The sequence below is a fragment of the Streptomyces sp. NPDC046759 genome (assembly GCF_040645475.1).
Classification (GTDB): domain Bacteria; phylum Actinomycetota; class Actinomycetes; order Streptomycetales; family Streptomycetaceae; genus Streptomyces.
Map to the genome: position 1 here is coordinate 1 of NZ_JBEYYJ010000007.1, position 57,671 is coordinate 57,671.

47 protein-coding genes, 1 pseudogene and 1 riboswitch (1 of these 49 running past the window's edge) are annotated in these 57,671 nt (G+C 71.4%); of the genes and pseudogenes, 37 read left to right on the top strand and 11 right to left on the bottom strand.

Annotation, left to right across the window (positions count from 1 at the left end):
• The 3 genes and pseudogenes from ABZ919_RS11605 to ABZ919_RS11615 form a co-directional block, all read left to right on the top strand.
• Positions 1-780: pseudogene (locus ABZ919_RS11605) on the top strand (S1 family peptidase); the annotation flags it as partial.
• A gap of 183 nt (positions 781-963) precedes the next feature.
• Positions 964-4,911: a polymorphic toxin-type HINT domain-containing protein gene (locus ABZ919_RS11610; protein WP_361245787.1), complete on the top strand. Its 3,948-nt coding sequence runs from the start codon at positions 964-966 to the stop codon at positions 4,909-4,911.
• Between the two features lie 2 nt (positions 4,912-4,913).
• Positions 4,914-5,345, top strand: coding sequence for a hypothetical protein (locus tag ABZ919_RS11615; RefSeq protein ID WP_361245788.1), 432 nt, complete (start codon positions 4,914-4,916; stop codon positions 5,343-5,345).
• A 64-nt stretch (positions 5,346-5,409) separates the two neighbouring features.
• Here the strand turns inward: ABZ919_RS11615 and ABZ919_RS11620 are convergent, their stop codons facing one another.
• From ABZ919_RS11620 to gcvT, 4 genes are all read right to left on the bottom strand, one after another.
• A complete protein-coding gene (locus ABZ919_RS11620) occupies positions 5,410-6,777 on the bottom strand; it encodes an L-serine ammonia-lyase (protein WP_361245791.1) in 1,368 nt (455 codons plus the stop codon).
• An 82-nt stretch (positions 6,778-6,859) separates the two neighbouring features.
• Entirely contained in the window at positions 6,860-8,125 is a 1,266-nt protein-coding gene (gene glyA / locus ABZ919_RS11625; RefSeq protein WP_361245794.1) for a serine hydroxymethyltransferase, read from the bottom strand.
• A 14-nt stretch (positions 8,126-8,139) separates the two neighbouring features.
• Positions 8,140-8,517, bottom strand: a complete 378-nt coding sequence (gene gcvH / locus ABZ919_RS11630; RefSeq protein ID WP_361245797.1) for a glycine cleavage system protein GcvH — start codon at positions 8,515-8,517, stop codon at positions 8,140-8,142.
• 122 nt (positions 8,518-8,639) lie between these two features.
• The gene (gene gcvT, locus ABZ919_RS11635) at positions 8,640-9,755 is read right to left on the bottom strand and encodes a glycine cleavage system aminomethyltransferase GcvT (protein WP_361245800.1); all 1,116 of its coding nucleotides are present in this window, start codon (positions 9,753-9,755) and stop codon (positions 8,640-8,642) included.
• Between the two features lie 156 nt (positions 9,756-9,911).
• Positions 9,912-10,009: riboswitch (glycine riboswitch) on the bottom strand.
• 178 nt (positions 10,010-10,187) lie between these two features.
• On the opposite strand from gcvT, the gene ABZ919_RS11640 reads away from it, so the two are divergent.
• The 10 genes from ABZ919_RS11640 to ABZ919_RS11685 all read left to right on the top strand — a co-directional run bounded on the left by ABZ919_RS11640 (position 10,188) and on the right by ABZ919_RS11685 (position 21,752).
• Entirely contained in the window at positions 10,188-10,892 is a 705-nt protein-coding gene (locus ABZ919_RS11640) for an AAA family ATPase (RefSeq protein ID WP_361245802.1), read from the top strand.
• Positions 10,893-10,933: 41 nt separating this feature from the next.
• On the top strand, positions 10,934-11,725 hold the full coding sequence (locus ABZ919_RS11645) for an enhanced serine sensitivity protein SseB (RefSeq protein ID WP_361245805.1): 792 nt from the start codon (positions 10,934-10,936) through the stop codon (positions 11,723-11,725).
• 178 nt (positions 11,726-11,903) lie between these two features.
• Positions 11,904-12,716 (top strand): enhanced serine sensitivity protein SseB C-terminal domain-containing protein, encoded by an 813-nt coding sequence (locus ABZ919_RS11650; RefSeq protein ID WP_361245808.1) that lies wholly within the window; start codon positions 11,904-11,906, stop codon positions 12,714-12,716.
• Positions 12,717-13,075: 359 nt separating this feature from the next.
• Complete coding sequence (locus tag ABZ919_RS11655; RefSeq protein ID WP_361245811.1) at positions 13,076-14,074, top strand: ABC transporter permease; 999 nt, start codon at positions 13,076-13,078, stop codon at positions 14,072-14,074.
• 31 nt (positions 14,075-14,105) lie between these two features.
• Complete coding sequence (locus ABZ919_RS11660) at positions 14,106-15,881, top strand: ABC transporter substrate-binding protein (protein ID WP_361245814.1); 1,776 nt, start codon at positions 14,106-14,108, stop codon at positions 15,879-15,881.
• A gap of 71 nt (positions 15,882-15,952) precedes the next feature.
• Positions 15,953-16,960 (top strand): ABC transporter permease, encoded by a 1,008-nt coding sequence (locus ABZ919_RS11665; protein ID WP_361245817.1) that lies wholly within the window; start codon positions 15,953-15,955, stop codon positions 16,958-16,960.
• Positions 16,957-18,048, top strand: a complete 1,092-nt coding sequence (locus ABZ919_RS11670) for an ABC transporter ATP-binding protein (RefSeq protein ID WP_361245819.1) — start codon at positions 16,957-16,959, stop codon at positions 18,046-18,048. Before ABZ919_RS11665 ends, ABZ919_RS11670 begins: the two co-directional genes overlap by 4 nt.
• On the top strand, positions 18,045-19,553 hold the full coding sequence (locus ABZ919_RS11675; RefSeq protein WP_361245822.1) for a dipeptide ABC transporter ATP-binding protein: 1,509 nt from the start codon (positions 18,045-18,047) through the stop codon (positions 19,551-19,553). Before ABZ919_RS11670 ends, ABZ919_RS11675 begins: the two co-directional genes overlap by 4 nt.
• Before the next feature lie 100 nt (positions 19,554-19,653).
• Positions 19,654-21,045, top strand: a complete 1,392-nt coding sequence (locus ABZ919_RS11680; protein ID WP_361245825.1) for a M1 family metallopeptidase — start codon at positions 19,654-19,656, stop codon at positions 21,043-21,045.
• Between the two features lie 47 nt (positions 21,046-21,092).
• Positions 21,093-21,752 carry a trimeric intracellular cation channel family protein gene (locus ABZ919_RS11685; protein ID WP_361245827.1) on the top strand — a complete coding sequence of 220 codons (660 nt, stop codon included), beginning with the start codon at positions 21,093-21,095 and terminating at the stop codon, positions 21,750-21,752.
• On the opposite strand, the gene ABZ919_RS11690 is transcribed toward ABZ919_RS11685, so the two are convergent.
• The gene (locus ABZ919_RS11690) at positions 21,661-22,950 is read right to left on the bottom strand and encodes an alpha/beta hydrolase-fold protein (protein WP_361245830.1); all 1,290 of its coding nucleotides are present in this window, start codon (positions 22,948-22,950) and stop codon (positions 21,661-21,663) included. The genes ABZ919_RS11685 and ABZ919_RS11690 overlap by 92 nt on opposite strands.
• A 151-nt stretch (positions 22,951-23,101) precedes the next feature.
• On the opposite strand from ABZ919_RS11690, the gene ABZ919_RS11695 reads away from it, so the two are divergent.
• A complete protein-coding gene (locus ABZ919_RS11695) occupies positions 23,102-23,998 on the top strand; it encodes a thioesterase family protein (RefSeq protein WP_361245833.1) in 897 nt (298 codons plus the stop codon).
• A 136-nt stretch (positions 23,999-24,134) separates the two neighbouring features.
• Here ABZ919_RS11695 and ABZ919_RS11700 read toward each other — a convergent pair whose 3' ends face one another.
• Positions 24,135-24,734, bottom strand: coding sequence for a TIGR03086 family metal-binding protein (locus ABZ919_RS11700; protein WP_361245836.1), 600 nt, complete (start codon positions 24,732-24,734; stop codon positions 24,135-24,137).
• A 102-nt stretch (positions 24,735-24,836) separates the two neighbouring features.
• Between ABZ919_RS11700 and ABZ919_RS11705 the strand changes: the two genes are divergently transcribed.
• Complete coding sequence (locus ABZ919_RS11705) at positions 24,837-25,826, top strand: YafY family protein (protein WP_361245839.1); 990 nt, start codon at positions 24,837-24,839, stop codon at positions 25,824-25,826.
• Positions 25,827-26,317: 491 nt separating this feature from the next.
• Here the strand turns inward: ABZ919_RS11705 and ABZ919_RS11710 are convergent, their stop codons facing one another.
• Positions 26,318-26,944 carry a TetR family transcriptional regulator gene (locus ABZ919_RS11710; protein WP_361245842.1) on the bottom strand — a complete coding sequence of 209 codons (627 nt, stop codon included), beginning with the start codon at positions 26,942-26,944 and terminating at the stop codon, positions 26,318-26,320.
• A gap of 145 nt (positions 26,945-27,089) precedes the next feature.
• On the opposite strand from ABZ919_RS11710, the gene ABZ919_RS11715 reads away from it, so the two are divergent.
• From ABZ919_RS11715 to mnmA, 4 genes are all read left to right on the top strand, one after another.
• A complete protein-coding gene (locus ABZ919_RS11715; protein ID WP_361245845.1) occupies positions 27,090-27,257 on the top strand; it encodes a hypothetical protein in 168 nt (55 codons plus the stop codon).
• Positions 27,258-27,289: 32 nt separating this feature from the next.
• Positions 27,290-27,568 carry a DUF4190 domain-containing protein gene (locus ABZ919_RS11720; protein ID WP_361245848.1) on the top strand — a complete coding sequence of 93 codons (279 nt, stop codon included), beginning with the start codon at positions 27,290-27,292 and terminating at the stop codon, positions 27,566-27,568.
• Between the two features lie 176 nt (positions 27,569-27,744).
• A complete protein-coding gene (locus tag ABZ919_RS11725) occupies positions 27,745-28,914 on the top strand; it encodes a cysteine desulfurase family protein (protein WP_361245850.1) in 1,170 nt (389 codons plus the stop codon).
• A 368-nt stretch (positions 28,915-29,282) separates the two neighbouring features.
• Complete coding sequence (gene mnmA / locus ABZ919_RS11730) at positions 29,283-30,404, top strand: tRNA 2-thiouridine(34) synthase MnmA (RefSeq protein ID WP_361245853.1); 1,122 nt, start codon at positions 29,283-29,285, stop codon at positions 30,402-30,404.
• A 16-nt stretch (positions 30,405-30,420) separates the two neighbouring features.
• Here mnmA and ABZ919_RS11735 read toward each other — a convergent pair whose 3' ends face one another.
• Positions 30,421-31,203: an alpha/beta hydrolase gene (locus ABZ919_RS11735; protein WP_361245856.1), complete on the bottom strand. Its 783-nt coding sequence runs from the start codon at positions 31,201-31,203 to the stop codon at positions 30,421-30,423.
• A 37-nt stretch (positions 31,204-31,240) separates the two neighbouring features.
• Positions 31,241-31,564, bottom strand: a complete 324-nt coding sequence (locus tag ABZ919_RS11740; protein ID WP_361245859.1) for a DUF427 domain-containing protein — start codon at positions 31,562-31,564, stop codon at positions 31,241-31,243.
• Between the two features lie 51 nt (positions 31,565-31,615).
• Here ABZ919_RS11740 and ABZ919_RS11745 point away from each other — a divergent pair, with 51 nt between their 5' ends.
• From ABZ919_RS11745 to ABZ919_RS11820, 16 genes are all read left to right on the top strand, one after another.
• On the top strand, positions 31,616-32,155 hold the full coding sequence (locus ABZ919_RS11745; RefSeq protein ID WP_361245861.1) for a TIGR00730 family Rossman fold protein: 540 nt from the start codon (positions 31,616-31,618) through the stop codon (positions 32,153-32,155).
• 7 nt (positions 32,156-32,162) lie between these two features.
• A complete protein-coding gene (locus ABZ919_RS11750) occupies positions 32,163-32,861 on the top strand; it encodes an SDR family oxidoreductase (RefSeq protein WP_361245863.1) in 699 nt (232 codons plus the stop codon).
• Between the two features lie 333 nt (positions 32,862-33,194).
• Positions 33,195-34,202, top strand: coding sequence for a methionine synthase (locus tag ABZ919_RS11755; RefSeq protein ID WP_361245865.1), 1,008 nt, complete (start codon positions 33,195-33,197; stop codon positions 34,200-34,202).
• Between the two features lie 15 nt (positions 34,203-34,217).
• A complete protein-coding gene (ligA, locus tag ABZ919_RS11760) occupies positions 34,218-36,413 on the top strand; it encodes an NAD-dependent DNA ligase LigA (RefSeq protein ID WP_361245868.1) in 2,196 nt (731 codons plus the stop codon).
• 259 nt (positions 36,414-36,672) lie between these two features.
• A complete protein-coding gene (locus tag ABZ919_RS11765; protein ID WP_361245871.1) occupies positions 36,673-38,907 on the top strand; it encodes a bifunctional diguanylate cyclase/phosphodiesterase in 2,235 nt (744 codons plus the stop codon).
• Between the two features lie 256 nt (positions 38,908-39,163).
• Positions 39,164-39,655, top strand: a complete 492-nt coding sequence (locus tag ABZ919_RS11770) for a cupin domain-containing protein (protein ID WP_361245874.1) — start codon at positions 39,164-39,166, stop codon at positions 39,653-39,655.
• Positions 39,656-39,812: 157 nt separating this feature from the next.
• Positions 39,813-40,109 (top strand): Asp-tRNA(Asn)/Glu-tRNA(Gln) amidotransferase subunit GatC, encoded by a 297-nt coding sequence (gene gatC / locus ABZ919_RS11775; protein ID WP_006130840.1) that lies wholly within the window; start codon positions 39,813-39,815, stop codon positions 40,107-40,109.
• A 5-nt stretch (positions 40,110-40,114) separates the two neighbouring features.
• A complete protein-coding gene (gatA, locus tag ABZ919_RS11780; protein WP_361245877.1) occupies positions 40,115-41,614 on the top strand; it encodes an Asp-tRNA(Asn)/Glu-tRNA(Gln) amidotransferase subunit GatA in 1,500 nt (499 codons plus the stop codon).
• Entirely contained in the window at positions 41,611-41,850 is a 240-nt protein-coding gene (locus ABZ919_RS11785) for a hypothetical protein (protein ID WP_351240077.1), read from the top strand. The genes gatA and ABZ919_RS11785 overlap by 4 nt, the downstream gene beginning before the upstream one ends.
• A 16-nt stretch (positions 41,851-41,866) precedes the next feature.
• The gene (gene gatB, locus ABZ919_RS11790) at positions 41,867-43,381 is read left to right on the top strand and encodes an Asp-tRNA(Asn)/Glu-tRNA(Gln) amidotransferase subunit GatB (protein ID WP_361245880.1); all 1,515 of its coding nucleotides are present in this window, start codon (positions 41,867-41,869) and stop codon (positions 43,379-43,381) included.
• A 267-nt stretch (positions 43,382-43,648) separates the two neighbouring features.
• Positions 43,649-45,880 carry an MMPL family transporter gene (locus ABZ919_RS11795; RefSeq protein WP_361245883.1) on the top strand — a complete coding sequence of 744 codons (2,232 nt, stop codon included), beginning with the start codon at positions 43,649-43,651 and terminating at the stop codon, positions 45,878-45,880.
• Entirely contained in the window at positions 45,858-46,433 is a 576-nt protein-coding gene (locus ABZ919_RS11800; protein WP_361245886.1) for a GNAT family protein, read from the top strand. Before ABZ919_RS11795 ends, ABZ919_RS11800 begins: the two co-directional genes overlap by 23 nt.
• A 35-nt stretch (positions 46,434-46,468) precedes the next feature.
• Positions 46,469-47,077 (top strand): hypothetical protein, encoded by a 609-nt coding sequence (locus ABZ919_RS11805; protein ID WP_361245889.1) that lies wholly within the window; start codon positions 46,469-46,471, stop codon positions 47,075-47,077.
• Between the two features lie 202 nt (positions 47,078-47,279).
• On the top strand, positions 47,280-47,471 hold the full coding sequence (locus ABZ919_RS11810) for a hypothetical protein (RefSeq protein WP_361245891.1): 192 nt from the start codon (positions 47,280-47,282) through the stop codon (positions 47,469-47,471).
• Positions 47,472-47,674: 203 nt separating this feature from the next.
• The gene (locus ABZ919_RS11815; RefSeq protein WP_361245894.1) at positions 47,675-50,716 is read left to right on the top strand and encodes an AAA family ATPase; all 3,042 of its coding nucleotides are present in this window, start codon (positions 47,675-47,677) and stop codon (positions 50,714-50,716) included.
• Between the two features lie 56 nt (positions 50,717-50,772).
• Entirely contained in the window at positions 50,773-50,991 is a 219-nt protein-coding gene (locus tag ABZ919_RS11820) for a DUF6191 domain-containing protein (protein WP_361245897.1), read from the top strand.
• 38 nt (positions 50,992-51,029) lie between these two features.
• Here ABZ919_RS11820 and ABZ919_RS11825 read toward each other — a convergent pair whose 3' ends face one another.
• Positions 51,030-52,193, bottom strand: a complete 1,164-nt coding sequence (locus tag ABZ919_RS11825; protein ID WP_361245900.1) for a PQQ-dependent sugar dehydrogenase — start codon at positions 52,191-52,193, stop codon at positions 51,030-51,032.
• A 98-nt stretch (positions 52,194-52,291) separates the two neighbouring features.
• A complete protein-coding gene (locus tag ABZ919_RS11830; protein ID WP_361245903.1) occupies positions 52,292-53,290 on the bottom strand; it encodes an aldo/keto reductase in 999 nt (332 codons plus the stop codon).
• Positions 53,291-53,366: 76 nt separating this feature from the next.
• On the opposite strand from ABZ919_RS11830, the gene ABZ919_RS11835 reads away from it, so the two are divergent.
• Together ABZ919_RS11835 and ABZ919_RS11840 are read left to right on the top strand one after the other, a co-directional pair.
• Entirely contained in the window at positions 53,367-54,308 is a 942-nt protein-coding gene (locus ABZ919_RS11835) for a 2-hydroxyacid dehydrogenase (protein ID WP_361245906.1), read from the top strand.
• A gap of 375 nt (positions 54,309-54,683) precedes the next feature.
• Positions 54,684-57,671 carry the 5' portion of an EAL domain-containing protein gene (locus ABZ919_RS11840; protein ID WP_361245909.1) on the top strand. It continues 42 nt past the right edge of the window, so 2,988 of the gene's 3,030 nt are visible here — the first part of the coding sequence; its start codon is at positions 54,684-54,686; its stop codon lies off the right edge, out of view.

Sequence of the window (57,671 nt, forward strand, 5' to 3'; positions counted from 1 at the left end):
TACACCGGTGACTCCGCCGGCGGCACCCGCCACACGGACCTGATCGTCGTCTGGGACGACGGCAAGGTCACCCTCTACCAGGGCGGCTACGGCAACGACCCCGCCCGCCCCTTCATCGCCGAACACCAGCTGCAGCCCGAGAAGAGCATCTTCACCCACGCCGTCAACGTGACCGGCACCAACACCGGCGCCGCCACCGACGGAGTCGTGGTGCGCTGGTCCGACGGCGAGATGACCCTCTACACCTCCGTGGACGCCAAGGGATTCCACGGAGAGAAGCAGCTCGCCCCGCCGAAGTCCGCCGAATGGAGGGACGACGCCCAGCAGCTGACCGCCGGCCGCTTCACCGCGAACGGCCTGCGCGACGACCTGATGGTGGTCTGGAAGGACGGCCACGTCTCCGTCTTCGGCGACCTGGCGGCCAACGGGCTGAAGAAGCAGACCCAGACCGTCGCCAAGAACCGCACCTGGCCCTCCGCCGAGAAACTCGCCACTGGCTCCTTCACCGGCAAGGACACCGACGACGTGCTGGTGCGCTGGATCGACGGCGAGACCACCATCTACCCCGGCATGACCGGCAAGGCCCTGCCCGGCGAGATCAGGATCCGGCCCGAGAAGTCGTACTGGACCAACGCCGCCGCGATCACCGCCGGGGCCTTCACCACCAACACCACCGCCAACGACGTCCTCGTCCGCTGGAACGACGGCCACCTCAGTTACTTCACCGGCGTCGACGCCAAGGGCCTCCACACCGAAATCCAACTCGCACCCACCAACTGAACCGCCTGGACACGCCATTTCTTGGAGGGGGCGGCTCGCGGACGACCGGCGAGCCGCCCCTGGTCGTCGCCTGCTCGGACATCTCCGGCGTGACTGTCAGGTGACCACGAACGATTCGAGAGACAGTTGAGAAAAATGAAACCCGGGAGTATCGCGGCGAGAACGGTCTCGTATGCGATACGCATGGTCTGTCTGATTCTGCTGCCCATCGCGCTTGCTGCCGGCCTGATCGGAGGTGTTCCCTCCCGTGCCCTGGCCGACGGTTCGCCGGCGGGTGCCGGCAACAGCGAGACGTCCGACCGTGCTCGGGTGCTCGACCTGTGGTCGACCGGCGGCCCCGAGGTGCGGGCCGCCGCGGAAGCCGCGTTGACCGGCAGTGACGACGACGTCAGGCATTTCCTGGAGAAGTCGGCCTGGAACGCCGAGTTCCAGGACGAACGTGTCAGCGCGGCGCAGCTCGCGAGTATGGGCGGGCGGAATCTTCAGGACGCGGCTGTGAAGGCGCTGGGCGGATCCGAACACGACCTGCGGGCCTTTCTTTCCAGCGGCTGGCAGGACCCGTTGTTTCAGGATCAGCGGGTTCAGGTTGCGCAGGTCATCGACGCGGGCGGCCCGGAGGTCAAGAAGGCCGGGCAGGCCGCGCTGAACGGGACACCTGGTGACATCAAGGCGTTCCTGTCCACCGGTCAGTACGACCGGCGGGCGCAGGACGAGCGGGTCGAGGTCGCGCAGATCATCAGCGCGGGCGGCTCCAACGTGGCGGCGGCCGGCCGCATCGCGTTGAACGGTACGGCTGACGACATCCACGAGTTCCTGGAGGTCGGCCAGTACGTGGCGCGTGCCCGTGACCAGGAGCACGCGACCGTCGCCCAGCTGGCGGCGCAGGCCACGAAGGCCGGCACCAGGGCGGCGGCGCAGACCAAGGCGGCCAAGGACGCCTCCGCGCGTGCCGTGACGGCGGCGAAGCTGGCCAAGGAGGCCGCGCAGAAGGCGGCGGCCGAGACCCAGGCGGCGAAGAACGACTCGGCGCACGCCGCTTCGGCGGCCGGCCGGGCGGCGTCCGCGGCCAAGCAGGCCGCGGACGCCGCGCAGGAGGCGATCGACGCGGCGGCCGCCGCCAACAACTCCGCGCGGCTGGCGGCCAGTGCCGCTGAGCAGGCCGCTTCGGCGGCGGTGGGTGCCGCGCAGGCAGCGTCCCGTGCGCAGAGTGCGGCCGCGGACGCGGCCACGGACGCGGGCAAGGCATCCGCGGCGCGCAAGGCGGCCGAGGACGCCCGCACCGCGGCCAAGGGAGCGCGGCTGGCGGCGGACGCGGCGAAGCAGGCCGGCAATGCCGCAACCGAGGCGGGCAAGGCGGCGAAGGCTGCCGCCGATGCCGGCACCAACGCCGACGCCGCGGCGGATGCGGCCGACCAGGCCAACACCTATGCCGACCAGGCCGGCGTCCACTCCTCCGAGGCCGGTGCCGAGGCGGCCGCGGCCCACCGCCACGCGCAGGAGGCCAACCGAGCCGCCAACGCGGCCGCAGTGCTGGCCGCAGAGGCGGCCGGTGCGGCCAGTGACGCGGAGGACGCGGCCAACGCGGCGGCCACTCATGCGGACAACGCCGCCAAGGACGCCGATGACGCGGCCGCCCACGCCGGCGAGGCCGCCACTGCTGCCAAGCAGTCCGCGGCACACGCCAAGGCCGCCCAGGAGGCGGCCGACGCCGCCACCGCGGCCGTCGCCAAGGCCAAGACGACCCATCAGACGGCCGTCAAGATCGAGGCGGAGGAGCTGACCGAGCGGACCAACGCCGGCATCGCCAAGGCCAAGGACCTCAAGGCCCAGCAGGACCAGCAGACGGCCGCCGATGCCGCTGCTGCCCAGCAGGTCAAGGACACCGACGCCCAGGCCAAGTCCCTGGCCGTGCAGGCCGCCCAGCCCGGAGCCGACGCCAAGACCATCGCCGAGGCCGGCCGCAAGGTCGCGCTGGCGACGATGCAGACCGGCGGGCCCTGGAGCCGGGGCGCCGCCGAGCAGGCCCTGACCGGCACCGACCAGGACGTCGTCGACTACCTCACCACCCGCCGCACGCAGGCCGCCCACCAGGACGACCGCTACCGGGTGCAGACCCTGGCCGAGGAAAGCTCACTGGCCTCGGTGCGCAGCGCGGCCCAGGACGCGCTCAAGGGCAGCGACGAGCAGGTCTCGGCGTTCCTGGCCAGTGGTCAGTACGAGGCCGGGGCGCAGGACTTCCGGGTGAACATCGCCCAGATCATCGACGTCGGCGGGCCGGTGGTGCAACAGACCGGCCGGGCCGCACTGGACTCGAACGACCCGCAGAGATACCGGCAGTTCCTCACCACCGGCCAGTACCAGGCACGTGTCCAGGACGAACGGGTGCGCGCGGCCCAGCTGATCGACAGCGGTGGCTCACAGGTCAAGTCCGCGGCCCGGATCGCCCTGGAGGGGCCCGACGACCTGCTGGATCAGTTCATCCAGGTCGGGCAGTACAAGGCCCAGCGGCAGGACTTCCTCGGCGCCACCCATACCGCGCAGATCGCCCAGCTGATCGCGGACGCCGCCGGTGTCGCGGCCACCGCCCAGCAGAACGCCGCCGACGCCCACAAGGCCGCCGCTCTCGCGGTGAAGGCCAAGGACCAGGCGGCCGACTGGGCGAAGAAGGCCGACGCTTCCGCCAAGCAGGCCAAGGGGTACGCCGACCAGGCGGCCAAGTCCGCCAAGGATGCCCAGGCCTCCGCCGACCAGGCAGCCGCCTCCGCCCACACCGCCGCCAAGGCCGCCGCCTCCGCCGACCGGGCCGCGAGCGACGCGGCCACCTCCGCCGTCGACGCCGCCGGCTCCGCCCAGTGGGCGCAGGCATCCGCCAGCGCCGCCTACACCGCCGGAGCGCAGGCCCGGGCCTCCGAAATAGCGGCCGGCAAGGACTCCAAGGCCGCCGACCAGGCCTTCAAGGACGCCTTCCAGGCCGCCGTGCAGAAGGAGGAAGCCGCACGCAAGGCCGCCGAGAAGGACACCGGAGGCCAGGCCGAAGCACGCTACCGGTGCGGAATGCTCGGCTGCGACCCCGTGGAACACCCGGTGCGCTACTGCCAGCACAACGAGGTGCTGTGCGACCTCGCCTCCATGGGCCCCGGCGCCCAGGCCGCGGCCGAAGAGCTGTGGACCGTGGAGAAGGACCTCCTCGGCCTGGGACAACTGGAGGAGTGCAAGGGCGGTGACGTCTTCGCCTGCACCCAACTCGCCGAAGACGTCACTCTCAGGTCCAAGTTCAAGCTCCTCGAACGAGGACTGGAAGCGCTTCAGGACCTCCGCCGCCTCCGGTACGTGAAGTGCGCCCAGTGCTTCCCGGCCGGCACGAAAGTCCTCATGGCCGATGCTCACACCAAGAGCATCGAGACTGTTCAGCCTGGTGACACCGTTCTGGCCACCGACCCGCTCACCGGCCGCACCGCACCCCGACAGGTCAGCCGTCTCATCGTCACCGACGGCGACAAACACTTCGACGAACTCACCATCACGACCCCCGACGGCCCCCGCAGACTCACCGCCACCGGCGAACACCCCTTCTGGAGTCCCTCAGCACACCAGTGGGTCAAGGCCCACGACCTCACCCCCGGCACCACCCTCCTCAGCACCCACGGCACCACCGCCCGCGTCCAGGCCAACCGCGCCTTCGACCGGCACACCCGCACCTACAACCTCACCGTCGACGACCTCCACACCTACTATGTACTCGCCGGAAGAACTCCCGTGCTGGTGCACAACAGCTCGTGTGGTGACGTCGAATTGGGTCCCGGGACCGGCTCCGCTGATTCCTTGACCTCCTTCACCTCACCGAAGCCGGAGACCGAGTACGTCTTCGATCCCACCACCGGAAAGTTCCTCGCAGGAGACAGAGAGCCGATTTCCGGAGGGCTCAGCCCTCATGAGCAGTTGGTGGCCAAAATGGGGGCAGACCCGAAGACGGTAGCGGGCGGCACGCTGTATCGGAATGCGGAGGGGCAACTCGTCTTCACGCAAGAGAGTGGCCATTTCGGGCACAACTGGACGCCTGCCGCGTGGGACCAGTTCAAAAAACTCATGGAAAGCTACGGAGTCAAGGCCGAGTACGAATCATGGGGCTAGACATGGCAGACTGGACGCCAGTCCTGAGAAGCAGTTACGACTCGTGGCTGGGTGTCATGCCGAACGGGATGCTCGGAGTCGGCAAGGCGGACGAGGGCAGGGCAACGCTGGAGGGGTCCGGCTACGTAGCCATGTGGCCCTTCCTGGAGCGGGATCTCGTCGAGTGCCTCGATGACTTCACGAGATCGTGGCACCTCCTGGGGGGACACGGGGTTTCCACCCCGGAGAAGCTGGTGGAGCTGACGGTGCAATCCGCATGCAGTCGAGGGCGCCCGTATTGGATGGCACTAGCTGTTCAGTGGCTCACTCAAATGGCGCACATGCCCGGCTTCGATTCACAGCTGGTATCCGGAATGCTGAAATCTGCGGCGGAGTCGGAAACGCTGCCCAGCGAGCTGCGTGAACAAGCTCGAAGGCATTGTCCATCCGATTGACATCGGTCCGTCAAGGCGGCTCGTCACCTCGCTGGACGAGCCGCCCTGCCGCTTCTGCAATGACCTAGCACTCGATGATGTTCACGGCCAGCCCGCCCCGGGCCGTCTCCTTGTACTTCACGGACATGTCGGCGCCGGTGTCCTTCATGGTCTTGATGACCTTGTCCAGGGACACCTTGTGGGAGCCGTCGCCGCGCATGGCCATCTTGGCCGCCGTGACCGCCTTCACCGCGGCCATGCCGTTCCGCTCGATGCACGGGATCTGGACCAGGCCGCCGACCGGGTCGCAGGTCAGGCCCAGGTTGTGCTCCATGCCGATCTCGGCCGCGTTCTCCACCTGCTCGGGGGAGCCGCCGAGGACCTCGGCCAGCGCGCCCGCGGCCATCGAGCAGGCGGAACCGACCTCGCCCTGGCAGCCGACCTCGGCGCCGGAGATGGAGGCGTTCTCCTTGAAGAGCATGCCGATGGCGCCGGCGGCCAGCAGGAAACGGACCACGCCGTCCTCGTCGGCGCCCGGCACGAAGTTGATGTAGTAGTGCAGCACCGCCGGGATGATGCCGGCCGCGCCGTTCGTCGGGGCCGTGACGACCCGGCCACCGGCCGCGTTCTCCTCGTTCACCGCCATCGCGTAGAGCGTGATCCACTCCATCGCGTGCGCCAGCGGCTCACCCTCGGCGCGCAGTTGGCGGGCGGAGACGGCCGCGCGGCGGCGCACCCGGAGGCCGCCGGGCAGGATGCCCTCGCGGGACATGCCGCGCTGCACGCACTCGCGCATCACCCGCCAGATCTCCAGCAGGCCGGTGCGGATCTCCTCCTCCGTGCGCCAGGCCCGCTCGTTCTCCAGCATGAGCGAGGAGATCGACAGGCCCGTGTCCTTCGTCAGGCGCAGCAGCTCGTCACCCGTGCGGAAGGGATACTTCAGGACCGTGTCGTCCAGTTTGATCCGGTCCGCGCCGACCGCGTCCTCGTCCACCACGAAGCCGCCGCCGACCGAGTAGTACGTCTTCGTCAGCAGTTCCGCGCCCGAGGCGTCGTACGCCCACAGCGTCATGCCGTTGGCGTGGTACGGCAGGACCTCCCGGCGGTGCAGCACGAGGTCCCGGTCGAAGTCGAAGGCGATCTCGTGCTCGCCCAGGAGCCTGATCCGGCCCTCGGCCTTGATCGCCTCCACGCGCGCGTCCGCCGTCTCCACGTCCACCGTGCGCGGCGAGTCGCCGGCGAGGCCGAGCAGCACGGCCTTCGGGGTGCCGTGGCCGTGGCCGGTCGCGCCCAGGGAGCCGTACAGCTCCGTCCGGACGGAGGCGGCCTTGGCCAGCAGCCCCTCGTTGCGCAGGCGGCGGGCGAACATCCGCGCCGCGCGCATCGGGCCGACCGTGTGGGAGCTGGACGGGCCGATGCCGATCGAGAACAGGTCGAAGACCGAGATGGCCACGGTCACTCCTCAAGACAGCAGAACAGGGATGGCGGGGCACCCATACGGTGCGGGTGCCCCACCGGGGACTTACGGTCCGGGTCTACTTGGTCAGACCCGGGTACAGCGGGTGCTTGTCGGCGAGCGCCTTCACGCGCGCCTTGAGGGCCTCCGCGTCGTACGACGGCTTCAGCGCCTCGGCGATCACGTCCGCGACCTCGGCGAAGTCCTCGGCCGTGAAGCCGCGGGTGGCCAGGGCCGGCGTACCGATGCGCAGGCCCGAGGTCACCATCGGCGGCCGCGGGTCGTTCGGGACGGCGTTGCGGTTGACCGTGATGCCGACCTCGTGGAGGCGGTCCTCGGCCTGCTGCCCGTCCAGCTCGGACGCACGCAGATCCACCAGGATCAGGTGCACGTCCGTGCCGCCGGACAGCACGTTCACGCCGGCCTCACGGGCGTCCGCAGCCGTCAGACGCTCGGCGAGGATGCGGGCACCTTCCACGGTACGACGCTGGCGCTCCTTGAACTCCTCCGAGGCGGCGACCTTGAAGGAGACCGCCTTCGCCGCGATCACGTGCTCCAGGGGACCGCCCTGGAAGCCCGGGAAGACGGACGAGTTCAGCTTCTTCGCGAAGTCCTTCTTCGCGAGGATGATGCCGCCGCGCGGGCCGCCGAGGGTCTTGTGCGTGGTGGAGGTCACCACATCCGCGTACTCGACCGGGTTCGGGTGCAGACCGGCGGCGACCAGGCCGGCGAAGTGCGCCATGTCGACCCACAGGTACGCCTCGACCTCGTCGGCGATCCGGCGGAAGGCGGCGAAGTCCAGCTGCCGCGGGTACGCCGACCAGCCGGCGATGATCACCTTCGGGCGGTGCTCCTTGGCCAGGCGCTCGACCTCGGCCATGTCGACCAGGCCGGTCTCGGCGTCCACGTGGTAGGCGACCACGTCGAACTGCTTGCCGGAGAAGTTCAGGCGCATGCCGTGGGTCAGGTGGCCGCCGTGGGCGAGGTCCAGGCCGAGGATGGTGTCCCCGGGCTGGGCCAGCGCGAACAGGGCCGCCTGGTTGGCGGAGGCCCCGGAGTGGGGCTGGACGTTGGCGTACTCGGCGCCGAACAGCTCCTTGATCCGGTCGATGGCGATCTGCTCGGCGACGTCGACGTGCTCGCAGCCGCCGTAGTAGCGGCGGCCCGGGTAACCCTCGGCGTACTTGTTGGTCAGCACCGAGCCCTGCGCCTCCATCACCGCGACCGGCGCGAAGTTCTCGGAGGCGATCATCTCCAGCGTGGACTGCTGGCGGCCGAGCTCCGCGTCGACCGCGGCGGCGATCTCCGGGTCCAGCTCGTGCAGGGACGTGTTCAGGACGGTCATACGGCTACGACTCCTCAGCCGGCGTTCTGGGCGGTGTACTCGTCGGCGGAGAGCAGGTCGGCCGGCTCCTCCGTGACGCGCACCTTGAACAGCCAGCCGCCCTCGAAGGGAGCCGAATTCACCAGCGACGGGTCGTTGACGACGTCCTCGTTGATCTCGGTGATCTCACCGCTGACCGGCGAGTACAGGTCGGAAACGGACTTGGTCGACTCCAGCTCGCCGCAGGTCTCGCCCGCGGTCACGGTGGAGCCGACCTCGGGGAGCTGGGCGTAGACGACGTCGCCGAGCGCGTTGGCCGCGAACTCGGTGATGCCGACCGTCGAGACGCCGTCCTCGGCGGCCGACAGCCACTCGTGCTCCTTGCTGTAGCGCAGCTGCTGGGGGTTGCTCATGGCCTGAATTCTCCTGTAAGCGCGAGGATGCTGATGAAGGGGGGACTGCTGAAGACGCACGTGAGCAGCCGTGATGTGCCCGACGTCACGTCCAGGGGTACGGCTCGGGGTCTACGACGGTGTCACTTCCGGCGCTTGTAGAACGGCAGCGCCACGACCTCGTACGGCTCGTGGCTGCCCCGGATGTCCACGCCGACGCCCTCGGTGCCCGGCGCCGCGTGCGCCGCGTCGACGTAGGCCATGGCGATCGGCTTGCCCAGCGTGGGGGAGGGGGCGCCCGAGGTGACCTCGCCGATCACCTTGCCGCCGGCGACGACGGTGTACCCGGCGCGCGGGACCCGGCGGCCCTCGGCGATCAGGCCGACGAGCACCCGCGGGGGAGTCTGCTCGGCCCGGGCGGCGGCCTCGACGAGCGCCGCGCGCCCCACGAAGTCGCCCTTGTCGAACTTGACCACGCGGCCGAGCCCGGCGTCGAAGGGGGTCAGCCCGGTGGTCAGCTCGTGCCCGTACAGCGGCATGCCCGCCTCCAGGCGCAGCGTGTCCCGGCAGGACAGGCCGCACGGCACCAGGCCGACGCCCTCGCCGGCCTTGGTCAGCGCCTGCCACAGCTCGACCGCGTGCTCGGGCCGCACGAACAGCTCGAAGCCGTCCTCGCCGGTGTACCCGGTGCGGGCGATGAGCGCCGGGACGCCGGCCACGGTGCCGGGCAGGCCGGCGTAATACTTCAGGCCGTCCAGGTCGGCGTCGGTCAGGGACTTCAGGATGCCGGGGGACTCGGGGCCCTGGACGGCGATCAGCGCGTAGGCGTCCCGGTCGTCACGCACCTCGGCGTCGAAGCCCCCGGCCCGCTCGCCCAGGGCGTCCAGCACCACCTGGGCGTTGGAGGCGTTGGCCACGACCATGTACTCGGTCTCGGCGAGCCGGTAGACGATCAGGTCGTCCAGGATGCCGCCGTCGGCCTGGCAGATCATGGTGTAGCGGGCGCGGCCGACGCCGATGGAGGCGATGTTGCCGACCAGGGCGACGTTCAGGAACTCGGCCGCCTCGGGGCCGGTGACGGTGATCTCGCCCATGTGGGAGAGGTCGAACAGACCCGCCTTGGTTCGCACGGCCAGGTGCTCGTCGCGCTCGGAGCCGTAGCGCAGGGGCATGTCCCAGCCGGCGAAGTCGGTCATCGTCGCACCGAGCGCGCGATGCACGGCATCCAGCGCGGTGTGACGGAGTTCAGTGCTGCTCATCGGTCGGTCGTCTCCCAGGACACACGGACGGGGCGAGGAACGTTCCTCCCCATCTGTCATCGGAACCTGAGAGGTTCGCCACGACCGCCACAGGGACGATCACGGCTTGCACCTTGGGTGGAGCCACTGTCACAGCGGCCCGCTTTTCAGATGTGCCTCGCCCGCGCGGTAACGGGGCCTGAGAGATTCAAGGGAGGGACTTGCTCCTTCGGCGTCCCAGCGAAGGCTGCTGGGAACTCTCCCGCGCGGATTCAAGCGGCCGGTATGCAGTTGGCGGCCACATCATTGCACGCCGCGCCCCCGCCCGTCAGGGCCGCATCCGTAACCGACCTGTGGCAGGACGCGCACGAAACCACCGGGCATCGCGCATTACCTTCTCTTTACATCTGCTGGGCATGGATATGGCCGAGCGAGCAGGGGAGGACGACCACGGTGAACAGGACGACGGCCTACGCCACCGCCGCTGCCCCGACGACCGGCGCGGCGGTGCCCGGGCAGCCCTCCGCCCCGGCGCGCGAGCGCCGCTCCGAGCCCCCCGCCCCGGTCGTCCGCGACCTGCGCGACGGCGCCGGCCCCAGCCCGCGTGCCCTGCTCTTCGGCCCCCGGGACCTGGTCGTGGTCACCGGGCTGCCCGGCAGCGGCAAGTCCACCCTGATGCACCGGGCGGTCTGCGGCCGCCGCGTCGACTCCCAGGACGCCCGCGACCGCTTCGCGGCCCGCCTGCCCCGCACCTTGCCCTACGCCCTCTACCGCCCCTTGGTCCGCCTCGCCCACTACGCCGGCCTGCGCCGCGCGCTGCGCACCGGCGAAGGCGTCGTCGTGCACGACTGCGGCACCCAGTCCTGGGTCCGCGCCTGGCTCGCCCGTGCGGCGCGCCGCCGCGGCGGCACCCTCCATCTGCTGCTGCTCGACGTCCCCCCGGTCACCGCCCGCGAGGGCCAGCGGGAACGCGCCCGGGGCGTCTCCCGCTACGCCTTCGCCCGCCACCGCCGTACGACCGCCCGGCTGCTCGGTGCCGTCGAGCGGGGCGAACTGCCCGCGGGCTGCGGCTCGGCGGTCCTGGTGGACCGCGCGGCGGCGGACGCCCTGCAGCGGATCGCCTTCACGGCATGCGTCCCTGTCACAGCAACCCGCTAGCCTTCATGGTCAAGCAGTGGATCCCAGCAGGCGGTAGGCAGATGGACTTCCCGGCGGACATTCCCGCGGACTTCCCGGCACAGGCGCACCCCCAGCCGCACGGCGGCTGGCCCGGCAACGAACTGGAGGAGGTCCTCTCGGCCTCCCTCGGCATACCCGCCGCGGCCGGCCGGATCATCGAGGTGCTCGGGCGCAGCCTGCTGTGGATCCCGCTGCCCAACGGCGGCGGCCCGCACACCGGCCCGCTCGACCTGCCCACACTGGACATCGGGGGCCAGGCGTACGTCCCGGTGTTCAGCTCCGAGGAACAGCTGCGCCAGGCTGCCGGCTCCCACATGCCGTACACCATCGCTCCCGCCGTGGAGTTCGCGCGCGGCCTGCCCCCGCAGGTCGGCATGGCGGTGAACCCCGACGCGCTGGTCGGCATCCCGCTCCCCCCCGAGGCCGTGGCCGAGCTGTGCCGGGCCGGCCGCACCCCGCTCGACGGCCCGAACGCCGGCGGCCGGGTCCGCCTCTTCGAGCCCGACTGGCAGGACGACCCGGTCGACTTCCTCTCCGCCGCGTCCGCCGAGTTCGCCGAGGCCGGCGTCGTCCTCACCGCCCGGCGCTGCCTGGCCGCGATAGAGACCGACGACCCGGTGATGTTCGTCGGCGTGGAACTCTCCCAGTGGGAGGGCGACCTCCGCGTCCTCCCCATGCAGGCCCTGGGCCGGGCCCTCGGCAGAGCCCCGGTCGCATGGCCGGTCAACCTGGTCCTCCTGGACGTGACGGACGACCCGGTGGCGGCCTGGCTGAAGGAGAACGTCCGCCCCTTCTATCAGTACGGCCACTAGAAGCCGGCCCGGGACCGGCCGGCCCGAAGGGGCGCGGGGCCGGTCCGCCACGCGGCTGGGCCGCGGGGCGCGCCGAGCTGCGACGCAACCGCGCTCGCGCACGCACCCAAGGTCCTGAGCCGCTGGGCGCTTAAGCTGTCTCCAAACGCGGGGCACAGAAAAGAGAAGGGCACGACAGGTGAGCGCGAGCCACAGCGGCAGCGTCGAGCACATGCTGCGCCAGGTCACCCCCGGCCGCTATGACGCCTACGAGGCCCTGCTCCGCGCCCTCGCCGTCCCCTCCTCCGGCCAGGTCTGGATGCTGCTGTGGCACGGCCAGGCCGGCTCCCCGGACGCCCAGTACGGGAACATGGAGGTCGACGGCTTCCAGTACGCACCCTGCGTGACCTCGGCCCAGGAGCTGTCGGCCAGCGGCTGGAACCGGTCGTACGAGGTCGTCGACGGGCTGGACGTGGCCCGCACCCTCTATCCCGACCACTACGGCCTCTGGCTGAACCCGCACGCCCCCGGAGGCGGCGTCGGCATCCCCTGGCTGGACCTGCGCCGCATCGCCACGGGCCTGGACCGACAGCCCGCCGGTCCCCTCCGGCTCTCCGAACCCGGCATCGAGATCCCGCAGTTCTACGCCCTCCTCGCGCAGAACGCCCACCGCACCCCGGCCCTGCGCTCGCTGCGCCGCGCCTGGGTGCAGCCGGCGCTCGGAGCCCCGTACCTCGCCATCGGCCTGGACGTGTACGACACCTCCCCGGCCGCGGTCGACTCGGTGCGCGGGATGATGCAGCAGTCCGTCGGCGCGGTCCCGGAGGGCCTGCCGGTGTCGACGGTCGCGATGACCGACGACTTCGACCCGGTCGCGATGTGGATGCGGGCCAACGCCCGCCCGTTCTACGACCGTGAGGCCCACGCGGCGCCGCCCCAGCCCCAGCTCCTGGCCCAGCCGCAGGGCCCGGCTGCCGGGTACGGCTATCCGCCGGTGCACGGCGGCTACTGATCAGGTTACTGATCAACTGTCCTTCGGTCGCGTCCGTTCCTGATCGCAGATCTTACGGATCAAGCGCGTCTCTGCACGCGTAGACATCGGCTTCGGGCCCCGAACGGTGCAAAATTCGACGTTCCACCCCAACTGCACCCTGTCCGAGAGGCATTACCCGCTGTTCGGATAACGGAATCCCCTGCACTGCATCACGGTTGCGCATACTTTCGCCGTCAGATCTGGCGGGTGATCGCAACGACGCTGAAGACTCCCCACTCAGACATGAGGCCGAGACCTCGTGATCGATGGCAAGTCGACAAAGCCGCAAACCGCGGCAGGCGCAGGCCGGTCACCACCGGCGAGAGGGGTCGCTCACCGTGACCGCACCGATCGAGACCACCGGGGCGGCAGCCGAGGCGCAGCCGGAGGCTGTGCTGGCGGGAGCCGAGAAGGGGCAGATCGAGGGTCGTTCTCTGGGCCAGATCGCCTGGTCCCGGTTCAAGCGGGACAGAGTCGCCGTCGCCGGCGGCGTCGTCGTGATCCTGCTGATCCTCCTGGCGATCCTCTCCCGCCCCATCCAGGCCATGTTCGGCCTCGACCCGAACGCCTTCCACCAGGACCTGATCGTTCCCGACACCTCGCTGCCGAAGGGCAGTTGGGGCGGCATGAGCCTGTCCCACCCGCTGGGCCTGGACCCGAAGTTCGGCCGGGACATCGCCACCCGCATCCTCGAGGGCTCCTGGGTCTCCCTGGTCGTCGCCTTCGGCGCCACGGTCCTGTCCAACGTGCTCGGCGCGGTCATGGGTGTCATCGCCGGCTACTACGGCGGCCGCGTCGACTCGATCATCAGCCGGCTGATGGACATCTTCCTCGCGTTCCCGCTGCTGCTGTTCGCCATCGCCATCTCCGCCACCCTCCAGGGCGGCGCCTTCGGCCTCAACGGTCTGCCGCTGCACCTGAGTGTGCTCATCTTCGTGATCGGCTTCTTCAACTGGCCCTATCTCGGCCGGATCGTGCGCGGCCAGACCCTCGCCCTGCGCGAGCGCGAGTTCGTCGACGCCGCCCGCGGCATGGGAGCCAAGGGCCCGTACATCCTCTTCCGCGAGCTGATGCCCAACCTGGTCGGCCCGATCATCGTCTACTCGACGCTGCTCATCCCGACCAACATCCTCTTCGAGGCGTCCCTGAGCTTCCTGGGCGTCGGCATCCAGCCCCCGCAGGCCTCGTGGGGCGGCATGCTCCGGGATGCGGTCACCTATTACCAGGTCGATCCCCAGTACATGATCGTGCCCGGCCTTGCCATCTTCATCACCGTCCTGGCGTTCAACCTGCTCGGCGACGGTCTCCGCGACGCTCTCGACCCCCGCAGCCGCTAGGCAGCACGAGAGTCCATCTAGTACCCGATCAATGGAGGGGAAGCAGACCATCATGAGAAGGTCAGCGCTGGCCGCGGTCGCGGCCATCGGCTCCGTGAGCCTCTTGCTCGCAGGCTGCAGCAAGGCCGATGACAACAAGGACGGCAACAACCCGAAGGCGGCCGGTGTCAACGCGGCGACCAAGGGTGTCGTCAACGCGTCCGACAAGAAGGGTGGCACGGTCACCTACGAGATGTCGGACGTGCCGGACTCGTTCGACCCGGGCAACACGTACTACGCGTACATGTACAACTTCAGCCGGCTCTACGCGCGCCCGCTGATGACGTTCGAGCCCGGCCCCGGCCAGCAGGGCAACAAGCTCGTCCCGGACCTCGCCGCGAGCAAGGGCGTGTCCAGCGAGGGCGGCAAGACCTGGACGTACAAGCTGCGTTCGGGCCTGAAGTACCAGGACGGCACGCCGATCACCTCGAAGGACGTCAAGTACGCCGTCGAGCGCTCCAACTTCGCGCGTGACGTGCTCTCGCTCGGCCCGAACTACTTCCAGCAGTTCATGCAGGGCGGCGACAAGTACAAGGGTCCGTACAAGGACAAGAGCGCCAAGGGCCTGTCCTCGATCGAGACGCCGGACGACACCACGATCGTCTTCCACCTGAACCGCCCGTTCCAGGAGTTCGACTACCTGGTCTCGGCGCCGCAGACGGCTCCGGTGCCGCAGGCGAAGGACGACGGCGTCGACTACGTCAAGCACATCGTGTCCTCCGGCTCGTACCAGTTCCAGAGCTACGACGAGGGCAAGCAGGTCGTCCTGGTCCCGAACAAGAACTGGGACCCGAAGACCGACCCGCTGCGCAAGCAGCTGGCGAGCAAGATCGTCGTCAACCTGAAGGTCAACCCGGAGACGATCGACAAGGACCTGCAGTCGGGTGACGCCACGGCCGACCTGGTCGGCGGCGGCGTCCAGGCCTCCACCCAGGCGCAGCTGCTCAACTCCGCCGACGGCAAGGCCAGCACCGACAACACCTACGGTGGCCGTCTGGTCTACATGGCGATCAACACCAAGGTGAAGCCGTTCGACAACGTGGCCTGCCGCAAGGCGGTCGAGTACGCCGTCGACAAGGTCTCGGTGCAGACCGCCGAGGGCGGCCCGATCCGCGGTGACATCGCCTCCACCGTCCTGCCGCCGGACATCACCGGCTACCAGAAGGCGGACACCTACCCGAGCGCGGGCAACCACGGCGACATCGCCAAGGCCAAGGAGCAGCTCAAGGCCTGCGGCAAGTCGTCGATCAGCACCAACATCACGGCGCGCTCCGACCGCCCGCAGGAGGTCGACGCGGCCACGGCGATCATCAGCTCGCTGAAGAAGGTCGGCATCAACGCCACCCTGAAGCAGTACCCGCAGGGCAAGTACTTCACCGACTACGCGGGTGTGCCGAAGTTCACCGAGCAGCAGAACATCGGCCTCATGATGATGCAGTGGGGTGCCGACTGGCCCTCCGGCTACGGCTTCCTGCAGCAGATCCTGAACGGCAAGGCGGTCAGCCAGTCCGGCAACACCAACCTGTCGCAGTACAACAACAGCAAGGTCAACGACCTGCTCGGCAAGGCGATCGCGGAGCCGGACGTGGCCAAGCGCAACGCCATGTACGCGCAGATCGACAAGCAGACGATGGACGACGCCGTTCTGGTCCCGCTGACCTACTTCAAGGTCCTGCTGTACCGCTCGCCGTACGCCACCAACGTGGTCTCCACGGCCGCTTTCAGCGGTGAGTACGACTACCTCAACCTCGGCACCACGAAGAAGTAGCAGCCCCGGAAGGCAGGTGAAGGCATTGGTGCCCGCGGGCTCTTGGCCCGCGGGCACCAGCGCCGGCTCCCGTGATCTCGTACATCCTCCGCCGGACGTTCGCGGCAGTGATCCTGCTGCTGGTCGTCACCGCGGTCACCTTCGCCATCTTCTTCCTGCTGCCGCGAATCGCCGGCCAGACGGCGGACCAGCTGGCGCAGCAGTACCTCGGCAAGAGCCCCTCGAAGGCCGACATCATCGCGGTCAAGCACAACCTCGGTCTGGACCAGCCCGTCTACGTCCAGTACTGGCAGTTCGTCAAGGGGATCGTGACCGGCGCCGACTACAACATCGGCCCCACCACGGTGCACTGCAACGCACCTTGCTTCGGGTACTCGTTCAAGACCCATGAAGCGGTCTGGCCGCAGCTCACCTCCCGCCTTCCGGTGACCATCTCGCTGGCCGCGGGTGCCGCCGTGCTGTGGCTGGTGTCGGGTGTCGTCGTCGGTGTCGTCTCCGCGCTCAAGCCGCGCTCGGTCTTCGACCGCACGTTCATGGGTGTCGCGCTGGCCGGAGTCTCGCTGCCCATGTTCTTCACGGGCAACCTGGCGATCCTGCTCTTCACCTACCAGTGGCCGATCTTCGGCCGCACCTATGTCCCGTTCACCGAGAACCCCTCGGAGTGGGCCAACACCCTCTTCCCCGCGTGGTGTTCGCTCGCCCTGCTCTACTCCGCGATCTACGCCCGGCTCACCCGCTCGGGCATGCTGGAGACGATGAGCGAGGACTTCATCCGCACGGCCCGGGCGAAGGGCCTCAGGGAGCGCGTCGTCGTCAGCAAGCACGGCCTGCGGGCCGCCCTCACCCCGATCATCACCGTCTTCGGCATGGACCTCGGTCTGCTGCTCGGCGGTGCCGTGATCACCGAGACCGTCTTCTCGCTGCACGGGGTCGGCCAGTACGCGGTGCAGGCCATCGACGACAACGACCTGCCCCCCATCCTCGGCGTGACCCTGCTCGCCGCCCTCTTCGTCGTCATCGCAAATCTCGTGGTGGACGTCCTCTACGCCGCCGCCGACCCGCGGGTGAGGCTCTCGTGACCGAACTCTCCAAGACCGGCGCCGCCGTGGGCGAGCCCACCGCCGCCCAGGCACCCAAGGCCTTCCTGGAGGTCCGCGACCTCAAGGTGCACTTCCCGACCGACGACGGCGTGGTCAAGTCGGTCGACGGGCTCTCCTTCTCGCTGGAGAAGGGCAAGACCCTCGCCATCGTCGGCGAGTCCGGCTCCGGCAAGTCGGTGACCTCGCTGGCCATCATGGGCCTGCACCGGCTGGGCGCGCGCGGCAAGAACGTGCAGATGTCCGGTGAGATCTGGCTCGACGGCCAGGAGCTGGTCTCCGCGTCCCCGGACGAGGTGCGCAGGCTCCGCGGCCGCGAGATGGCGATGATCTTCCAGGACCCGCTGTCCGCCATGCACCCCTACTACAAGATCGGCGACCAGATCGTCGAGGCGTACCGGGTGCACCACAAGGTCGGCAAGAAGGAGGCCCGCAAGCGGGCCATCGAGATGCTCGACCGGGTCGGCATCCCCGAGCCGGCCAAGCGCATCGACGGCTACCCGCACGAGTTCTCCGGCGGTATGCGCCAGCGTGCCATGATCGCCATGGCACTGGTGAACAACCCCGAGCTGCTCATCGCGGACGAGCCGACCACCGCCCTCGACGTGACGGTGCAGGCGCAGATCCTCGACCTGATCCGGGACCTGCAGAAGGAGTTCGGCTCCGCGGTCATCATGATCACCCACGACCTCGGCGTGGTCGCCGAGATCGCCGACGACGTCCTCGTGATGTACGGCGGCCGGTGCGTGGAGCGCGGTGCGGCCGCCGAGGTCTTCGACAAGCCGCAGCACCCCTACACCTGGGGCCTGCTCGGCTCGATGCCCCGCATCGACCGTGAGGCCTCCGAACGGCTCATCCCCGTCAAGGGCCAGCCGCCGAGCCTCATCAACGTCCCCTCGGGCTGTGCCTTCCACCCGCGCTGCCCGTACGCGGACATCCCCAAGGGGAACGTCACCCGCACGGTGCGCCCCGAGCTGGAGCAGGTGAGCACCGGACACTGGTCCGCCTGTCACCTCCCGGCCGAGGACCGTGAGCGGATCTGGACCGAAGAGATTGCGCCGAAGCTGTGAGTGAGACGAAGAAGACGGACACCGTCGCCGAGGCCGTGGTCCCGAAGCAGGCGTCGGCTCCCGAAGAGCGCGAGGTGCTGCTCAAGGTCGAGAACCTGACCAAGCACTTCCCGATCAAGAAGGGCATCCTGCAGCGCCAGGTCGGCGCCGTGAAGGCCGTCGACGGCATCGACTTCGAGGTGCGCAAGGGCGAGACCCTGGGCGTGGTCGGCGAGTCGGGCTGCGGCAAGTCGACCATGGGCCGGGTCATCACCCGGCTGCAGGACCCGACCGGCGGGCAGATCACGTTCGAGGGCCGGGACATCACGCGGCTGTCCACGGGACAGATGCGCCCGCTGCGCCGCGACATCCAGATGATCTTCCAGGATCCGTACGGCTCCCTGAACCCCCGCCACACCATCGGCTCGATCGTCTCGGCGCCCTTCCGGCTGCAGGGCGTGGAGCCCGAGGGCGGGGTGAAGAAGGAGGTCCAGCGGCTTCTCGAACTGGTCGGTCTGAGCCCCGAGCACTACAACCGCTATCCGCACGAGTTCTCCGGCGGTCAGCGCCAGCGCATCGGCATCGCCCGCGCGCTCGCCCTGAAGCCGAAGCTCGTCGTCGCGGACGAGCCGGTGTCCGCGCTGGACGTGTCGATCCAGGCCCAGGTCGTGAACCTCATGGACGACCTGCAGGAGGAACTGGGCCTCACCTACGTGATCATCGCCCACGACCTCTCCGTGGTGCGTCACGTCTCGGACCGCATCGCGGTGATGTACCTCGGCAAGATCGTCGAGCTCGCCGACCGCTCCTCGCTGTACGAGGCGCCGATGCACCCGTACACCAAGGCCCTGATGTCGGCGGTGCCGGTGCCGGACCCGAAGCGCCGGGGCCAGAAGAGCGAGCGCATCCTGCTGCGCGGCGACGTGCCCTCGCCGATCGCCCCGCCCTCGGGCTGCCGGTTCCACACCCGCTGCTGGAAGGCGACGGAGATCTGCAGGACGACCGAGCCGCAGCTCGTGGAGTTGAAGCCCGGTCAGCGGGTCGCCTGTCACCACCCGGAGAACTTCGCCGACCAGGCCCCGCAGGACACGGTGCTGCTCTCGGTGGCGAAGGAGGCCTCGGAACTGGTCCCGGACGCGGTCACCTCCGGTGGTTCGGCGGAGAAGGAGCCGGCCGGCGAGAAGGCGGCGGCGGAGGATGCCGCTGTGTCCGAAGAGGCGACGGCCGCCGAGGAAGCGACGGCTGCCGCGAAGTCCGAGGAGGCTTCCGGGGAGTCCGAGGCTCCCGCCGCGTCCGACGCCGCTGTTGCCGAGGACACGGCTGCCGGGGAGGCCGCGGCGGAGGAATCCGGCGTGCGGACCGGTCCCGGTGCGAAGACCTCGGCCGAGCAGGCCGCGTCCGACGCGGGCGGCCCCGCCGAGGAGCCCACCGCCTCCACCGGCGCCGCCCCGGACGCCCCCGCCGAGGACACCGTGGCCGCCGCCGAGGCAGCCGCAGGCGAGACCCAGGAGTCAACCGACAAGTAGCGCATGACAGCTGAGCAAAGTCATGTACATGCCTGAACGGGAGAGTGCACAGTCGTCCGTGTCCGACCACTGATCGGTACACGCTCGAAAGGGACGACTGATGGCACTCTCCCGTTCGGCACGCACCGGAGCCCTCGCGACAGCGGCGGCCTCCTTCCTGCTCATCGCCGCCGCGCCCGCCCCCACCCCCGGCGCCCCCGGCATCGGCGACCCCTACTTCCCGCGGCTCGGCAACGGCGGCTTCGACGCCCTGCACTACGACCTCGACCTCGCCTACGCCCCGGACTCGGGCCGCCTCGACGGCCGTACGACCCTCACCGCCCGCGCCACCCAGAACCTGTCCTCCTTCGACCTCGACCTCCAGCAGCTGACGATCACGCGGGTCGAGGTGGACGGCAGACGCGCCGCGTTCACGCGTGACGGCGACGAGGTCACCGTCACCCCGCGCCGGAGCCTCGCCCGCGGACGTGACTTCACCGTCTCCGTCACCTACGGCGGCATACCCCAGCCGCTGAGCGGGCCCATCGTGTTCGGCTCGAAGTACGGCTGGATGAAGACCCCCGACGGCGTCTTCGTCGCCTGCGAGCCCAATGCGGCCTCGACGTGGTTCCCGTCCAGCGACCACCCCTTGGACAAGGCGACCTACGACATCCGGATCAAGGCGCCCGAGGGCCTGACCGCCGTCTCCAACGGCCGGTTGGTGTCGGCCTACGACAAGGGCGGCCAGACGTACACCCACTGGCGCGAGTCGAGGCCGATGGCGACGTACCTGGCGACCGCCACCATCGGCAGGTTCGACGTCCGCACCGGGCGCACCCCGGGCGGCATCCCGGTCTACGTGGCCATCGACCCCGTCCTGGAGAACCGCAACAGCGTCGACGTGTACGCCGTCACCGCCGCCGCCACCGACTACTGGTCCAAGATCTTCGGCCCGTACCCGTTCGAGGAGACCGGCGCGATCGTGGACGACATGCCCGAGGCCGGGTTCTCGCTGGAGGTGCAGAGCAAGCCCGCCTACTCGACCGTGCGCAGCGAGACGACCATCGTGCACGAGCTGGCGCACCAGTGGTTCGGCGACTCGGTGAGCGTGGCGCAGTGGAAGGACGTCTGGCTCAACGAGGGCTTCGCCACCTACGCCCAGTGGCTGTGGGTCGAACACCAGGGCACCCGGTCCGCCCACGACTCGTTCCTGGCCGCCTACGACTCCCTGCCCGCCGGCTCGCCCTTCTGGCAGACCGAGGTCGCCGACCCGCAGCGCGACACGATGTTCGCCTCCGCCGTCTACCGGCGCGGTGCGATGACGCTCCAGATGCTCCGGGAGCGCATCGGCGACCGGGCCTTCTTCCGGCTGCTGCCCGCCTGGACCCGGCTCCACCGGTACGGCAACGCGGACACCGCCGACTTCATCCGCCTCGCCGAGCGCGTCAGCGGACGGCAACTGGACGACCTGTTCGCCACCTGGCTTTTCACCACAGGGAAACCCGTCCTGTGAACCTGCCTTTGTAAGGCTCAGGCCGCTCGGCGGGTAACAATGTAAGGGTGCAGCTCCAGCAACTCTTCAGTCCCTCCGTCCAGCACACGCTCGATGTCATCGGCATCTTCGTGTTCGCGATCTCCGGCGCGCTGCTGGCCGTACGGAAGAACTTCGACGTCTTCGGCATCGCCGTCCTCGCCGAGGCGACCGCGCTGGGCGGAGGGCTGTTCCGTGACCTGGTCATCGGAGCCGTACCCCCGGCCGCCTTCACCGACCTCGGGTACTTCGTGACGCCGCTGATCGCCGCGCTGGTCGTCTTCTTCCTGCACCCGCACGTGGAACGCATCCAGTCGGCGGTGCTGGTCTTCGACGCGGCCGGCCTGGGTCTGTTCTGCGTCAGCGGTACGACGAAGGCGTACAGCTACGGCCTCGGCCTGACCGCGTCCGCGGCGCTCGGCCTCACCACCGCCGTCGGTGGCGGTGTGCTGCGGGACGTCCTCGCCAACGAGGTGCCCTCATTGCTGCGCTGGGACCGCGATCTGTACGCGGTCCCAGCGATCGTCGGGGCGACCATGGTGGTGCTGTGCATCCGCTACGACGCCCTGACCCCCCTCACCAGTGGGCTCGCGGTCGTCACCGCTTTTGCGCTGCGCCTGCTCGCGATGCGGTACCACTGGCGAGCTCCGCGCGCGTGGAACCGCCGGTCGACGGTGACCGAGGAGTAGTCCCGGTGGTGCCGGCGGCGTTCCCGATGAGAGGACCCGTCGTTCCGTTAAGAGAGTTGTCCTGCCCCTTCGCGTGGCTCTGGCCCATCTGCAGGGTCAGCCAGCGGAACACCGTGCCGACCTGCGGCCGCCACAGCGCCATGTTGTGACCGCCGGCGCTGCGCGGCAGGAACACCACGTGCACGGTGGTCGGGGCCTTGGCGATCGACTCCAGGGCCACGCCCGCCTGGTAGCCGTCGCCCGACTCGCCGGAGACGTACAACGCGATGCGCGGCGGTACGGGCGACTTCTTCAGGATCAGGAACGGGTTGTTCTCGGCGCGCAGGGTGGGGTTCTGGGCGGCGAGGGAGTTGCGCTCGCCGATCGGGTCGTTGTAGCCCGACAGGCTCACGGCCGCCCGGTAACGGTCCGGGTGGGCCACGGCCAGCTTGATCGCGCAGTGGGCGCCCGCCGAGTACCCGGCCGTCGCCCAGCCCTGCGGCGCCGGCTCGGCCCGGAAGTTGTCCATGACCATCTTCGGCACGTCGATGCTGAGCCAGGTGTCGGCGTTGACCTGACCGGGGATGTTGGCGCAGCCGGTGTCCACGCCGGCCAGCAGGTTGGTGCGCGGGGCGACCAGGATGAAGGGTGCCACCTGGCCGCTCCGCATCAGCGGCAGCAGCTGCTCATGGGCCTTCATCGACCCGAACCACGCCTTGGCCGACCCGGGATAGCCCGGCAGCACCTCCACCACCGGGAACTTCTTGTGGGCGTAGGCCGGCTCGTTGTACTGCGGCGGGAGCCAGACGTAGACCTCGGCGTTCACTCCGGAGACCCGGCCCTTGAGCTGGGTGACGCGCACTCCGCCCGCCGCGTGCATGCCGGGCCCGCTGGCCGCGGTGAAGGTCTGCCTGACCTTGGGCAACCGTTTCACCGAAATACCGCCGGTGCCGTCCCGGCCCAGGTCCTGGGCCTGCTGGACGTGGTTGCCGGTACCGAGCAGGTCGGCCCAGTTGTCGTACAGGTTGTTCTGGTTGTTGACCAGCACGAAGATCAGTGTGACGGCGGTGCCCTGGGCGAACAGCAGCATCAGCAGCCGGGCGGTGGTGCGCAGGGGCTTGGGGCCGCGCACCCGCGACCACAGGACTAGCGGCAGTATCAGTGCGACCACGGCCAGAACGATGGTCGTGTAGAGGAACGGAGTCCCGGTGAGGCTCATGTCCCCATAGAGGGGAATCAGGCGCCCGGGGTTGTGGACGTGCTGCGACACTTACCTAGAAATTGCCGGAACCTCACCCGGGAGAGGGATCCGGCCCGGTGGAAACAGGGAAAAGCTACCGCTTAGTAGTTTCTTGTTGTATCGTTCATCCATGCCAGAAGCAGCTTCCGCACCCTCCCCCGCTCTCGGCTTCGCCGGGGCGGGCGGATCCCCGTCGCGGGCCGTGATCGGCGACAGCGAGTTCGACCGCGACACCGCGGTCGCCCGGCGCGAACCCGGCGTCTACGACATCGACCTGTCCGCCGGCTGGACCATCATCAGCGCCGTCAACGGCGGCTATCTGCTGGCCGTGCTCGGGCGGGCCCTCGCGGACAGCCTTCCGCACCCGGACCCCTTCACCGTCTCCGCGCACTACCTGACCGCCTCCCGGCCCGGCCCGGCGGTCGTCCGCACGCAGACGGTCCGCACCGGCCGCACCCTCTCCACCGGCCAGGCCTCGCTCTTCCAGTACGACGACGCGGGCAACGAGGTCGAGCGCATCCGCGTCCTCGCCTCGTACGGCGACCTCTCCGCCCTCCCCGACGACGTCCGCACGACGGCGACGCCGCCCGCGATCCCGCCGCTGGAGCAGTGCTTCGGCCCCGAGGACGGCCCGGCTCCGGTCGAGGGCAGCTCGGCGATCGCCGACCGCCTGATGCTCAAGCTGGACCCGGCGACCCTCGGCTGGGCCCTCGGCGCGCCCTCCGGCAAGGGCGAGATGCGCGCCTGGTTCGGGCTGGCCGACGGCCGTGACGCCGACCCCCTCTCCCTCCTGCTGGCCGTGGACGCCCTCCCGCCCACCGCCTTCGAGCTCGGTCTCAAGGGCTGGGTGCCCACGGTGGAACTCACCGTCCACGTCCGCCGCCGCCCGGCCCCCGGCCCGCTGCGGGTGTCCATCACCACCCGCAACCTGGCCGGCGGCTTCCTGGAGGAGGACGCCGAGGTCTGGGACCGCGAGGACCACCTGGTCGCCCAGTCCCGCCAGCTCGCCCGCGTCAGGCTCGGCTGAGCGAGGGCTCGCGGCGGGCAGGGGCCCGGCCGCGTGGCACGCCCCGGTGTCCCGTCGGGGCGTCGGCTCGGCCGGGTGGCGCGGGCGGGCGCCGCGCGGCGCGGAGGGTGTCGTGCGTCCCCGTGTCCTGCCGGGGTCAGGAACGGCTGAGCGGGGAGCGGCCCAGCCAGGCCGCCAGTTCCGTGTAGACGTCGGCGCCTTCGGGTGCCGCGCGGGGGGCGTCGAAGGGGGTCTCCTCGTCGCGCGGGCGGGAGTCGGGCAACACCCGGCGCGCGGTGGCGAGGGCGAATTCGGCGAGTTCCGGATCGAGTTCGAGCGGGTGACCGAGGGCCTCGGCGAGGTCCCAGGTGTGGGTGACGATCTCCATGACATAGCCGGAGAGCGCCCCGTGCCCCGGCACCTCCCCCCACGGAACCCGTACCTGGGCCGTCATCCGCTCGTCGCTCTCCCAGGCCTTCAGGGCGCGGGCGCGCACGTCGTCGTAGGCCTGCGCCCACTCCTCGTCGGCGACGCCGTCGGCCACGGGCCGCACCGCGAGTCCGTCACCGCCCTCGCCGACCACGGCGATCCGCCGGGTGCCGCCGACGATGTGGCTCAGCAGGTCCCGTACGCCGAACTCGGAACAGGGGGTCGGGGCGGTGAGATGTCCGGGGCGCACGGTCTTGATCAGCGCCGCCGCCTGCTCGGTGGCGCGGGTGTAGACGGGGCGCGGGTCGGTGAAGCCGGTGGTGGTCATGGGGATGCCTCTCCGTTGGTCGGTGGGAAGAGGATCGCGGGATAACCTGACAACGCCCGTCAACATTTGCGGGGAGTTCGCCGACGGCGGGATCCTGGGCGGGTGAAGTCCGACCGGCTGCTGTCCATCCTGCTGCTCCTGCAGACCCGGGGCCGCGTGCCCGCGCACGAACTCGCCGACCGGCTTGAGGTGTCGGTCCGTACCATCTACCGGGACGTCGAGGCGCTGTCGGCCTCCGGCGTCCCCGTGTACGCCGAGCGCGGCCGGCACGGCGGCATCGAACTCCTCGCCGGCTTCCGCACCGACGTCACCGGGCTGACCGCCGACGAGTCCCGCGCCCTGTTCATCCTGGCCGCCCAGGGCGCCCACGCCGCGCTCGGTCTGGACGCGGCCCTCGGCTCCGCCCTGCGCAAGGTGATGGCCGCGCTGCCGGCGCCGCACCGGCCCGCCGCGGAGGTGACCAGCCGGCGCATCCTGGTCGACGCCACCCGCTGGAAGAGCGGCCCGCAGCAGGCCGTCGACCTGGAGGTGCTCCAGGACGCGGTCTTCTCCGACCGGCGCCTGAAGCTGCGCTACCGGCACAGCGGGGAGCGGGAGCCGCGGACGTACACCGTGGACCCGTACGGCCTGGTCGCCAAGGCCGGGGTCTGGTACCTGGTCGCCGACCGGCGCGGCGCGCCCCGGCTGTTCCGGGCCGACCGGATCCGCTCGGCCCGGCCGCTGGAGGAGCCCGTACGGCGTCGCCCGGGGGTCGAACTCGCCGCCGTCTGGGAGGTGTTGCGGCGCCAGGTGGAGGAGCGGCAGGGCGGGATCGAGGTCACCGTGCGGGTGCGGCGCGAGCGGCTGGACATGTTCCGGCGGGTGTTCGCCGCCGAGCTGACGGCCGTGCCGGACGACGACGGCGAAGGCGACTGGGTCACCGCCCGGCTGACCTACCCGGCGCTGCGCGCGGTCCGCCAGCTCCTCTCCCTCTCCGACCAGGTGGAGCTGCTGGGTCCGCCCGAGGCACGGGCGGAGCTGCTGGCGGCGGCCCGCTCCGTCACGGCCCTCTATCAGGAGGCGGGTCCGGCCGGAGACCGAAGCGGCAGGTGACGGACGGCACTTGAGGTGTCGGCGTGCCCGTCCCGCCCCCGCCGTCGCCCGGCGCTGTCCCCGCTGCTGCCCAGCGCATGCGGTTCGGGCGACTCGTCGGCGTCCTCGGGCGGCAGCGGCCCGGGCGGCGGCAGGGCCGCCAGGCGCCGTCCGGCGTGCCACGGGCGGCACCGGCCGCCACCCCAGCGGTGCCCCGTGGGGGGCGCCGGCGGACGCGCCGCCGGGAGTCTGCGCCGTGCAGCCGACCGGCACCCCCACCGGTACGCCCCCGGGCATGCAGAGTGGCGCGCCCGCTGGCGGCCCGGGTGGCCAGGGCGGTTCCGGCGGCGGTACGGCCGCCGGCTGCGGTGGTCCGGGCGAGGGGCAGGCAGGGGAACACCCGGCGGGGCTGAGCGGGGCGGCGGTTCGGCGGGCGCGGGCGCACGACGGCCGTGCGACGGCAGGGGTGGCATGCCGCTGGGCGGCGCAGCCCCTGACGTGTGTCCGGGGATTCAGTCCAGCCAGTGCGCGCGGCCGATGGTGATGAGCCGCAGCTGCCGGGTGGCCAGCTGGGTGACGCGCTCCCGCTCCTCCTCGGAGGCCTCCAGGGCCTCCAGGAACAGGGATGCGGTGACCAGCATCTGGTCGACGTAGAGATGCGCGAGCATCAGCAGGTCGTCGTCGTTCCAGCCCGCGGCCCCGGGGTCCTTGGCCAGCTCGGCCTTCACCTCCTCGGCGAACCGCACCAGTTGGGCCCGGATGGCCTCCCGCACCGGCTGCACCCCGCCGTGTCGTTCCCGGGCGATGAAACGCACGTGCGCGGGGAACGCGTCCACATGGCGGGCGATCAGCTCGACGGCGCGCGTGATGCGCTCCTCGCTGTCGCCCGCCGTGGACACCGTGGTCCGCACCATCGGATGCAGGCTGCCCAGCGCCTCGTCGACCAGCGCCACACCGAGGTCGGCGGTCGAGCGGAAGTGCCGGTAGAAGGCGGTCGGGGCGACACCGACGGCCCGGGTGACCTCACGCAGGCCCAGGCTGCTGAGACTCTGCTCCTCCAGCAGGGCGAGCGCCGCGTCGAGGAACGCCTGGCGGGTCTTCTGCTTCTGGGCCTGCCGGATGCCGAGGGTGTGACTCATGTCATCCAGTTAACAACTGTTCTCCGGAATTGAAAAGCCGTGGAGCGCGCTAGAGTAGAAGTCAGTGAACAACTGTAACTACAACTGTTCACCGAAACTTCACACCGGTCCGACACGAGGTACCCCGGAGGGGGGATCTGATCTCATGCTGTTCCTCGTCGCCGCACTCATGCTGCTCGGTGTCGTGCTGGGCACCGTGGCCCACGCACCGCTGACCGTCACCGCCGTCGCCGCCGCCGTCATCGCCGTCTGGCTCGGCATCTTCGCGATCCGCGAGCGCCACGGCCGCCGGCGCCGTACGCCGGCCAACTGACCGTCCGCCACCACTTCCAGGAGCTGAGCACCATGCAACTCACCGCACCGGTCACGAACGGCCAGGGCACCCGCCCGGCCGCGCGGGACGCCGACGGCATGGCCGTGGCGTCCTTCATCCTCGGCCTGCTCGGCCTGCTCGTCCTCAACCTCTTCCTCGGCCCGATCGCCATCGTCCTGGCGGCCGTCTCCCTCTGGCGCGGCACCGCCCGCCGCGGCCGGGCCCTGCTGGGCCTGACCCTGGGCGTGGCCGACCTGGCCGTCCTGGTGATCGCCATGCAGGTCTCCCACACGCTGTCGTGGAGCCTGTGACCCGGGGCGGCGCATCCTGACGGCGCCGGCCCCGAGGACGACGGGGCACCCCGGCGCAGGCCGAGCGCCACACCACCGGGTCCAGGTGCAGCGCGGGCAAGGCGCACGCCGAGTCCGGCCGCCCCGCACGGCCGAAGCCGACCGCGCGGACCCGGCGCCGTAGAATCGGCGTCACCATGGCTTACCTCGACCACGCCGCGACAACCCCGATGCTCCCGGAGGCGGCAGAGGCATTCGCCGCCCGGTTGAGCATCACGGGCAACGCCTCCTCCCTCCACGCATCCGGCCGGCAGGCACGCCGCACGGTCGAGGAATCCCGCGAAACCCTCGCGGAAGCGCTCGGCGCCCGCCCCAGCGAGGTGGTGTTCACCTCCGGTGGCACCGAGGCCGACAACCTCGCCGTCAAGGGCCTGTACTGGTCACGCCGCGACGGCGACCCGAGGCGCACCCGCGTCCTGGCCAGCCCCGTCGAGCACCATGCCGTCCTCGACGCCGTCCACTGGCTCGGCGAACGCGAGGGCGCGACGGTCGAGTACCTCCCCGTCGACTCCTACGGCCGCGTCCACCCCGACGCCCTGCGCGAGGCCATCGCCCGCAACCCCGACGACGTCGCCCTGGTCACGGTGATGTGGGCGAACAACGAGATCGGCACGATCCTTCCGGTCGGCGAACTGGCCGCGGTGGCCGCCGAGTTCGGCATCCCGATGCACGCCGACGCGGTGCAGGCCTTCGGGCAGGTCCCGGTCGGCTTCGCCGCCTCCGGCCTCGCCGCGATGACCGTCTCCGCCCACAAGATCGGCGGCCCGTACGGCATCGGCGCGCTGCTGCTCGGCCGTGACCAGACCCCCGTGCCCGTCCTGCACGGCGGCGGCCAGGAGCGGCACGTCCGCTCCGGCACCCTCGACGTCCCCGCCGTCGCCTCCTTCGCTGTCGCCGGCCGGCTCGCCACCGAGCGGCGCGAGGAGTTCGCCCGGGAGATCGGCGCCCTGCGCGACCAGTTGATCGCGGCCGTCCGCAGTGCCGTGCCGGACGCGATCCTCGGCGGAGATCCGGCACCCGAGGGCCGGCTGCCGGCCAACGCGCACTTCACCTTCCCCGGCTGCGAGGGCGACTCCCTGCTGCTCCTGCTGGACGCCCAGGGCATCGAGTGCTCGACCGGCTCGGCCTGCACCGCGGGCGTCGCCCAGCCCAGCCATGTGCTGCTCGCCACCGGCACCGACCCGGACCTGGCCCGTGGCACCCTGCGCTTCTCCCTCGGCCACACCTCCACGGAGGCGGACGTCGAGGCGGTCGCCGAGGCGATCGGCCCGGCGGTGGAGCGCGCCCGGGCCGCGGGACTGAGCTGAGACACGAAGCGACCTACGAGGCGGGTTCCCTTCGCCGGCATGGTCCGGATCAGGTGCTGGGGGTCGCCTTCCGGTCTGACTGCTACCTTCCGGCCTCTCAGCCCGAGCGTCGATGTCGGCATCAGCGGAGAAGGTGTACCTCTCTTCCAAGAGAACAGGTATCTCTCGCTGAAGTCGGCTACTCCGCTTGGACTCCCTCACTCGTCCCGTAGGTCTTGATGCCAGGATAAGTCCACCGCAACCGGGTCAAAAGGGGCTGGCCCTTGATTTTTTTGCAGATACCTTTCCCAGCCCCGGTGAAGGCGTCCGCGCACAGCCCCGCACATCCGGCGGACCCGCCTCCCAGGGCCCCGTACCCTGGAAGGGCTATGACTGAGACCCCGCAGCGCCCCCTCCGCGTCCTCGCCGCCATGTCCGGTGGAGTCGACTCCGCCGTCGCCGCCGCGCGTGCCGCGGAAGCCGGCCACGACGTCACCGGCGTCCACCTCGCGCTCTCCGCGAACCCGCAGTCCTTCCGCACCGGCGCGCGGGGCTGTTGCACCATCGAGGACTCGCGTGACGCCCGCCGCGCGGCCGACGTCATCGGCATCCCGTTCTACGTCTGGGACCTCGCCGACCGTTTCCGCGAGGACGTGGTCGAGGACTTCATCGCCGAGTACGAGGCCGGCCGCACGCCCAACCCGTGCCTGCGCTGCAACGAGAAGATCAAGTTCGCCGCGCTGCTCGACAAGGCGCTGGCCCTCGGCTTCGACGCGGTCTGCACCGGTCACTATGCGAAGATCGTCACGCTCCCCGACGGCTCGCGCGAACTGCACCGCGCCTCCGACATGGCGAAGGACCAGTCGTACGTCCTCGGCGTGCTGGACGAGAGGCAGCTCGCGCACGCGATGTTCCCGCTCGGCGACACGATCACCACCAAGGAGGAGATCCGCGCCGAGGCCGAGCGCCGGGGCCTCGCGGTCGCCAAGAAGCCCGACTCGCACGACATCTGCTTCATCGCCGACGGCGACACCCAGGGCTTCCTGGCCGAGCGGCTGGGCCGGGCCGAGGGCGACATCGTCGACGAGTCCGGCACCAGGCTGGGCACGCACGAGGGCGCGTACGGCTTCACCATCGGCCAGCGCAAGGGCCTGCGCATCGGTACCCCGGCCCCGGACGGCAAGCCCCGCTACGTCCTCGACATCTCCCCGGTCGACAACACCGTCACCGTCGGCCCCGCCGCCGCCCTGGACGTCACCGCGCTGACCGCGATCAAGCCCCGCTGGTGCGGCACCGCACCCACCGGCCCCGGCACCTACACCGCCCAGCTGCGCGCCCACGGCGGCGAGACCGAGGTCACCGCCGAGCCGGTCGCCGGCGAGCTGCGCGTCGCCTTCACCGAACCGGTCCGCGGCGTCGCCCCCGGCCAGGCGGTCGTCCTGTACGACGGCACGCGCGTGGTCGGCTCGGCGACCATCGCGTCGACCACGCGGGCGACGGCCGCGGCGTAGTTACGGCACACCGACGCTAGGACACGAAGAACTCCGCCAGCACCGGCCCCAGCACGTCCGGCTCCACCATGTGGGTCTGCCCCTCCAGCACCCGGTACGTGCCCCGGGGCACCGTCTTTGCGACCGCACGGGACGCCTCGCGCATCCACTCCGGGCTCGCCCCGCCCGCGACCGACAGCACCGGTACCGAGACGGAGGCCAGCCGCTCCCGGGGAAGCAGCCCGTCGCCCATGACCGCGTCGTCGTGGGCGAGGCTGGGTGCGACCGCCTCCATGCCGGCCCACATCGGCGACTGGCGGGCGCCCCGGATCACCTCCTCGCCGAGGCCGGTCAGCCGCAGGAACAGCTCCACCGCATCGCCGCGCCGGCCCTCCGCCAGCGCCCTGTTCAGGTTCTCCTTGTACACGGCCTCCCGCTCGGCGCCGCCCTCCAGGGCGTCGGCGTACGGCACCTCGTACACGGCGGCCCGGCGGATCGGCAGCCCGCTCGCCGCTGCCAGCAGCACCAGCGCGCCGCCCGAGGAGACTCCGAACAGCGCCGCCTCGCCGCCCACGGCGTCCATCAGCGCAGCCAGGTCCTCGACCTCGCGCTCCACCGCGTACGGCTTCGTGTCGGCGCTCTCGCCGCGGCCCCTGCGGTCGTAGACGACGGCCGTGCAGCGGTCCGCGATCCGCTGGGCCAGCGGCGCCAGGGTGCCGCCGGTGGACATCGCGCCGCTCACCAGGATCACCGTCGGCCCCTGACCGGTCACCTGGTACGCGAGGGGGGTTCCGTCCCGCGAAGTCGTCTTCTTGTCCATGTCGGTGCAGACTGCCGTACCGGCACGGACTCATCGCTCACGACACGTCGACGTCGTAGAAGCAGAAGTGATCCTTGATCGCCGCCACGTCCGGCTTCGGATCCGGGTACGCCCACACCAGGTCCGGCGCACCGGGCAGCGACCAGTAGGAGGCCGTGCCCTTGAAGGGGCAGTGGGTGTGGGTGTCGGACGGTGTGAGCAGGTCCAGCCGTACGTCCTCGGCGGGGATGTAGTAGCGCACCGGACAGCCCGTCTCGCGCAGCACCAGCGGGCGGTCGGTCCGGGCGAGCACCTGGTCGCCGTGCACCACGCGCACGTGCCGCTCGCTCTTCTCGATGGTGATCGTGTGTCCTTCGGCCATACAGGGACAGCACCGGCGGGCCTCCGGTTCTTCCCGCGTACGGTGGAGGCCATGAACATCTGCGTCTTCCTGTCCGCCGCCGACCTCGACGAGCGTTACACGCGCCCCGCGCGCGAGTTCGCGGAACTGATCGGCAAGGCCGGCCACACCCTGGTGTGGGGCGGTTCCGACGTCGGTCTGATGAAGGTCGTCGCCGACGGGGTGCAGGAGGCGGGCGGCAGGCTGCTGGGCGTGTCCGTGGAGTTCCTCGCCAACAAGGCGCGGCCCGGTGCCGACGAGATGATCATCGCCGCCGACCTCGCCGAGCGCAAGAAGCTGCTGCTGGAGAAGGCCGACGCCGTGGTGATCATGGTGGGCGGCACCGGCACGCTGGACGAGGCCACCGAGATCCTGGAGCTGAAGAAGCACGGCCGCACCGAGAAGCCGGTTGTCCTGCTGAACACCGAGGGCTTCTACGACGGCCTGGAGCAGCAGTTCCGCCGCATGGAGGACGAGGGCTTCCTGCCCCGCCCGCTGTCCGAGCTGGTCTTCTTCGCCGCGGAGCCGGTCGGCGCGCTGGCCTACCTGGAGGAGTCCCTGGCCGGCCGCTGATGCGAGCATGGCGGGCATGGCTACTCATGTGATCACCGGGGCCGGGTCCGGCATCGGCGCGGCCGTCGCCCGCCGTCTGCACGCGCGCGGGGAGGAACTCGTCCTGCACGCGCGCGACGCGGGCCGCGCGAAGGAGCTGGCGGCCGAGTTCCCCGGCGCGCGCACCCTCGTCGGTGACCTCGCCGACCCGGACAAACTGTCCTGGGCGTTCTCCCACCAGGCGCTCCCGGACCGCGTGGACTCCCTGCTGCACATCGCCGGCGTGGTCGACCTGGGCGAGGTCGGCGACCTGACCCCCAAGTCCTGGCGTCGCCAGCTCAGCGTCAATCTGATCGCCCCCGCCGAGCTGACCCGGCACTTCCTGCCCCAACTCCGCGCGGCGCGGGGCCATGTGATCTTCGTCAACTCCGGCGCCGGCCTCAGCGCCCACGCCGGCTGGTCCGCGTACGCCGCCTCCAAGCACGGCCTGAAGGCCCTCGCCGACTCGCTGCGCGAGGAGGAGCACGGGCACGGCGTCCGCGTCACCTCGGTGTACCCCGGCCGCACGGCCAGCCCCATGCAGGCGAAGGTCCACCAGCAGGAGGGCAAGGAGTACGACGCCGCGAAGTGGATCGACCCCGAGTCGGTCGCGACGACGATCCTCATGGCCCTGGATCTGCCCGGCGACGCGGAGGTCAACGACCTGACGGTGCGGCCCGGGCGGTGACCTGGGAGGGAGCGGCGGACGCCGCCACGGTCCGGGACCTCGGCGGCCGACGTCGCCACGGTCCCGGACCGGCCGGCACAGGCCTGGTGCCGGACCGGGGCCGCGCTGATACTCGGCGGCCCGGATCCGTTCGCTCCGCTCGCCCACGACGGGCTGGTCGTGGGCGAGGTCTTCCGCCCGGCGGAGCCGGCGCACCTGCGTGCGCCCACCACCACCGGCGAGTTCACCGGCGACATCGCCGATGCCCGGGCGGCGCCACGGTTCGCCCTGCCGGGCCTTTCCGGACGCGCACCGCACTCGGGCCCGCCGGCGGCCACGGCATACCCTGCCGGAGTGAGTGAGAGCACCCAGTTGAGGTTCCCCCCGGCCACCGGAGTGGGGTCCATGCCCGGCGGCGATGCCCGGGAAGCGGCCAGGACAGTGACCGGCAGCTTCGAGGACTTCCCCTTCCTGCCCGAGCTGCCCGCGCGCGGACCCGGCGCCGACATGATCGGCCGCACCGCGGGGATGCTCGTCGAGCTGTACGCGCGCGTCGAACCCAGCGGCTGGCGGCTCGGCGACCGGCCGGGCCGGGACACCCGGCGGGCCCTGTCCTGGCTGGGGGAGGACCTGGACGCCCTGGAGGAGTTCACCCAGGGATACGAGGGCGACCTCAAGGTGCAGGCCGTCGGCCCGTGGACGCTGGCCGCCGCCCTGGAGCTGAAGAACGGCGAGGCCGCCCTCTCCGACCCCGGCGCCTGCCGTGACCTCGCCGCCTCGCTCGCGGAAGGCCTTCGGCTGCACCTGGCCGAGGTGCGGCGCCGGGTCCCGGGCGCACGGATCGTGCTGCAGCTCGACGAGCCCTCCCTCACCGCCGTGCTGCGCGGGCAGGTCCGCACCGCCAGCGGCTACCGCACGCACCGGGCCGTCGACCGGCAGGTCGTGGAGGCCACCCTGCGCGACGTGGTCGGCGCCCACGGCGGCGGTCCCGTGGTCGTCCACTCCTGTGCCCCCGACGTGCCGTTCGCACTGCTGCGGCGGGCCGGTGCGGCCGCCGTCTCCTTCGACTTCTCGCTGCTCACCGAACGTGACGACGACGTGATCGGCGAGGCCGTCGAGGGCGGTACGCGGCTGTTCGCCGGTGTCGTGCCGGGCACGGACGGCCCGTTGTCAGACCCTGCCGGTAGCGTCATGGGTGTCAGGACGCTGTGGCGCAGGCTGGGGCTGCATCCGGGGCTGCTCACGGAGGCGGTCACGGTCACCCCGGTGTGCGGTCTGGCGGGCGCTTCCCCCGCCTACGCACGGCAGGCGCTCGCCCACTGCGTCCGGGCGGCGAGATCCCTCGCGGACAACCCAGAGTAACGGGAGGACAACACGGTGGCCGGCGACAAGCAGCAGGCGGAGACGGCAGTGCCCGCCGAGGCACGTGACAAGCACGCGCAGCTCGCTGAGCAGATCGAGGAGCACCGCTTCCGGTACTACGTGAAGGACGCTCCCGTCATCAGCGACGCGGAGTTCGACAAGCTCCTGAAGACTCTGGAGGCCCTGGAGGAGCAGTATCCGGAGCTCCGTACCCCGGACTCGCCGACCCAGAAGGTCGCGGGGTCGTACGCGACGGACTTCACCGCGGTCGAGCACCGCCAGCGGATGCTCTCCCTCGACAACACCTTCAACGACGAGGAGCTGGCCGCCTGGGCCGAGCGCATCGCGCGCGAACTCGGCGGCCAGGACTACCACTTCCTGTGCGAGCTGAAGGTGGACGGCCTCGCGGTCAACCTCACCTACGAGAAGGGCCGCCTCACGCGCGCGGCGACGCGTGGCGACGGCCGCACCGGTGAGGACATCACCCCGAACGTCCGGACCATCGCGGAGATCCCGGACCGTCTCCAGGGTGAGCAGGTCCCCGACCTCGTGGAGATCCGCGGCGAGGTCTACTTCCCGATGGAGAAGTTCCTCGAGCTGAACGAACGCCTGGTGGCCGCCGGTGACAAGCCGTTCGCCAACCCCCGTAACGCCGCCGCCGGTTCGCTGCGCCAGAAGGACCCGCGGGTCACCGCCACCCGCCCGCTGCACATGGTCGTCCACGGCATCGGCGCTCTCGAGGGCTTCACCGGCATGACGCGCCTCTCCCAGGCCTACGACCTGCTGAAGACCTGGGGCCTGCCCACCTCCCCGCACAACCGCGTGGTCGACGACCTCGACGGCGTACGCGCGTTCATCGCCCACTACGGCGAGAACCGCCACTCCGTGGAGCACGAGATCGACGGTGTCGTCGTCAAGCTGGACGAGATCCGCCTCCAGGGACGACTCGGCTCCACCGCCCGGGCCCCGCGCTGGGCGATCGCCTACAAGTACGCGCCGGAAGAGGTCAACACCAAGCTCGTCGACATCAAGGTGGGCGTCGGCCGCACCGGCCGCGTCACGCCGTACGCCCAGGTCGAGCCGGTCACGGTCGCGGGCAGCGAGGTGGAGTTCGCCACCCTGCACAACCAGGAGGTCGTCAAGGCCAAGGGCGTCCTCATCGGGGACACGGTGGTCCTGCGCAAGGCCGGTGACGTCATCCCGGAGATCCTCGGCCCGGTGGTCGACCTGCGGGACGGCAGCGAGCGGGAGTTCGTGATGCCGAGCGAGTGCCCCGAGTGCGGCACCCCGCTGCGGCCCATGAAGGAGGGCGACATCGACCTCCGCTGCCCCAACGCCCGTACCTGCCCGGCCCAGTTGCGCGAACGCGTCTCCTACCTCGCCGGGCGGGAGTGCCTGGACATCGAGCACTTCGGCCAGGTGGCCGCCGCCGCGCTCACCCGCCCGCTGGAGCCGGCCGACCCGCCGCTGGTGGACGAGGGCGACCTGTTCGACCTGACGGTGGACAAGCTGCTGCCCATCAAGGCCTATGTCCTCGACCCCGACAGCGGTCTGCCGAAGCGGGACCCGAAGACGGGCGAGGAGAAGGTCGTCACGGTCTTCGCCAACCAGAAGGGCGAGCCCAAGAAGAACACGCTCGCACTGCTGGAGAACATCGAGGCGGCCAAGCGGCGCCCGCTGGCCCGGTTCCTGAACGGCCTGTCCATCCGGCACGTCGGCCCGGTCGCCGCGCAGGCCCTCGCCCGGGAGTTCCGCTCCGTCGACCGCATCGAACAGGCCACCGAGGAGGAGCTGGCGACCACCGACGGCGTCGGCCCGATCATCGCCGCCGCGCTCAAGGAGTGGTTCGCCGAGGAATGGCACCGCGAGATCGTGCGCAAGTGGAAGGCCGCCGGGGTCCCGCTGGAGGACGCCTCGACCGGCGAGGAGGAGGGCCCCCGCCCGCTGGAGGGGCTCACGGTCGTCGTCACCGGCACCCTGGAGAACTTCACCAGGGACGGCGCCAAGGAGGCACTGCAGAGCCGGGGCGCGAAGGTGACCGGATCTGTTTCGAAGAAGACCGCTTTCGTCGTTGTGGGTGACAACCCGGGGTCGAAGTACGACAAGGCCATGCAACTGAAGGTTCCGGTGCTGAACGAGGACGGTTTCGGCGTCCTCTTGGAGCAGGGGCCCGAAGCCGCGGCCGAAGTCGCGCTTTCGACCGGGGAGTAGCGGTTGAAGGCCACCCGTTCGGCGCATATCAGTTGCATACGGGTGGCCAGGGCGCATTCGGGCAACCGTCGACGACCGGTGCCCGTGGAAGCCTTCCGCGGCCTACTGTTGAGATGTGCACCTGCCGTGCCCGGCTGCGGTTGGGGCATTTCCGCGTGCTCCCGGCGTGCGGGGAAGGTTTCTTCAACGCGGAGCTGCTGATGGCTGTCGGACATCGGGCCGCGTGGCGTGGGCACCGCCGGCTGTGAGAGGGACGGGAATGGAACCGACCGAGAGCGTCGCCCCGGACTCACGGCTGCGCCTGCGCCGGCGGGCGTGCACCTGGCGGGCGACCCGGTGGACGGGGCGGGACCACGGGCGCAGGGACGGTCGGGCCCGCGCGGCCGGACCCGGCGCCGCCGCCCACCCGCCGATACCCGTGGCCATCGAGCCCGCCCCCGGCCTCACCGGCGCCGGCCCCGAACGGCACCTGTCCTGGCCCACTCTGCCCGCGGCCGTCGTGGCCGCCGCCGCTCTCGTCCTGGGCGCCGGCTTCTACCGCGCCTTCGTCGGCCGTCACGCCCTCTTCCCGGGCGGCACCGTGGGCTGGTCGCTGGCCCTGCTCACCGGTGTGGTCGTGGGCCACCTCGTCATGCTGGGCCGGGCCCGCTGGTGGGGCGGCACCGGCTCCGGCGCCGCCCTCACCCTCGCCGTGCTGCTGCTGTACGGCTGGGTGCCGGCCGGCATGGTCAGCCTCACCGTGGTCGTCCTGGTCGGCATCGCCCGGAGCCACCGCTGGCGGCAGGGCGTGCTGCAGGGAGCGGCGGACCTCCTCGGCATCGGTGCCGGCGCGCTGCTGCTCGGCGCGTTCGGCCGTGTCCCGAGCGTCGAGACGCCCTGGCGGCCGGACAGCTGGAGCATCGCCACCGCGCCCGAGGTCGTCCTCGCCGCCGTCGCCTACCTCGCGGTCAGCCGCGGCCTGCTGCGGTACCTGCACGCCCCGCGCGGCGGCGGACTGCCCACCGTGGCCCGCACCGCCCTGGTGAGACAGGGCCTGGTCGCCGTCGCCCTGCTCGGCATCGCCCCCCTGCTGTGCGTCGTCGCCGACGCCCAGCCGGTCCTGCTCCCGCTGTTCGCCATCCCCCTGATCGCCCTGGACTCCACCCTGTGGATGGCACGCGCGCGTGCCGAGGAGCAGCTGCGCGACCCGCTGACCGGCCTGCCCAACCGGCAGTGGCTGCTGGAGCGGATCTGGACGGCCCTCGACGACGCCGAACGCATCGGTGCCCGCTCCGCCCTCATGCTGATCGACCTCGACCGGTTCCGTTCGGTGAACGACACCCTCGGTCATCTCGCCGGTGACCGGCTGCTGCTCCAGATAGCCGACCGGCTGCGGCTCGCCCTGCCGCGGGGAGCGGAGGCCGCGCGGCTCGGCGGCGACGAGTTCGCCGTGTTACTGCCCGTCGCCGACTCCACGACGTCGGCGACCCGCGTCGCGCGCGGCCTGGTGGCCGCGCTCAGCTCCCCGCTGGACCTCGACGGACTCACCCTCGTCCTGGAGGCCAGCGCCGGCGTCGCCGTCTTCCCCGACCACGCGCTGGAAGCCGAAGGGCTGCTGCGCCGGGCCGACGTGGCGATGTACCAGGCGAAGAGGGACCGTACAGGCGTCGAGGTGTACGAGTCCAAGCGCGACTCCAACACCCCGGACCGGCTCGGTCTGCTGGGCGATCTGCGCCGGGCGCTGGACGCCCACGAGGTGCAGCTGCACTACCAGCCCAAGGTCCGCTTCGACGGCCAGGTCGCGGGTCTGGAGGCACTGGTCCGCTGGGTCCATCCCGAGCGCGGGAAGGTTCCGCCGGACGAGTTCATAGCGATCGCCGAGTCCTCCGGGCTGATGCCCCATCTGACGGAGTACGTCCTGGAGACCGCCCTCGGGCAGGTCGCCAAGTGGCGCGCGCAGGGGCTGCGGGTCCCGGTCGCCGTCAACGTCTCCCCGCGCGATGTGCACACCCCCGGGTTCGCGGGCTCGGTCGCCGCGCGGCTGGCCCGGCACGGGGTCCCCCCGGGTGCCCTGCAGCTGGAGATCACCGAGCATGTGCTCCTGGAGGACCCGCAGCGGGCCGCGGACACCCTCGCGGGCCTGACCGGGCACGGCGTGAAGATGTCGCTGGACGACTTCGGCACCGGATATTCGTCGCTGGTGCATCTGCGGCGGCTGCCGGTGAGCGAGCTGAAGATCGACCGGTCGTTCGTGGCGAGGCTGGCGGTCGACGCGGAGGACGCGGAGATCGTGCGCTGCACCGTGGATCTGGCGCACTCCCTGGGGTTGCTCGTCGTCGCCGAGGGCGTCGAGGACGACGAGACGTGGGAGCGGCTGCGGGACCTGGGATGTGACGCCGTGCAGGGGTGGCTGGTCGCTGCGGCGATGCCGCCCGAGGAGACGACGGCGTGGTTGCGGGCGCGGGGGTCGCGTGGCTGGCAAAGGCCACGGGCCGCGTTGCCCGCCGCCGAATAGGCTTTCCGCGATCACCGAAGTCCTCGTTCGGACGGGTGAACATCGCGTCGTGGAGGGCGGGCCGACGCCGCGCGTACGCCCGTGCCACCGCCGCCAGGAATTCTAGCGGTGCTAGCGCGGACACCCTGACAGTACTGCGCCACGGCGGTGCGAAGGCGGTCGCGTTCGGGATCCACTGCGCCACCGCGATCGTTGTACTGATCAGCGCCGGACTGCTCTTCGCGGTCTGACCGAATCGCACAGGGAGAAAGCGGCCATGTCGTTGTTCGTACCGAAGTTCGACGAGTCCGTGATCGTCCGCGCGGCAGAGGCGGAGGTCGTCGGGGGCGCGCCGCTCACCGTCCGCCTGCTGGCCGACAGCAGCGCGACCGGCGGCGCCCTGTCCACCCAGCGCGTCACCCTCAGAAGCGGAGCCGACGGAGCCGAGCCGCACTGGCACGACAACTCCGCGGAGATGTTCTTCCTGCTCGACGGCGCCGCCGACATCCTCTCCGGTGACGAGGTCGTCACCGCCGGCCCGGGCGACCTGGTCGTCGTCCCGCCCGGCAAGCCGCACGCCTTCGCGGCCGTGCCGGGAGCCGACGCCGATCTGCTCATCGTGATCACACCCGGCGTAGAGCGCTTCGAATACTTCCGGCACCTGCAGCGCATCCGCCTCGGCGAGGCCACCCGGGACAGCATCCTGGAGGCCCAGGATCTGTACGACAACCACTTCCTGAGGAGCGAGGCCTGGGACGCCCGGCGCTGAACCGGCGGGGCTCGCGCCAAACCGTTTCACGGCGACCCGGCCCCGCCCCATAGGATTGGGGCTAGTCGTCCCGTTCCCGCCGCCCTACGGGCGGACGACGGGAACAGGACGACCAGCCCCCGCCCAAACCACACACACTCACCCAGAGGATCGCTGCATGCCTGGCATCACGCGCGAGGAGGTCGCCCACCTCGCCCGGCTGGCGCGTCTGGAGCTGAAGCCCGAAGAACTCGACCACTTCGCGGGACAGCTGGACGACATCATCGGCGCGGTCGCCCGCGTCAGCGAGGTCGCCGACCAAGACGTACCGCCGACCTCGCACCCGCTCCCGCTGACGAACGTCATGCGCGCGGACGAGGTCCGTCCCTCGCTCACCCCCGAGCAGGCGCTCTCCGGCGCCCCGGCCCAGGAGCAGCAGCGTTTCAAGGTGCCGCAGATCCTGGGGGAGGAGTGACCGCCATGACGGACAGTTCCATCATCAAGCTCACGGCCGCCGAGATCGCCGGGAAGATCGCCGCCGGCGAGCTGACGGCCGTCGAGGTCACCGAGGCCCACCTCGCCCGGATCGAGGCCGTGGACGAGAAGGTGCACGCCTTCCTCCACGTGGACCGCGAGGGCGCCCTCGCCCAGGCCCGCGCCGTGGACGAGAAGCGGGCCCGCGGCGAGAAGCTCGGCCCGCTGGCCGGCGTCCCGCTCGCGCTGAAGGACATCTTCACCACCGAGGGCGTACCCACGACCGTCGGCTCGAAGATCCTCGAGGGCTGGCTCCCGCCGTACGACGCGACGCTCACCAAGAAGCTGAAGGCCGCCGACGTCGTCATCCTCGGCAAGACCAACATGGACGAGTTCGCCATGGGGTCCTCCACCGAGAACAGCGCCTACGGCCCGACCGGCAACCCGTGGGACCTGACCAGGATCCCCGGCGGCTCCGGCGGTGGCTCCTCGGCCGCGCTGGCCGCCTTCGAGGCGCCGCTCGCCATCGGCACCGACACCGGCGGTTCCATCCGCCAGCCGGCCGCCGTCACCGGCACGGTCGGCGTGAAGCCGACGTACGGCGCGGTCTCCCGCTTCGGCATGGTCGCCTTCTCGTCCTCCCTGGACCAGGGCGGCCCCTGCGCGCGCACGGTCCTGGACGCGGCGCTCCTGCACGAGGCCATCGCCGGGCACGATCCGCAGGACTCCACCTCCATCGACGCCCCGGTCCCGCCGGTCGTCGAAGCCGCCCGCAACGGCAGCGTGCAGGGCATGCGCGTCGGCGTGGTCAAGCAGTTCCGCGGCGAGGGCTACCAGGCCGGTGTCATCCAGCGCTTCGACGAGTCCGTCGAGCTGCTGAAGGAGCTGGGCGCCGAGATCGTCGAGCTGGACTGTCCGTCCTTCGACCTCGGTCTGTCGGCGTACTACCTGATCGCGCCGTCCGAGTGCTCCTCCAACCTCGCCCGCTTCGACGGCCTGCGCTACGGCCTGCGCACCGGCGACGACGGCAGCCGCTCGGCCGAGGAGGTCACCTCCCTCACCCGTGAGGCGGGCTTCGGCCCCGAGGTCAAGCGGCGCATCATGCTGGGCACGTACGCCCTGAGCTCCGGCTACTACGACGCGTACTACGGCTCCGCGCAGAAGGTCCGCACCCTCATCACGCGTGACTTCGAGAAGGCCTTCGAGCAGGTCGACGTCATCGTCTCGCCGACGACCCCGACCACCGCCTTCCCGATCGGCGAGCGCGCCGACGACCCGATGGCGATGTACCTCGCGGACCTGTGCACCATCCCGACCAACCTGGCGGGCAACGCGGCCATGTCCCTGCCCTGCGGCCTCGCCCCGGAGGACAACCTTCCGGTGGGCCTGCAGATCATCGCCCCGGCGATGAAGGACGACCGCCTGTACAAGGTCGGCGCCGCCGTCGAGGCCGCCTTCGTGGAAAAGTGGGGACACCCGCTGCTGGAGGAGGCTCCGTCGCTGTGAGCAAGCTGTCCAAGGCCAAGGACTTCAAGAAGTCCAAGTCCGGTACGTACCTGTCGATGGCCACCACCGCGTTCGGCGCGTTCGGTGTCGCCAAGCAGATCAAGAAGGCCCGCGCCGAGCACGACACGCTGCGGCTGATCGACGCCACGGTCTCCGCCGTGGCGATCGTGACCGGCCTCGCGATCCTCTACCGCGAGCTGAAGCGGCTGGGCGACGACGACGTCCTGCTGGGCTGAGAGGGAAGTTTTCACCGTGACCACCACGACCGACCTGGTGTCGTACGAGGACGCGCTGGCGTCGTACGACCCTGTCATGGGCCTCGAGGTCCATGTCGAACTCGGCACCAAGACCAAGATGTTCTGCGGCTGTTCGACGGCGCTCGGCGCCGACCCGAACACCCAGACCTGCCCCGTCTGCCTCGGCCTGCCCGGCGCGCTCCCGGTCGTCAACGCGACCGGCGTCGAGTCGGCGATCAAGATCGGTCTCGCGCTGAACTGCGAGATCGCCGAGTGGTGCCGCTTCGCCCGGAAGAACTACTTCTATCCGGACATGCCGAAGAACTTCCAGACCTCCCAGTACGACGAGCCGATCGCCTTCAGCGGCTACCTCGACGTGCAGCTGGAGGACGGCGAGACCTTCCGCGTGGAGATCGAGCGCGCCCACATGGAGGAGGACACCGGCAAGTCCACGCACGTCGGCGGCGCCACGGGCCGTATCCACGGCGCGTCCCACTCCTTGCTGGACTACAACCGCGCCGGCATCCCGCTGATCGAGATCGTCACCAAGCCGATCGTCGGCGCCGGCGAGCGCGCCCCCGAGGTCGCCAAGGCGTACGTCCGTGAGCTGCGCGAGGTCATCCGTGCCCTCGGCGTGTCCGAGGCCCGCATGGAGATGGGCCAGATGCGCTGCGACGTGAACCTGTCGCTGATGCCCAAGGGCAGCGACAAGTTCGGCACGCGCTCCGAGACGAAGAACGTGAACTCGCTGCGGTCCGTGGAGCGCGCGGCCCGTTTCGAGATCATGCGGCACGCGGCCGTGCTGTCGTCGGGCGGCACGATCGTCCAGGAGACCCGGCACTTCCACGAGGACACCGGGTCGACGACCTCCGGCCGTGTGAAGGAGGAGGCCGAGGACTACCGGTACTTCCCGGAGCCCGACCTCGTCCCGGTCGCACCGTCCCGTGAGTGGGTCGAGGAGATCCGCGGCGCGCTGCCGGAGATGCCGCTGGCCCGCCGTACTCGCCTCCTCGCCGAGTGGGGCATCTCGGCGACCGACATGCAGGCGATCCTGAACGCCGGTGCGCTGGACCCGATCGTCGCCACGATCGAGGCCGGTGCCGACGCGGCGGCCGCCCGCAAGTGGTGGATGGGTGAACTGGCCCGCAGCGCCAACGAGTCCGGCAAGGCGCTGGACGAGCTGGCGATCACCCCGGCGCAGGTGGCCCGGGTCACCGAGCTCGTCGCGAAGGGCGACCTGAACGACAAGCTGGCCCGCCAGGTCATCGAGGGCGTCCTCGCGGGCGAGGGCACCCCGGACGAGGTCGTCGACAAGCGCGGTCTGAAGGTCGTCTCCGACGAGGGCGCGCTCACCACCGCCGTCGAGGAGGCCATCGCCGGCAATCCGGGCATCGCGGACAAGATCCGCGGTGGCAAGGTGGCCGCGGCCGGCGCCCTGGTCGGCGCGGTCATGAAGGCCACCCGCGGTCAGGCCGACGCGGCCCGGGTCAAGGAACTGATCCTGGAGAAGCTCGGTGTGAGCGAGGGCTGAGCCCGCACCTGTGCACACGACGGCCCCGGACGGCATCGCGTCCGGGGCCGTTCGCACGCCCCGAAGTGCCCCGCGGGACGACAGAGTTCGCCGGAGTGTCCTGTGACGTCCCTCGCACTCTTGTGAATAACCCCACGATCACGGCAAACGATCACTTTCTCCTGCGAGAGTGTCTCTCATCGCTCATATGTTCTTTGCGGGTTGTTCAGTCCATGGACGATCGTTCCCGGTCAAAGATCCACAAATCGCACTTCTGGGAGCACGTCCGTGGCAGACCTCGCCCGTTGGTGTGTCCGGCATCGGCTGATCGCCGTGCTGCTCTGGCTCCTCGCCTTCGGCGGGGTCACCGCGGCAGCCGCCGTGGCCGGATCGTCGTACTCGAACGACTACAAGGTCCCCGGCACCGAGTCCGGTCGCGCGGAGCAGCTGCTCAAGGAGGGTTTCCCGGGTCTCGGCGGAGACAGCGACACCGTCGTCTGGCACACCGGCACCGGTACCGTCCGCGCCGCCGGCGTCGAGCAGACCATGACCCGCACCCTCGACCGGATCGCCTCGCTGCCCGGCGTGGCCTCGGTGGACGGGCCGTACGGCAGGCACGGCGCCCCCCGGATCAGCGTCGACGGCCGCACGGCCTACGCCACCGTCACCTTCACCCAGCCGGCCGAGCACATCGGCAGGTCCGAGGCCCGGGCCGTGGTACGCACGGCCCAGGCCGCGGCGGGCGACGGGCTCCAGGTGGAGCTGGGCGGCGGTGCCATCGGGCTCACGGCATCCCCGCGCGAGCACACCGCCGAGGTGGTCGGCGTGCTCGTCGCGGCCGTCGTGCTGTTCCTCGCCTTCGGTTCGCTCGCCGCCTCGGCCCTGCCCATCGCCACCGCGCTGGTCGGCGTCGGCACCGCCTACTCCGGCATCGGACTGCTCGGGCACGTCATGACGGTCGCCGACTTCGCGCCCATGCTCGGCATGCTGATCGGCCTCGGCGTCGGAATCGACTACGCGCTGTTCATCGTGACCAGACACCGGCGGGGACTCAAACGCGGCCTGAGCGTCACCGAGGCCGCCGTGAACGCCGTGGCCACCACCGGACGCGCCGTCGTCTTCGCGGGTGCGACGGTGTGCATCGCGCTGCTGGGGATGCTGACCCTGCGCCTGAGCTTCCTCAACGGGGTGGCCGTCGCCGCCTCGTTGACGGTGGTGCTCACCGTCGCCGCCTCGGTCACCCTGCTGCCCGCCCTGCTGTCGTACATCGGCCACCGGGCCCTCAGCCGCCGCGAGCGTCGCCGGCTCGCCGAGTCCGGGCCGCGCCCTGAACTGCCCACCGGTCTCGCCGCCCGCTGGTCGGCGCTGGTCGAGCGCCGCCCCAAGCTCCTCGCCTCCCTGGCCGTCGGTGTGATCGCGCTGCTCGCCGTGCCGACCCTCTCCCTCCACCTCGGCACCTCCGACCAGGGCAACGACCCCGGCTCCTCCACCACGCGCAAGGCCTACGACCTGCTCGCCGACGGCTTCGGTCCCGGCGTCAACGGGCCCCTGACGCTGGTGACGCGCGTCGACGGCGGCGACGACGAGCTCGCCCTGGACAACCTCGACACGGATCTGCGTGCCACCCGGGGCGTGGCCTCCGTCACCCCGGCCACCTACGACGCCGGCCGCGGCACTGCCTACCTCACCGTCGTCCCCGACTCCGCACCCCAGTCGCAGGACACCAGCGATCTCGTGGACCGGCTGCGCACCGAGGTGCTGCCGCGCGCGGAGGCCGGCACCTCCCTCGACATCCAGGTCGGCGGGGTCACCGCCGGCTACGACGACTTCGCGGATGTGATCGTCGGAAAACTGCCCTTGTTCGTCGGTGCGGTCATCGGGCTCGGCTGTCTGCTGCTGCTAGTCGCGTTCCGCTCGCTGGGCATCCCCCTGAAGGCCGCCGCGATGAACATCGCCGCCGTGGCCGCCGCGTTCGGGATCGTCGTCGCCGTCTTCCAGTGGGGCTGGGGCAGCGAACTGCTCGGCCTCGGCCGCGCCGGGCCCATCGAGCCCTTCCTGCCCGTGATCATGGTCTCGGTGCTCTTCGGGCTCTCCATGGACTACCAGGTCTTCCTGGTCAGCCGGATGTACGAGGAGTGGCTGGAGACCGGCGACAACCGGCGCGCCGTCCGCGTGGGCCTCGCCGAGACCAGCCGGGTCATCAACTCCGCCGCGATCATCATGATCTCGGTCTTCCTCGCCTTCGTGCTCAGCGGCGACCGGGTGATCGCCATGTTCGGCATCGCGCTCGCCTCCGCCGTCGCCCTCGACGCCTTCGTGCTGCGCACCCTGCTGGTGCCCGCGCTGATGCATCTGCTGGGCGCCGCCAACTGGTGGCTGCCCGCCTGGCTGGAGCGGCGCCTGCCCCGCCTCAGCATCGAACCGCCCGAGTGCCGTGCCGCGCATGAGAGGCTCGACCAGGTCCCGGTCGAGGAACTGCGGAAGGAACAGCAGCGCGATGTACGCGATATCCCTGGGTGACGACGGCGCCGAGCTGCGGCCCCTGGAGGTCTGGCACGCCGAGGAGGTCCTCGCCAACGTCGACCGGGGACGGGAGTTCATCGGCCGGCACATCGGGCTGCCGGACGTGGTGTCCGACCTGGACGGCGCCCGCGTCTGGATCCGGTCGTACGCCGACAAGCGGGCCGTCGACGGCGGCGGCCTGCACGGCATCTGGCTGAACGGGAAGCTGGTCGGCGGTCTGCTGTTCCGCGTGTGGGACACCCCGACCGGGGTCTGCGAGGCCGGCTGCTGGCTGGAGCCGGCGGCGGCTGGGCGCGGACTGGTCACGCGGGGCATGCGGGTGCTGCTGGACTGGGCCTTCGAGGAGCGTGGCATGCACCGCGTGGAGTGGCACGCGTCCTCCGCCAACGAGCCCAGCATCAACGTGGCCCGGCGCCTCGGCATGACCCGCGAGGGCGTGCTCCGCGAGAACTACCCGCACCGGGGCGTGCGCACCAGCACCGAGATCTGGTCGGTGCTCGCCCCGGAATGGCGTGCGGCACACGCACGCACCGCGCAGAACGATCATTAAGGCGCCTCTCAGACAGCGTCCGTACGGTGCCTGGCATGGCTACGAAGACACAGGAAGGCGTCGAGGCCGGCACCGCGGCCGGCACCGAGACGCACAGCGACGAGACGACGGCGGGCGTCGGCACCGCCGAGGAGGTGACCCCGGCCGAGGCCGCCGAGGTGGACGCGACCGGGCAGGACGCTTCCGAGCAGGACGCCGTCGAGGAGGAGGCCGCCGGGACCGAGCAGTCGGCTTCCGGAGCGAAGACCCCCTCCGGGGTCGGTCAGGGCGCCGGGGCCGTCGTCTCCGCCGCGCTGGGTTTCGTCTCGCTCAGCGGCGGCTGGATCGGCACCGTCGCCGGCGCCCGCGAGCAGCTCGTCGGACAGCTGCGGACCTCCTCCACGGCGAGCGTCGCCACCCAGATCAAGGCGGTCTACGGCAACGCCTGGCACAGTACCGCCCTGTGGGCCGGCCTGTTCGCGCTGGCCGCGCTGCTCACCGGCGTGGTCGTGCTCGCCCGGCCCGCCTTCGGCACCCCCGGCCGTGCCCAGGCCCCCTGGATCAAGTCGGTCGCCTGGGCGGGTGTCTCGCTCGGTGTCATCGGCCTGCTGCTGGCCGTCCTGAAGTACTCCGACGCCCTGCTCGCCCTGCCCTCGGCGGGCTGAGAGCCCGCAACTCCCGAAGCCTTAGGGGGCCTTAGGGGATCCGTGAGCGCCTTACGGACTCCCTGAGGCCCCTTACGCGCGCGTGGGGCCCGTACGCCGCCCGAAGATGCGGAACTCTCCCGATGTGGCTCACCTGCCTCGGAGACGAAGGTGGAGGCATCGCAGAAAGTGACGCACGACACCATCTCTCCAAGGACACGCCGTGATCGAGTTCCGGTACCACCAGATGCGCTCCGCCCAGCTGATCCGCGAGGCCGAGCTGCAGCGCCTGGCCCGCGAGGCCGTACGGGCCCGCCGCACCGCACGCCACGAGGAACCGGCCGGCCACGACGGCGCGGCCACCGAGTCCCATACCGGCCGCACCCGCCGGCACCGGACCCCGCACACCGCGTGAACACCGGACCGGCGGGCGCGACCGGGACCCGGGGCGGCCGTACGGGGGTCGGCCGCCTCCCCGACCTCGCGGACCAGGGTCGTACGACTGCCCACGCCGGTCGTACGCCCCTTCCGTCCGGTGACACGACCCATCCGGTCACCGGTGCGAAGATCGCACCGGAGCTGTGGAAAACCGGTGCCCTGCCATCCGGACCTCGTGCGATGCTCGGGCCCGTGGATACCAGGTCCGTCAGTCCCGTGTTCGTCGGCCGCGCCGACGAACTGGACACCTTGAACGACGCGCTCGCCCGTGCCCGCGTGGGCGAGCCGCAGGCGCTGCTGCTCGGCGGCGAGGCCGGGGTCGGCAAGACCCGTCTCGTCGAGGAGTTCGCCACCGCCTCCGGCCGGCACGCGGTCGTCGCCGTCGGCGGCTGCGTGGAGATCGGCGCCGACGGGCTGCCGTTCGCGCCCTTCTCCACCGCGCTGCGCGCCCTGCGCGACGCCCTGCCCGAGGAGTTCGCCGCCGCCGCGCGGGGCCAGGAGGAGGAACTGGCCCGCCTCCTGCCCGATCTGGGCGAGGCCGGCACCGGCCGCCACGACGAGCAGGGCATGGCCCGCCTGTTCGAACTCACCGTCCGGCTGCTGGAACGGGTCGCCGCCGACCGGCCGGTGGTGCTCGTCCTGGAGGACCTGCACTGGGCCGACGCCTCCACCCGCCACCTCCTCGCCTACCTCTTCCGCACCCTGCGCGCCGGCCGGCTCCTCGTCCTCGCCAGCTACCGCTCCGACGACATCCACCGCCGCCACCCGTTGCGCCCCCTGCTCGCCGAGCTCGACCGGCTGCGCACCGTCCGCCGTATCGAACTCGCCCGGTTCACCCGCGAGGAGGTCGGCCGCCAGATCGCCGGAATCCTCGCCGCCGAGCCGGACCCCGCCCAGGTGGACGAGATCTTCGAACGCTCCGACGGCAACGCCTTCTTCGTCGAGGAACTCGCCGTCGCCGCCTGCGACGGCTGCTGCACCGGCCTCACCGACTCGCTGCGCGACCTGCTGCTGGTCAGGGTCGAGGCGCTGCCCGAGAGCGCCCAGCGGGTCGCCCGGGTCGTCGCCGAGGGCGGCTCCACCGTGGAGTACCGGCTGATCGCCGCCGTCGCCCAGCTCGGCGAGGACGACCTCATCGAGGCGCTGCGGGCCGCAGTCGGGGCCAACCTCCTCACCGTCACCCCGGCCGGCGACGGCTACCGCTTCCGGCACTCCCTGGTCCGCGAGGCCGTCGCCGACGACCTGCTGCCCGGCGAACGCTCCCGGCTCAACCGCCGCTACGCCGAAGCCCTGGAAGCCGATCCCACGCTCGTCCCGGCCGACGCGCGCGTGATGCGCCTGGCCAGCTACTGGTACCACGCCCACGACCCCGCCAAGGCCCTGCCCGCCGTCCTGGACGCCTCCGTCGTGGCCCGCCGCCGGCACGCCTACACCGAACAACTCAGGCTCCTGGAGCGGGCGATGGAGCTGTGGGACAGCGCCCCCGAGGAACTCCGCTCCGCCCTGCGCCCCGTCGACTACACCGAGGTCTACCCTCCGTGTGGCTGCGACCCCGCCACCACTCCGCTGCGCTATCTCGACCTGATGGCCGAGGCAGCCGTCGCGGGCCGGTTCGGCGGCGAACGCGAGCGCGCAATGAAGATCGTCAAGCGGGCCCTGCGCCTCCTCGAGGAGGATCCGGACCCGCTGCGCGCCGCCTGGTTCTGGGTGCAGCGCTCCCGGCTGGTCCAGGCCCAGTCCCGCGGCGACGGCCGGCAGGAACTGGCCACCGCCCAGGACCTGGTGCGGGGCCTGCCGCCGTCCGAGGTGCACGCCGAGGTGCTGGCCCTCGCCGCGGGCTGGTCCATGCTGCACCGGCCCGGCCCCGAGGCGATCACCGCCGCCGAACGCGCCGTGGAGTACGCCCGCATGGTCGGCGCCCGTGACATCGAACTACATGCCCGCCTCACCCTCGGCGGTCTCAAGGTGGACTCCGGCGACGCCGACGCCGGCCTGGCGGAGATGCGCCAGGTGCTGCGGGACACCCTCGCGGAGGGCGTGCACGACGTCGCTGGCCGCGCCTATGTGAACCTGCCGTCCGAGCTGCAGAGCCTGGGCCGTGACGGGGAGGCCGTTCCCCTCCTGCGCGAGGGCATCGCCTTCGCCCGCACCTACGGGCAGTTGGCCTCCGAGGCCTGGATACGGGCCAACCTGTCCGAGGCGCTCTACTCGCTCGGCGACTGGGCGGCGGCCGCCGAGACCGCCACCCACGCGACCGAGGACCGCCACAGCGCCAAGCCCCGGGGCGCGGGCGCCCTGCGCCTGGCCCACCTCGCCCTCGCCCGCGGCGACCTCGCCGAGGCGGGCCGGCAACTCGCCGCCGCCCGCGCCCACTACGGCACCCACGACCCCATGCCCCAGCACTCCCTGCCCCTGGCCCGGGTCGCCCTCGGGGTAGCAGCCGAGCAGGGGCGCATCACCGACGCCCGGGCCGAACTGCTCCGGGCCCTGGACGACGGGTTCCCGCCCGGCACCCACCGCTACGGCTGGCCGCTGCTGCGGGCCGCCGCCACTGCCGAGGCCGAAGCCCGCACCCTGCCCGGCGCGGCGGCGGGGCGCGCCGAGATCCTCGACCGCCTCGGCGATGCCGCACGGAAACTCGCCACCGGCGCCCCGCTGTGGCAGGCCTACAGCCGGTGGACCCGGGCCGAACTGCGCCGCGCACAGGGCGCGGACACCGTCGACGACTGGTCCTCGGTCGTCACCGCCTTCGAGTGCCTGAACCGCCCCTACGAGCTCGCCAGGGTCCGCCACCGCCTCGCCGAAGCGCTCCTCGCCGCCGGCGGCGAGGACGAACGCGACCGCGCGGTGGAGCTGCTCCGGCTGGCCGCTGCGGTCGCCGCCCACCTCGACGCCCGCTCGCTCGCCGACGCCGTCGCCCGGCTCGCGCAGCGCGCCCGTCTCACCCTGACCCGCGCGCCCCGGCAGGTCCTCGCCCCCGCCGACCCGGCGGCGGCCCTCGGCCTGACCAGCCGGGAGCGGGACGTCCTGCGCCTGGTCTCGGCCGGCCGCACCAACCGACAGATCGCCGAGGAGCTGTTCATCTCCCCGAAGACCGCGAGCGTCCACGTCTCCAACATCCTGAGCAAGCTCGGCGTCTCGGGGCGCGGGGAGGCGGCGGCGGTGGCGCACCGGCTGGAACTGTTCCCGGCCGACACGCTCCCTGCCGGAACGGCGGGCTGAGACCTACGCTGAGGACAGGCAAGACAGGTCACAAGGGGGAGAAAGCGGGGCGGGCCGTGTTCAACGCCTTCGAGGACCTGTTCGCACCCGGCCGCAAACACACCCGGGACGAACAGAACCGGCTCGAGCTGACCCGTGAGGACGTCGGCGACAACGACCCCGGACGGGGCCCGATAGACCTGTCCTCCGGGAAGGCGGTGATACGGCTCCCCGAACCACCGCCCGCCGCGGCGGAGCCGCAGGTACGCCCCGAAGCGGGCGGTGAGGAGCCCTGAGCAGAGGGAACGGAAGGGCCCGGGCGCGCCGGTGAACGCTACTTCACCTCCGCCTCCAGCACCCGGTCGTCCCCCTTCTTCGGCCGCCCCCGGCCGTCGGTGTTGCTCGTCACCAGCCACACCTTGTCGCCGCCCGCCGCGACAACCGTGCGCAGCCGGCCGTACTTTCCGGTGAGGAAGGCCCGGGGCGCCGCCGAGGCCCGCGTGCCCTCGAGCGGGATCCGCCACAGGCGCTCGCCCTTCAGACAGGCCATCCAGATCACACCCTTGACGTAGGCGATGCCGCTGGGGGAGGCGTCGTCCGTGTGCCACTGGGCGATCGGGTTCTGGAAGGCGGCATCGGAGGATCTGCCCTCGGCCTCGGGCCAGCCGTAGTTCCCGCCCGGCTTGATCGCGTTCAGCTCGTCCCAGGTGTCCTGGCCGAACTCCGAGGCGAACAGGCGCTGTCTGCCGTCCCAGGCCAGGCCCTGGACGTTGCGGTGGCCCCAGGAGTAGACCGGGGAGCCGGGGAACGGGTTGCCCGGAGCCGGTTCGCCCTCCGGCGTCATGCGCAGGATCTTGCCGCCCAGGGACTTCCTGTCCTGGGCCAGACCACTCCGGCCGCCCTCGCCGGTGCCCGCGTACAGCATGCCGTCCGGGCCGAACGCGATCCGGCCGCCGTTGTGGATCAGGCCCTTGGGTATGCCCTTGAACACCGTGTCCGGGGCACCCAGTTGCTCACCGGGCGGCTTCCGCTCGTCGTACAGCACGCGGACGATGCGGTTGTCCGAGGCGGAGGTGAAGTAGGCGTAGATCATGTGGTCCGAGGCGTAGTCCGGGGACAGCGCGATGCCCAGCAGGCCGCCCTCGCCGGCCGGGGAGACCCCGGAGACCCTGCCCAGCTCCGTCCTGCGGCCCGTTCGCCCGTCGATCCGGATGATCGTCCCGTCGTCCCGGGAGGAGACCAGCAGACCGCCGTCGGGGAGCGCGGCCAGCCCCCAGGGTGTCCTCAGGCCGTCGGCCACGGTGCGCAGCACCTGCACCGAGCCCTTCGCCGGTGGGGCTGACTCCGTGGCGCGGCCGGAGGAGGCCGGGCCCGGTGCCGTACCCGTCGCACTGCCGGCGCCGCGCGGGGACCCCCCTCCGCCGGCGGAGCAGCCGGCCGTCAGCAGCAGGGCGGCCGCGGCCAACACGGCCGGCACGGCTCGTCGTTGCACGATCATGGTCCCTTCGAGGCGGTGATCCGGCGGCGGGCGCTCCCTGTCGTACCCCGCTCACCCTGCCCGGGTTCCCGCCCCGCCGCGACCGATCCGGGCAAGCCTCAGTCCCACGACCCCTGCGCCGCCGGCAGCCGTGACACCTCCGCCAGGTCCTCCTCGGTCAGGCGCAGCCCGGCCGCCGCCGCGTTCTGCGCGGCCCAGCGTTCCCGTTTCGTGCCCGGAAGCGCGATCACATGGCGCCCCCGGGACAGCACCCAGGCCAGGGCCACCTGGGCCGGCGTGACGTGCTCGCCGTGGCGGCGCGCGATGCGGCGCAGGCCCGCGACGATCGGCTGGTTGGCGGCCATCATCTCCGCCGTGAAACGCGGATGGCGGGCCCGGACGTCGTCGGGTTCGAAGCCCTCGCCCGGAGTCAGCGTGCCGGTCAGGAAGCCGTTGCCCAGCGGCATCGCCGCGAGGAAACCCACGCCCCGCGCCTCGCACCACGGCAGCAGCGCCTGCAGCGCCTCCGGCGACCACACCGACAGCTCCGCCTCCACCGCGGCCACCGGGAAGACCTGCTGCACCCGCTGCAGCTGGCGCAGGGTGGCGTCGTGCAGCCCGGCCCCGGAGCGGCGGCCGGCGCGCGCCCCCACCGCGCACAGGCCCAGCGCCCGCACCTTGCCGGCCCGCACCAGCTCGGCCATCGCGCCCCAGGTCTCCTCGACGGGGACCTCGGGGTCGGCGCGGTGCAGCTGGTACAGGTCGATCACGTCCGTCTGCAGGCGCCGCAGGGAGGCGTCGCAGGCCCGCCGCACATACCCCGGGCGACCGTTGGCCACGATGTGCTGCTCGCCTACCAGCAGCCCCACCTTCGTGGAGACGAAGGCGTCCGCGCGCCGCTCCTTCAGCACCCGGCCCAGCAGCAGCTCGTTGGTGAAGGGGCCGTACATGTCCGCCGTGTCCAGGAGGGTCGAGCCCAGGTCCAGCGCCCGGTGCACGCATCGCAGCGACTCGTCGCCGCGCTGCCGCGACCCGCTGTACGCCCAGCTCATCGGCATGCACCCGAGTCCGACGGCCCCCACCGCGAGCGCCCCCGCGCCGATCGTCCTGCGCTCCACCTGCTCGTGAACCTCCCTCTGCCCGGCCCCCAACCTAACCTCTGCACAGGCGCGTACCTGACATAGCCTCCTTGGCATGAGTGCAGAGGTTTGGCTTCCCATCGCCCCGGAGGAGATCGAGGGACTTCCCGAGGGGCCCCGATACCTGTTCTGGGACGGTGGCGAGGAGTTTCCGGGCGACCCGGCCGCCTGTTCCTTCTACGTCGTGCCGTACATGAGGTCCGTCGCGATCGCCGTGCGCCCACTGCCGGAGATGGCCTGTGTCGAGGTCGTGCAGACCCTCTCGGCAGGGATCGACCATGTGCAGCCGGGCCTGCACCACCTGCGCCCGGGCGTGCGGCTGTGCAATGCGCGCGGGGTGCACGAGGCGAGCACCGCGGAGCTGGCGCTGACCCTCGTCCTCTCCTCCCTGCGCGGTGTCCCCGACTTCGTACGGGCCCAGGCGCGCGGCGAGTGGCGCAGCGGATTCCGGCCGGCCCTCGCCGACAAGTCCGTCCTCATCGTCGGTTACGGCTCCATCGGGGCCGCCATCGAGGACCGGCTCGCGCCCTTTGAACTCGCGCGGGTGGCGCGCGTCGCGCGCTCTGAGCGCACCACGGCGCGCGGTCCGGTGCACCCGCTCACCGAATTGCCCTCTCTGCTTCCACAAGCCGACGTCGTGATCCTCTCCACGCCCTTGACGGAGCAGACGCGGGGCCTGGCCGACGCCGAGTTCCTGGCCCGGATGAAGGACGGTGCGCTGCTGGTCAACGTCGCGCGCGGCCCCGTGGTCGACACCAAGGCACTGCTGGCGGAGCTGGAGACCGGCCGTCTCACGGCGGCCCTGGACGTCACCGATCCGGAGCCGCTGCCGCCCGGGCATCCGCTCTGGCAGGCCCCGGGCGTGCTCATCAGCCCGCACGTGGGCGGGCCCACCTCGGCCTTCCGGCCGCGTGCCGAGCGGCTGCTCGTCGACCAGCTGACCCGGTACGTGAACCAGGAGCCCCTGCGGAACGTGATCCTCACCACCGGGGCCTGATCCGGTTCCGGCACCCTCCGCAACCTGTCGGACGCGGCCCGTACCCGCATCCCCGCTGGTCGTCACGGAGCGTAGAGACGCTATGTCCCTGAGTGACGATCCTGGTGTATCGTCCGGACAGGGGCTGCGCCGTCGACGTTCGGCGCCGGGGATGGACATTGCAGATCTGTGAGGGGGGCGACGGGCGATGCACGGCCTATGGACGAGCGATCCGACGCGGCGGAGCCGCCGACGGCGACCCTGGCGCACGGCCGCGCGCAGACGCGGCCACCACACCGGCCACCACCAGCGCAGGCACAGCGGCCGCAGGAGGCATGCGCACCCAGCGCACCGGGTCCGCCGGGACCCGGGAGCGGCACTCACCGGGAGGCCCCGGTGAGTGCGCCGCCCTCTGTGACGACCGCCCTCGACGGAGCGGTGCGCGCACCGCATCCGCAGCAGGCGCCGCCGCCCCGCCGGCCGGCCGCCGATGAGGGCACACGCACGATGCAGCAACTCGTCCTCGCCCTGGTCTGCGCGGCCTACGCCGTCGGGGCCGCGTTCGACTGGGGTGCGGACGAAGTGGCGCTGATCATGGGCGACTTCGGGCTGAGCGCAGCGGCGGGCACCGCCGCCGTCTCCTGCTTCCTGTACGCCCGCAGTCCGGGCGTCCACTTCCGCTCGGCCTGGCTGCTGTTCGCCCTCTCCTCGGCGATGGCGGCCCTCGGCAACGCGGTCTGGGGGTGGTACGAGGTCGTCCTCGGGCGGCCCGTGCCCAGTCCCAGTTACGCCGACCTGTTCTTCCTGTGCTTCGCGCCGCCCGCCATCGTGGGCCTGCTGGTGCTGGCCAAACGGCCGGTCACCAAAGCCGGCTGGATCTGTCTGGCGCTGGACGCCTGGCTGATCGGTGGCTCGCTGCTCACGCTGTCGTGGAGCCTCGCGCTCGCCCAGGCGGCGCGCTTCGACGGGCCGAGCGTGGCGCACACCGCGCTGTCGCTGGCGTACCCGCTGCTCGACATCGCGCTGGTCAGCATGGTGCTCGCGCTGCACTTCCGCCGCACCCCGGGCAACCGCACCGCGGTGAACACGGCGATCGGCGCGCTCGCGCTGACCGTGATGTGCGACGCCCTGTTCACCTCGCCGCTGCTGCACAGCAATTACCACTCGGGTCAGCTGCTGGACGCGGGCTGGTTCGCCGGTTCCCTGCTGCTCGCCTACGCCCCCTGGGCCGCGCCGCGCCGCAGGAGCGGTACGGGGGGGCACGTACCGGACGGGCACACGCGCGTCGTCCACGAGCACCTGCCCGGACAGCGCGGCAGCGGCCATCAGCACGTGCCCGCGCCCGCGCCGGGGGGTGAGCACGGCCGCTATCCGGCCGGACGGCCGCTCACCGGCTCCCTCGCCGCCCTCACCCCGTACCTCGCCGCCGCCGTGTGCACCCTGGGCATCCTGTACAACGTCCTCAACGGCCGCCGACCCGACCACGTCGTGCTGGTCACGGCGGGCGCCGTCGTGCTCGCGCTCGTCATCCGGCAGGGCATCATGCTGCTGGACAACATCACCCTCACCCAGGAACTGGCGCAGAAGGAGAACCACTTCCGCTCCCTGGTGCAGGGCTCCAGCGACGTGATCATGATCGCCGCGCCCAACGGCGTCCTGCGTTACGTCTCCCCGGCGGCCGCCGGGGTCTACGGCCGGCCCGCCGAGGACCTGGTGGGCAGCGAACTGGCCGGCCTCATCCACCCGGAGGACCTGGGCTGCGTGGTGCACGAGGTGCGCCGGTTCCTCGCCGCCAGCCCGCTGGAGGAACCCACCACCCGCATCGAGTGCCGCTTCCGGTCCGGCGACGGCGGCTGGCTCAACGTCGAGTCGACCGTCAACCGGCACCACGGCGGCCTGATCTTCAACAGCCGCGACGTGACCGAACGTGTCCGCCTGCAGGCGCAGCTGCAGCACAACGCCGAGCACGACCCGCTGACCGACCTGCCCAACCGCGCGCTGTTCACCCGGCGGGTGCAGCAGGCCCTGTCCGGCCGGCGCGCCACCGACCGGGGCGCCGCCCTGCTGGGCACGGCCGTGCTCTTCATCGACCTGGACGGCTTCAAGGCCGTCAACGACACGATCGGGCACCAGGCCGGGGACGAGCTGCTCGTCCAGGCCGCCCGCAGACTCCAGGACGCGGTCCGGCAGGGGGACACCGCGTCCCGGCTGGGCGGCGACGAGTTCGCGGCCCTGATCGTGGGGGACGGCAGCCGTGACCGTGCCGCCCGGGAGCGCAACATCCTGGAGCTCGCCGACCGCCTCAGGGTGACCCTCTCCCAGCCCTACGCCATCGACGGCCAGGACGTCCGGGTCAACGCCTCCATCGGTGTCGCCTTCGCCGAACCCGGTCTGGGCGCGGGCGAGCTGCTGCGCAACGCCGACCTCGCGATGTACCGCGCGAAATCGGCCGGAAAGGGCCGGGTCGAGCTGTACCGGCCACAGATGCAGCAGGACGTCGTACGCAAGGCGGAGCTGGCCACCCGGCTGCGTGCCGCGCTGCACGACGGCGAGTTCGCGCTGCTGCACCAGCCGGTGGTGTGCCTGGAGGACGGCCGGATCACGGCGGTCTCCGCGCAGGCGCGCTGGCGCTCCTCGCAGGGCGTGCTGTTCACCCCGGCCGAGTTCCTGCGGATGGCCGAGGGCGGCGACAAGACGGCGGAGCTGGACCGCTGGATCCTGCAGGAGACCGTGGAACAGGCCGCCGAGCGGGCCGCGACCGGGCTCGTCGTCCCGGCGACAGTACGGATGAGCGCCCGGCGGCTGCTGGACCGCTCGCTGCCGCTCGGCTCGGTGGAGGCGCTGCTGACCCGGCACGGGCTGCCGCCCGGCGCGCTGGTCGTCGAGCTGTCCGAGACCGACCCCCGGGTTCCGCTGGACGAGCTGGAACGGCGCCTGACCGCGCTCAGCCGGCTCGGCGTGCGGATCGCGCTGGACGGCCTGGGCAGCGGCTACGCGGCCATCACGGCCCTCAGAAGGCTCCCGGTGGACATCCTGAAACTCGACCGCAGCCTGGTCGAGGGTGTCGTGGAGTCCCCGCGGCTGCACAAGATCACCAGCGGTCTGCTGCGGATCGCCGGCGATCTCGGACTGCAGTCCGTGGCCGAGGGCGTCGACCTGCCGGAGCAGGTCGTGGCACTGCGGGCGATGGGCTGCACACACGGACAGGGCATGGCGTTCGCGGGGCCGATGGACGAGTACCGGCTGCGCCGGGCGCTCGGATCCGGCCACTATCCGGTGCCGCACGCACCGGCCGAACCGGCGTTCGCGGGGAGTGTGAGCGAGCCGAAGGGACGCTCAGGGGTGTACACAGGGGGTGTTACGGCTGTCTTCGGAGGCGGCGGT

Bases quoted from the DNA above. Each gene is read 5' to 3' on its own strand.
- ABZ919_RS11800 (WP_361245886.1), top strand. From the start codon at position 45,858: ATGTACGCGATATCCCTGGGTGACGACGGCGCCGAGCTGCGGCCCCTG.
- ABZ919_RS11745 (WP_361245861.1), top strand. From the start codon at position 31,616: ATGAACATCTGCGTCTTCCTGTCCGCCGCCGACCTCGACGAGCGTTAC.
- ABZ919_RS11715 (WP_361245845.1), top strand. From the start codon at position 27,090: ATGCTGTTCCTCGTCGCCGCACTCATGCTGCTCGGTGTCGTGCTGGGC.
- ABZ919_RS11615 (WP_361245788.1), top strand. From the start codon at position 4,914: ATGGCAGACTGGACGCCAGTCCTGAGAAGCAGTTACGACTCGTGGCTG.
- ABZ919_RS11750 (WP_361245863.1), top strand. From the start codon at position 32,163: ATGGCGGGCATGGCTACTCATGTGATCACCGGGGCCGGGTCCGGCATC.
- ABZ919_RS11835 (WP_361245906.1), top strand. From the start codon at position 53,367: ATGAGTGCAGAGGTTTGGCTTCCCATCGCCCCGGAGGAGATCGAGGGA.
- gatC (WP_006130840.1), top strand. From the start codon at position 39,813: ATGCCTGGCATCACGCGCGAGGAGGTCGCCCACCTCGCCCGGCTGGCG.
- gatA (WP_361245877.1), top strand. From the start codon at position 40,115: ATGACGGACAGTTCCATCATCAAGCTCACGGCCGCCGAGATCGCCGGG.
- ABZ919_RS11680 (WP_361245825.1), top strand. From the start codon at position 19,654: ATGGCACTCTCCCGTTCGGCACGCACCGGAGCCCTCGCGACAGCGGCG.
- ABZ919_RS11660 (WP_361245814.1), top strand. From the start codon at position 14,106: ATGGAGGGGAAGCAGACCATCATGAGAAGGTCAGCGCTGGCCGCGGTC.
- ABZ919_RS11710 (WP_361245842.1), bottom strand. From the start codon at position 26,944: ATGAGTCACACCCTCGGCATCCGGCAGGCCCAGAAGCAGAAGACCCGC.
- ABZ919_RS11740 (WP_361245859.1), bottom strand. From the start codon at position 31,564: ATGGCCGAAGGACACACGATCACCATCGAGAAGAGCGAGCGGCACGTG.
- ABZ919_RS11735 (WP_361245856.1), bottom strand. From the start codon at position 31,203: ATGGACAAGAAGACGACTTCGCGGGACGGAACCCCCCTCGCGTACCAG.
- gcvH (WP_361245797.1), bottom strand. From the start codon at position 8,517: ATGAGCAACCCCCAGCAGCTGCGCTACAGCAAGGAGCACGAGTGGCTG.
- ABZ919_RS11720 (WP_361245848.1), top strand. From the start codon at position 27,290: ATGCAACTCACCGCACCGGTCACGAACGGCCAGGGCACCCGCCCGGCC.
- ABZ919_RS11770 (WP_361245874.1), top strand. From the start codon at position 39,164: ATGTCGTTGTTCGTACCGAAGTTCGACGAGTCCGTGATCGTCCGCGCG.
- ABZ919_RS11610 (WP_361245787.1), top strand. From the start codon at position 964: ATGGTCTGTCTGATTCTGCTGCCCATCGCGCTTGCTGCCGGCCTGATC.
- glyA (WP_361245794.1), bottom strand. From the start codon at position 8,125: ATGACCGTCCTGAACACGTCCCTGCACGAGCTGGACCCGGAGATCGCC.
- ABZ919_RS11825 (WP_361245900.1), bottom strand. From the start codon at position 52,193: ATGATCGTGCAACGACGAGCCGTGCCGGCCGTGTTGGCCGCGGCCGCC.
- ABZ919_RS11645 (WP_361245805.1), top strand. From the start codon at position 10,934: ATGGACTTCCCGGCGGACATTCCCGCGGACTTCCCGGCACAGGCGCAC.
- ABZ919_RS11765 (WP_361245871.1), top strand. From the start codon at position 36,673: ATGGAACCGACCGAGAGCGTCGCCCCGGACTCACGGCTGCGCCTGCGC.
- ABZ919_RS11695 (WP_361245833.1), top strand. From the start codon at position 23,102: ATGCCAGAAGCAGCTTCCGCACCCTCCCCCGCTCTCGGCTTCGCCGGG.
- ABZ919_RS11700 (WP_361245836.1), bottom strand. From the start codon at position 24,734: ATGACCACCACCGGCTTCACCGACCCGCGCCCCGTCTACACCCGCGCC.
- ABZ919_RS11690 (WP_361245830.1), bottom strand. From the start codon at position 22,950: ATGAGCCTCACCGGGACTCCGTTCCTCTACACGACCATCGTTCTGGCC.
- gcvT (WP_361245800.1), bottom strand. From the start codon at position 9,755: ATGAGCAGCACTGAACTCCGTCACACCGCGCTGGATGCCGTGCATCGC.
- mnmA (WP_361245853.1), top strand. From the start codon at position 29,283: ATGACTGAGACCCCGCAGCGCCCCCTCCGCGTCCTCGCCGCCATGTCC.
- ABZ919_RS11805 (WP_361245889.1), top strand. From the start codon at position 46,469: ATGGCTACGAAGACACAGGAAGGCGTCGAGGCCGGCACCGCGGCCGGC.
- ABZ919_RS11815 (WP_361245894.1), top strand. From the start codon at position 47,675: ATGCTCGGGCCCGTGGATACCAGGTCCGTCAGTCCCGTGTTCGTCGGC.
- ABZ919_RS11725 (WP_361245850.1), top strand. From the start codon at position 27,745: ATGGCTTACCTCGACCACGCCGCGACAACCCCGATGCTCCCGGAGGCG.